General features: G+C 40.8%; 28 protein-coding genes and 1 pseudogene. 15 read left to right on the top strand and 14 right to left on the bottom strand.

Annotated features, from left to right (window positions below):
* Positions 1–214: 214 nt before the first annotated feature.
* From VB620_RS18485 to VB620_RS18455, 7 genes are all read right to left on the bottom strand, one after another.
* Positions 215–5,965 carry a phytase gene (locus VB620_RS18485; RefSeq protein WP_323197618.1) on the bottom strand — a complete coding sequence of 1,917 codons (5,751 nt, stop codon included), beginning with the start codon at positions 5,963–5,965 and terminating at the stop codon, positions 215–217.
* A 124-nt stretch (positions 5,966–6,089) separates the two neighbouring features.
* Positions 6,090–6,854, bottom strand: a complete 765-nt coding sequence (locus VB620_RS18480) for an MAE_28990/MAE_18760 family HEPN-like nuclease (protein WP_323197617.1) — start codon at positions 6,852–6,854, stop codon at positions 6,090–6,092.
* Positions 6,838–7,893 (bottom strand): ParA family protein, encoded by a 1,056-nt coding sequence (locus VB620_RS18475; RefSeq protein ID WP_323197616.1) that lies wholly within the window; start codon positions 7,891–7,893, stop codon positions 6,838–6,840. Before VB620_RS18475 ends, VB620_RS18480 begins: the two co-directional genes overlap by 17 nt.
* Before the next feature lie 134 nt (positions 7,894–8,027).
* The gene (locus VB620_RS18470; protein ID WP_323197615.1) at positions 8,028–10,526 is read right to left on the bottom strand and encodes an alkaline phosphatase; all 2,499 of its coding nucleotides are present in this window, start codon (positions 10,524–10,526) and stop codon (positions 8,028–8,030) included.
* Positions 10,527–10,983: 457 nt separating this feature from the next.
* On the bottom strand, positions 10,984–13,869 hold the full coding sequence (locus tag VB620_RS18465; RefSeq protein ID WP_407674264.1) for an esterase-like activity of phytase family protein: 2,886 nt from the start codon (positions 13,867–13,869) through the stop codon (positions 10,984–10,986).
* A gap of 285 nt (positions 13,870–14,154) precedes the next feature.
* Positions 14,155–16,449 (bottom strand): alkaline phosphatase, encoded by a 2,295-nt coding sequence (locus tag VB620_RS18460; protein WP_323197613.1) that lies wholly within the window; start codon positions 16,447–16,449, stop codon positions 14,155–14,157.
* 338 nt (positions 16,450–16,787) lie between these two features.
* Positions 16,788–18,959, bottom strand: coding sequence for an alkaline phosphatase PhoX (locus VB620_RS18455; protein ID WP_323197612.1), 2,172 nt, complete (start codon positions 18,957–18,959; stop codon positions 16,788–16,790).
* 588 nt (positions 18,960–19,547) lie between these two features.
* Between VB620_RS18455 and VB620_RS18450 the strand changes: the two genes are divergently transcribed.
* From VB620_RS18450 to VB620_RS18435, 4 genes are all read left to right on the top strand, one after another.
* On the top strand, positions 19,548–19,862 hold the full coding sequence (locus VB620_RS18450; protein ID WP_323197611.1) for a DUF6825 family protein: 315 nt from the start codon (positions 19,548–19,550) through the stop codon (positions 19,860–19,862).
* A 115-nt stretch (positions 19,863–19,977) separates the two neighbouring features.
* A complete protein-coding gene (locus tag VB620_RS18445) occupies positions 19,978–21,663 on the top strand; it encodes an ABC1 kinase family protein (RefSeq protein WP_323197610.1) in 1,686 nt (561 codons plus the stop codon).
* A 15-nt stretch (positions 21,664–21,678) separates the two neighbouring features.
* On the top strand, positions 21,679–22,419 hold the full coding sequence (locus VB620_RS18440; protein ID WP_323197609.1) for a Stp1/IreP family PP2C-type Ser/Thr phosphatase: 741 nt from the start codon (positions 21,679–21,681) through the stop codon (positions 22,417–22,419).
* Positions 22,420–22,993: 574 nt separating this feature from the next.
* Positions 22,994–23,191: an NblA/ycf18 family protein gene (locus VB620_RS18435; RefSeq protein WP_323197608.1), complete on the top strand. Its 198-nt coding sequence runs from the start codon at positions 22,994–22,996 to the stop codon at positions 23,189–23,191.
* Positions 23,192–23,777: 586 nt separating this feature from the next.
* Here the strand turns inward: VB620_RS18435 and VB620_RS18430 are convergent.
* The 3 genes from VB620_RS18430 to VB620_RS18420 all read right to left on the bottom strand — a co-directional run bounded on the left by VB620_RS18430 (position 23,778) and on the right by VB620_RS18420 (position 27,276).
* Positions 23,778–25,310 carry a serine/threonine-protein kinase gene (locus tag VB620_RS18430; protein ID WP_323197607.1) on the bottom strand — a complete coding sequence of 511 codons (1,533 nt, stop codon included), beginning with the start codon at positions 25,308–25,310 and terminating at the stop codon, positions 23,778–23,780.
* 181 nt (positions 25,311–25,491) lie between these two features.
* Positions 25,492–25,932 (bottom strand): hypothetical protein, encoded by a 441-nt coding sequence (locus tag VB620_RS18425; protein WP_323197606.1) that lies wholly within the window; start codon positions 25,930–25,932, stop codon positions 25,492–25,494.
* A gap of 159 nt (positions 25,933–26,091) precedes the next feature.
* The gene (locus tag VB620_RS18420; protein ID WP_323197619.1) at positions 26,092–27,276 is read right to left on the bottom strand and encodes an anhydro-N-acetylmuramic acid kinase; all 1,185 of its coding nucleotides are present in this window, start codon (positions 27,274–27,276) and stop codon (positions 26,092–26,094) included.
* 421 nt (positions 27,277–27,697) lie between these two features.
* Here VB620_RS18420 and VB620_RS18415 point away from each other — a divergent pair.
* The 8 genes and pseudogenes from VB620_RS18415 to VB620_RS18380 form a co-directional block, all read left to right on the top strand.
* A pseudogene (locus tag VB620_RS18415) lies at positions 27,698–27,896 on the top strand (hypothetical protein); the annotation flags it as partial.
* Positions 27,897–28,053: 157 nt separating this feature from the next.
* A complete protein-coding gene (locus VB620_RS18410) occupies positions 28,054–28,416 on the top strand; it encodes a DUF1830 domain-containing protein (protein ID WP_323197605.1) in 363 nt (120 codons plus the stop codon).
* Between the two features lie 115 nt (positions 28,417–28,531).
* Positions 28,532–28,993, top strand: a complete 462-nt coding sequence (locus VB620_RS18405; protein ID WP_323197604.1) for a DUF4079 domain-containing protein — start codon at positions 28,532–28,534, stop codon at positions 28,991–28,993.
* Positions 28,994–29,242: 249 nt separating this feature from the next.
* Positions 29,243–29,995 (top strand): response regulator transcription factor, encoded by a 753-nt coding sequence (locus tag VB620_RS18400; RefSeq protein WP_323197603.1) that lies wholly within the window; start codon positions 29,243–29,245, stop codon positions 29,993–29,995.
* 59 nt (positions 29,996–30,054) lie between these two features.
* Positions 30,055–31,401: a sensor histidine kinase gene (locus VB620_RS18395; protein ID WP_323197602.1), complete on the top strand. Its 1,347-nt coding sequence runs from the start codon at positions 30,055–30,057 to the stop codon at positions 31,399–31,401.
* 363 nt (positions 31,402–31,764) lie between these two features.
* On the top strand, positions 31,765–32,439 hold the full coding sequence (phoU, locus tag VB620_RS18390; RefSeq protein ID WP_323197601.1) for a phosphate signaling complex protein PhoU: 675 nt from the start codon (positions 31,765–31,767) through the stop codon (positions 32,437–32,439).
* A gap of 401 nt (positions 32,440–32,840) precedes the next feature.
* Positions 32,841–33,455 carry a Crp/Fnr family transcriptional regulator gene (locus tag VB620_RS18385; RefSeq protein ID WP_323197600.1) on the top strand — a complete coding sequence of 205 codons (615 nt, stop codon included), beginning with the start codon at positions 32,841–32,843 and terminating at the stop codon, positions 33,453–33,455.
* A 134-nt stretch (positions 33,456–33,589) separates the two neighbouring features.
* Entirely contained in the window at positions 33,590–35,179 is a 1,590-nt protein-coding gene (locus VB620_RS18380) for an iron uptake porin (protein WP_323197599.1), read from the top strand.
* Between the two features lie 255 nt (positions 35,180–35,434).
* Here VB620_RS18380 and VB620_RS18375 read toward each other — a convergent pair whose 3' ends face one another.
* Positions 35,435–35,665 carry a hypothetical protein gene (locus VB620_RS18375; protein WP_323197598.1) on the bottom strand — a complete coding sequence of 77 codons (231 nt, stop codon included), beginning with the start codon at positions 35,663–35,665 and terminating at the stop codon, positions 35,435–35,437.
* A 154-nt stretch (positions 35,666–35,819) separates the two neighbouring features.
* On the opposite strand from VB620_RS18375, the gene VB620_RS18370 reads away from it, so the two are divergent.
* Entirely contained in the window at positions 35,820–36,416 is a 597-nt protein-coding gene (locus VB620_RS18370) for a DUF3318 domain-containing protein (RefSeq protein ID WP_323197597.1), read from the top strand.
* An 8-nt stretch (positions 36,417–36,424) separates the two neighbouring features.
* Here the strand turns inward: VB620_RS18370 and VB620_RS18365 are convergent, their stop codons facing one another.
* Together VB620_RS18365 and VB620_RS18360 are read right to left on the bottom strand one after the other, a co-directional pair.
* Positions 36,425–38,134 carry a glycosyltransferase family 39 protein gene (locus VB620_RS18365; RefSeq protein WP_323197596.1) on the bottom strand — a complete coding sequence of 570 codons (1,710 nt, stop codon included), beginning with the start codon at positions 38,132–38,134 and terminating at the stop codon, positions 36,425–36,427.
* Positions 38,135–38,232: 98 nt separating this feature from the next.
* Positions 38,233–39,462, bottom strand: coding sequence for a glycosyltransferase (locus tag VB620_RS18360; protein ID WP_323197595.1), 1,230 nt, complete (start codon positions 39,460–39,462; stop codon positions 38,233–38,235).
* Between the two features lie 118 nt (positions 39,463–39,580).
* On the opposite strand from VB620_RS18360, the gene cofH reads away from it, so the two are divergent.
* Complete coding sequence (gene cofH / locus VB620_RS18355; RefSeq protein WP_323197594.1) at positions 39,581–40,744, top strand: 7,8-didemethyl-8-hydroxy-5-deazariboflavin synthase subunit CofH; 1,164 nt, start codon at positions 39,581–39,583, stop codon at positions 40,742–40,744.
* Between the two features lie 71 nt (positions 40,745–40,815).
* Here the strand turns inward: cofH and VB620_RS18350 are convergent, their stop codons facing one another.
* Positions 40,816–40,950, bottom strand: a complete 135-nt coding sequence (locus VB620_RS18350) for a hypothetical protein (RefSeq protein WP_323197593.1) — start codon at positions 40,948–40,950, stop codon at positions 40,816–40,818.
* 86 nt (positions 40,951–41,036) lie between these two features.
* Here VB620_RS18350 and psb27 point away from each other — a divergent pair, with 86 nt between their 5' ends.
* A complete protein-coding gene (gene psb27 / locus VB620_RS18345; protein WP_323197592.1) occupies positions 41,037–41,432 on the top strand; it encodes a photosystem II protein Psb27 in 396 nt (131 codons plus the stop codon).
* Positions 41,433–41,648: the final 216 nt, after the last annotated feature.

The following is a 41,648-nucleotide window of genomic DNA, read 5'->3' as shown; positions in this document are numbered from 1 at the left end:
CAAAAACCTAACCCCCCTACCCCCCTTCCCTACAAGGGAATGGGGTTTTCAAAGCCTCTCTCCTTGCAGGGGAGAGGTTTGGAGAGGGGTCAATTTATACATTAAAAACTTTTCAAACATCCTCTTACACTAAAGAAGTAAAAAAATCCCCGAATTCTCTAAGAAATCGAGGATTGGAGAATATTTAAAAAACTATCAGCTTACCTTGACTTGTTTATATAAAAGCAAAGTTAGCATCTGTCAAACTAGAGGTATTAACACCATTCAAAGTAGCAATGGTTATTCCATCAATCATAATGCTGTCACCAGTTAAGGTCAGATTATCAAAGCCAAAATTAGCACCTTGACTAGCAATACCTAAGACATCAGTACCCATTTGAAAGTCAACAATGGTGTTAGGAGTCATAGGGATATCACCAGTAATAATCCAGAACTGGTCAACACCAGTACCGCCAGAAATTAAGTTACCACCACCTTCTTGAACGAAGAATTTATCATCACCATCACCACCTAAAGCGCGACCATTTGTACCCAGGTAGAAAATATCATTACCAGCACCACCAGAAAGACGGTAATTAGTAGCATCGGTAGCATCTAGTACATCATTATCACTATCAGCAAAAACTTTATCGCCATTACTTACATAAATAAGATCATTTCCACTACCTGTAAAAATGCGATTATTACCAACCTGAGTACCAGCAAAGAGAACATCTACTTCATCATTTCCTGCACCGGTGAAGATGTTATCATTCACAGCATCAAAGTCAACTCCACCTATCAATATATCTGCATTTGGTGTGCCTGTAACCAAATTAGATTCTTCAACTAATAGAGTAGGATGAACTTCAAACTGACTGACAATTTGTGGTTGACGATTGATAATTTCCTCAGTGTTAGTTTCTAACTCCTCACGGTTATAAGTTTCAATTCCGTAGGTAGTGACTGTCAGTTTTTGAGTTTCAGGATTAATATCAAACTCAGTCCAACCATAGGTATGGGTAGCGATATAATCACCTTGTAATAAAGTCGCATGAATCAGACCATCACTAATCGCTAGGTTATTATTTAACCCCACCGGGTCATAACCAAAAGGTTCTAAACCTGCATTTATAACTGACTTGATAAAATCGTCTTTATCGTCAATGATACTATCAGCATCATTCGCCACAGGTAGAGAGTTATAAAATGCTTGTTGTTCAGGAGAAAGGAAAAAGTTACCTATTGTTGGACCAAAGGCAGGATCAAAAGCTACAGAACCAGTAATAATTTCAAAAGCACTTGTGGCAATTTGTTCCGCACCTGGTGCTAACTGATAAGTGAGGTTATTAACGACAGTACCGTGAAAATCAGCAGTGACAAAGACGGTATTATCAATATTGTTGTCATTAATAAATTTCAACAATTCTGTCCGTTCTGCTGCATAACCTTCAAATCTATCAGCTGCGATCGCTAAACCAAAGTTTTGTACTGGTTGTGGCATCATGATAAACTTCCAGGTGATGCCGTCACTTTGAGCTTGCAGTAGATCGTTTTTGAGATCCTCAAGTTGCACTTCTCCTAACATAGTGCGGTTAGGATCAAAGGATGCTTGTAAGAAGTTAGCTACCTCAGTTGCATTTGTCGGATCTGTGACATCAGGTAATGCTGCATCACGGAAAGAACGCGCATCGAGGACAAAAGTTGCAGCATCACTACCGTAGGTATTAAAGCGGTAAAGTTTCCGTTCCCCTGCTGTGGTTTCATCTCCTGTTTCACCGTAAAATTGATCAGTAATCGGGTTATATTCTTGGAAAGCTTGCAGACCATTTTCATACAATGGCGAGTCGTTTTGTAAGCCAGAATTTGCTCCAAATAAGGCTTGTATGTCTGGATTTGCTGTCCCTAAATCTTCACCACCATCAAAGTTGTTAGTAACTTCGTGGTCATCAATGGTAGCAAAGATAGAAGTAGATTGTCGTAAATCACCTAAAGTATTTTGACCGTAACGTTGACCATAAACTTCAGCTTGTTTAGCACGATATTCATCTAGGGTTGTAGCTTGTTCCTTTTCTGTCCCATCAGGATTTAAAACTACGGGAGAACCATAATCTGCATAGATGGTATCACCAAATTGTACGAAGAATTTTAGGTCGGCTTCATCAGCATTACTAACTGCTGGATAGGGTGCTAAGTCTCCTCTCCAATCTCCAGAAACACCAAATTTTAAACCTGTTTGCTGTCCTAAAACTGCTGCTGTGCTGAATTTACCGTTGCTAGTTGCACCATTGATATCGCTAACACGATAGTAGTAATTGGTGTTGGGAGTCAATCCATTAACTGTGACTTTTACAGGTAAGTTAGTATCAGTAACATTTGTTGTTTCTGTCCCTACAATGTTGCTGAAATTGGGGTCAGTGCTATATTCAAATGTGATTTCTCCTGCAAAGATACTCCGTGTCCAAAGAACTGTAGAAGTTTGGTTTGTATCACCACTAGCAACACCATTTACAAAGGGGTTAACTCTAGCTACGGGGTTACGGGGGTCGTAACTGGTGGTGTCAATTTCTAAAACATCGGGAAGGGTGTTAGCGATATTTTCCCAAGGAACAAATTTAAAGTTGCTATTGACGTTTTCTAGTTCTCCGTCATCTTCTACTAATTTCGCTGGGTCGTTATTACCATCTTGAGTGACAAATAAACCGTAGGGGAAGTTTGCGCCAAGGGGGACGTTAATAACATCTGCACCATCGGATTCTTGAACGCTATCAATTGCACCATTGTTACCAATAGCAAATCTTCCTAAAAATTCGTTATTTCCTTCCCGACTGTATGCAGCAAAGGTATTATCTCCTTGACTGGATGCGAGTAAATAACCTTTACCATCAGCACCATAGTAAATGGTTAAACCTTCTACATCAGCTACTAAATTATTACCACCTAAATCTGCAACTCGGTCAATTAATACCCCTGTATTATCACCACTGTTGGGTTCGGCGTTATATTTCCAAATTCCTACATTTTCTTGACCAATGTAAAGATAACCTGTTTCTTGGTCTATAACCATTCCCTCGGTTTGAGGGTCAATATCATTAGTTGTAGGAACGGTAAATTGTCTGACTCGTTCTGCACCTATTTGACCATTACCCAAATCAACTAATTTAAATTGAGCTATATCTCCTGTGTCTCTGCGTCCTGTGAAAACATAATAATCATTGGTGACAGGACTGCGATATATTCCTAATCCGTAAGCACTGCGAGAAGATGGTTCGTAGGGAGGAGCAAAAGGTGCTGCTTGGAAAATTGTGCTGATGTTACTATCAGTAATATCTTCTAAATAATTGCCGTCGGTAGAGTTGGGGTTGATTTTGAAGATTACCAGTTTATCATTTCCGCGATCGCTCGCTACGGCAATATCAATGGTTTCGTTACCCAGTTGGAAGCCATATTGCAGGTCAATATTGTTATAACGAACTTCACCAGGATTTACTGTTTGTAACAGGTTTCCAGATAAGTCATAAACCCGAACTCCGGCATTTTTTACCGCAGTTAATACTAAGCTATCGGCGGAATTTTCAGCATTAACATAGATAGCTGGGTCATCCGCATCGGCGTTTTGATCTACAATTGCTTGGGCTGGATCTTCATCATCAAATAAGTCTGGACGGGTTTCTAATAATGGCGTGGCTGTTGGTACTAAGTCTGCATTCAAGGTGATAATTTGGGTAAACTGAGTTGCACCAAAATTGTTATCACTTACCAATACAATGGATTGACTACCATCAGCTAATTTTGGTCCAAATGTAATCCCTTCAATGTTATCTGTACCTGTGGGGTGATTCCCGTCACTGTTGGGTAAGCTGAGATCATCGAGATTCAATAACAGACGTTTTTGGGTGGGTCGAATGGCGGCTAATTCTTCACTACTTAAACTACTCAGAGAATCAATTGTATTAATATCTGTTGCCCCTTGGAGGCTAACTTCGTAGATTTGGATTGTGTTTCCTTGTCCGATAGCAAAGGAGCGCTCTACAGCTAATAAAGTTCCACGATTATCAATTGCGAGTAAATCTACCAAACCGCTATCAGCAAAGCCGTCACTAGGGATAGGCGCTTTAGCAATGGGGTCAGTAATGTAGAGATATTCTTTTTCTGGTTGCCCTGTTACCAAGTTGTATTGGATAATCCGAGAGGGTGTACCATTTTCTAAAGTAGTGCGATCGCCATCTTGGAAAAGAGCATTTTCTGTTGCTGTAAATAGGGTTTTTTGATCAGGTGTAATAGTCAAACTTTCAAAGGCTAAATTGTTGCGAACCCCGGCAGTTTGAGTATCCCCAGTATCGACAACATTATTATTATTAGTATCTTCTACCAAGGGGAGAAATTTCTGAGGTACAGCCAAAGAACGAATTTCTTGACCTGTCATCAGATCAAACTCTTTAATGAAGGGATTGGTAACGCGAGTTTCACCTAAATCCGGTCTAACTTCCCCTTCTGAAGATATGAAAACTGTACCATTGCTGGTTAATGCTATGCCTTCTGGATCAAGACTATTAGCCGCAAAAGGATTACCATCGATATCCCTAAGTTGGACAACTTTGGTAAAATTTACCGCATTTGTAACAGGATCGAGGTTAAAAGTATAAAAACGAGCATTGGATGAGCGATCGTCAGAAATGGCATAATATTGATCATTCAGGCGATCGTAAGTCACACCAGACAAACCACCTAATGCAACCTCTACTCCACCTATTGTCCCCGCTTCACCACTGGGAACAAAACCCGTTTCTAAAACAGTTTGACCTGAAAATCCTACATCGGCAATAGTATTACCCACTTCAGTTGCACCAATTTCCACATCTGCAAATACTAAACGATGATCAGAACTGGGGAAGGGAAAAGTACCAACAGGAGCAAAATTTGGGTCATTTTCTGTAGGCCAAAATACTGCTGAGTTGGTAATTTGTAAATCTGAAGAAGGTAAAACATAATCTGTCCGCAGATTTCCCGAATTTCCATCAGCAAAATCAGCAGTATCAAAATAGGGATTACCATTGTGGTTATCATTTACATTACCTTGCAAAGCTGCTTGTTCAGCACCACCAGGACTACTGGGAATAGAATTAGTGTTAATCTGGGGATTTTGTAACAGTTGCAAAATGGCATTATCAAAACTGTCTCCATCAAAAGGATCAGCATTTTGATCACCCATAATTACAAAACTAGAACCTGCACTTAAACCGCCGATATTTCCCTGGTCATCATAGATATAATTACCTTTTTCTGGTGTAACATAATCAGACCAAAAACGAATTTCATCATGATTTCTTTTGCCATTCCGATCTTCATCACCATCAAAAACTGGGGGTGTGGGATGACTAACTAAAACATGAACTGTTTCACCATTAATTAAAATTGGTACATCCCAATGGCTTTTGGAGGAAAGACGTAAAACTTCTTGTTCTGCTGGAGAATACCAAGGAGTACCAGAACCAGGTGTCGAAATAGTAGGTAATAAGGAGTTTGGCATATCCTTCCACAAAAATTCTTGGAAGGTGCGGACATTGGCTGTATCAATGGGATATTTAGACAACAGCAACATTCCAAATTGTCCAGGGAAATTTCCGAAACCAAAGGCATCATTACCGCCGCCTATTGTACCGTTATTATCTAAATCAAATCCAGAATCTACGCCTGTGTTAGAAGGTGCAATATAAACATAGGGATAGTTAACCGGTGTGCCTTGATTTTGACTTACAGATAAATAATTTTGCTGGAATAGTTCAACAGCTTGTAGGGGATCAGATCCTAAATAATCAAATTCGTTAATTAGTAAAACGTCGGGGTTGGCACGTTGGATAATTTCTGCGACTGCTTGTGCTTGGGAGTTATCAGGAGTGGATAAATCTGTGAGTAACTGACCTTCACTATTTCGGTTGAGGGAAGCATTGAACTGGGAAAAGCGAACTGTGTTATTTGTTGCCATTATCTCCATCCAGTGGTAAATACAGATTGAGTATCTGATAATGGTTGTAAAATATCAGTATAAAGTTAAGAGTTTGTTGTTAAAGGTTTAAGATTTTTTAAATTAATTGCTTGGGAGTAGAGGTTTATAAAATTTGATGAATACTCTCAACTACTTGTTCAATAAAATCTACTGCATCACCAACCAATAATTCATCTATAGGCCAGCGATTTCCTAAACCAAAGGTAGGATCTATATCTGCTTCATGGGCAATTTTATTTCTGCGTTTTACAATTTCCTGTAGGTCTTGTTTGATCTTTTTTTGAGCTTCTTGTGTAGTATTTCCTCTCATTTTATTAGTGACCTGCTCCCATAATTTTTCATTTGATATATACCTAATTGCCTTAGCGATATTATCTGGTGTCTGAAAACTGTCTTCTCTAAACTTTTTTCTAATTTCATTTTCTAACCACGAATTGTTATTGAGTTTATTTAAAATAGTGTTAGAAATAATAGGAATTAAACTGGAAATATTATGAGACTGCTCTAAAAAATCATTCCCATAACTCTGCTGTATTTCACTCTCTATCCAAGAAGCAATATCTATAGCAGATTTTCTATCTTCACTAGCACTACCCAGAGAAACTTCAAATCTTGCAAAAGCTGATTGAGTCGCATTACCCTTAAATGATGGTTCTGATCTTGTTCCTCGATGAATTTCCAGCATACCCAAAGTTACAACTTCATGAATATAGTAATCTAAGGCACTTACAGTCAGAACTAAAGCTGCCCTAAGAATATCCGATAAATCCAGAGCAGAAGTCGCTTGAGCTTTAATGGAGTTATGCAGAGAAATTAAATCCCGAACACGCTGAATACTAATGCGAAATTGATCAAGGGCTGACTGCATAACTCGATGATAGTGAAATAATTTTATCTGCTAAATCGGAAAAAATTGTTTTAAATTCTTCTTGCTTTTTTTCATTAATTTCTGCTACTATGCCTTGCTGATTTAATTGTTCCGGCGTAAGCGCATAAACTGGTGTAGCGTGTTTTTGTGATAGAGCAATTAAACTGTTAAAATCAGGAATTTTGGTTATGGTAAAACTAGAATTTATACCCTGCTCAGTATAAACTTGATTAGGTAATAATAAATTATTTTTCTCCAGAATCGGTTTTAACTTATTCGTAACTGTATTTTCTACTTTTTCTATCCATGTTTGAAATGCTTTTGTTTCTTTACCATTTCTAATTCTATAGTTTTGAACTACAGTACCTAAAAATTTTAACTTAAATTCAGGAAATGGATAGGTAGCTTCCTTTAATATGGGGTTTGCGCTGGCCATTCTTGCCCAAGCACACCATTTTGGTAATATTCTAGATAGAGAATCAATTGCCATCACAGAAAAGAAATCAGCAGTCGTAGGTACTAAGAAAAAGTCACTTGTCATCAGTAAGTTTTGATTGATAGATCCTAAACTTGGACTCATATCAATTAAAATGTAGTCAGCATTAAATTTATTAGCAGTCTTTTCCAAAAGGTCAGAAATTGCACCCGGCAAATTTTTGAGTGTGTGAATTGAACCACTTAGTTCTTGGGCAATACCTAATGTTACTTCGTATTCACCAAAGCCCACATGACCAGGTAACAAAAATAGATTCTCTTCTATCTCAATACAATCTACAGCTTCTATAGCCCGTGGTTGAGACTCAAAAGCAGGAGCTAAACCAGTTTTAATATTAGAGTGTCTGTTGTAAATGGTTTCTATTCTTAGTTCATTGTCTTCTGTTTCTTCTTTTAGAGCCATACCTGTAAGATTACATTGGGGGTCTGTATCTACAAGAATGACTCTCTTACCTTTTGAGGCAAGCATCCAACCTAAGTTAAATGTAGTGGTAGTTTTGCTAACGCCACCTTTGTGATTAAATAAGGCGATTTTTTGAACCATTGTTATCTAATAAAATTATTGGTTAATAACCTATAGTAATTTTATCATTTTTTCATTAAGCAAGAGATAATAGATAGATCCCCGACTTCTCTAAGAAATCGGGGATCTGGGTTCACTAATTACTGCTATGTTTTTTACATGAAAGCAAAATCAGCAGCAGTTAAACCAGTGGTATTAACTCCATTCAACATAGCAACGGTTGTTGCACCAATCATAATGCTGTCACCAGTTAAGGTCAGATTATCAAAACCAAAATCAGCACCTTGACTGGCAATACCTAAGACATCAGTACCCATTTCAAAGTCAACGATGGTGTTAGGAGTCATAGGTAGATCACCGGTAACAATCCAGAACTGGTCAGCACCAGCACCACCAGAAATTAAGTTACCGCCACCTTCTTGAACGAAGAATTTATCATCACCATCACCACCTAAAGCACGACCATCTGCACCCAGGTAGAAAGTATCCATACCAGCACCACCAGATATGCGGTATCCTGTGGCATCTGTAGCATCTATTACATCATTTCCACTACCACCAAATGAGCGATCGCCATTACCCACATAAATGGTATCAGTACCGCTACCAGTAGAGATTCGGTTCCTACCAACTAAACTACCGCCGAAGGGAACATCTACTTCATCGTTTCCAGCGCCAGTGAAAACTGTATCATTGATGCCATCAAAGTCAACACCACTGATCAAAGTATCTCCACCAGTAGAACCAGTAATCAATTGAGATAGGTTTTCTTCTGCTGTAATAATTGGAGTTTCCAACAAAGAAGAGTCAGCAACTTGGGCAATGTGAACCTGATCTATAAAATCACTGACACCAGGAACATATTTACCATCAACTGTGTAACCAGTACCCTCAAGTTTCTTAATATTAGCTACATCAGCAGCAGAACCCTTATAGTACATGGGAATAGGACGGGAAGTATGAGTTCCCCACTGATCGCCATCATTAATGTTACTACCCCAGAAATGACCTACTTCATAGGCATCATTTTCTTCCCAATCACCACGGTAAGCAGGAGTGATGGAAGCACCACCATCTTCGAGTAGAGAGTTGGCTAAAAGTTCAGGGAAGTCATTGAGTAGGGTCAAATAGTGATCATGATCCGCCGTTACCATTAATAAGGTCTCGTCATAACCACCATTTTCCTTAATCCAGGTGTCAGCAGTTCTGACCACATCGGAGAGATCCAACTGAGTACCCAGCATCAGATCCATGTTATTGGCGTGGGCAGACCAATCAATGTCACCCACCTCAACCATCAAGTAGAATCCCTTATCTGCTTGTCCTAGAAAGTCTAAAGCAGCCTCTGTCATCTCGGCAACATTAGGGTTTTCTAGAACATCAGCCGCTAAAGCATCACCTGTCAGTCTACCGTTGTCACTATAGCCATTAGTACCTGTGGCACTGTAATCACTGTTAGCAGTACGCCAGGGAAGATTATCTTGACCAGTGGCAGAATAGACCCCAAACAGGTGTTCGCCATTATCGGGATCTATAGAATTAGCTGCTGCAATTAAGGCTTGACCACCATCTACACCTGTCTGGCGTTCGATAAAGTTCCAATCGTGACCTTCGCTGTCATACTCACCAGCTTTCAATAGGTCAATATCTTCCTGGGTGATGTATCTTTCATTGCCAGAATAAGCAGGATGACCAGCACCTAGTATTAAACTAGGTTTGACTTCCATCGCTGAGTCGAAGATGTTATCTGTTTCTTCGACTATATGGCCAAACTCATCAAGTAAGTTGCCATCTTCATCAAGACCGTATCTCGCATACCTCCTAGTTCCATCTGCATCCTCACTATAGAGAGTTCTTTCATTCCCCTCAGAGTCTATGGCTTCACTAGTAGTCCAATAGCTGTCAATATTTCTTTCTTCGTTAGTCTTATTTCTACCACTGGTGTGAGCAATACCCGCAGCAGGTGTAGCATGACTCCAGGGAACACTACTGACGACACCAGCAGCAAAACCATTGTCTAATGCTAGTTCAATAGTTGATTCTACATCTTGCTCATAGATGTCTACACCGATCGCACCAACATAGGTTTTAGTCCCAGTGTGAAAAGCTGTACCAGTTCCAGCAGAGTCTGGATAATACTCTTTGATATATTCAGGATCGAACCCATCGGTAGTATTACCGTAGTTTTCGTAGTAGTTGGCATCCCACGGTGTAGCGCCGCCTTTAGTGAGGTTAAAGATAGGAACGTTACCACCTTCGGAGACATCCTTGGGAATAAATTCCAGAGGATTACCATTTTCATCAGTGCGGATAGGTCCCTCACCTGTATTGTGACTATAGATACTACCATCTATTAAGGAATTACTGCCATTCCCGTCAATTACCGTATTGGCATCAGTAACAATGGTATAACCATCTAAAAGTTCTTGATAGCTCTGACCAAATCCTTGACCCTCAGTGTAATAGTCCGCAAGGGTTCTATCTGCAAATATTGCTTTGAGTTCATCAATGGTTAAACCACTTGTATTCTCACCAGTGGTCACATCGTAACCAAGATCAGCAAGTTCTTTAATTATTTCTTCATGGATAGCACCAGCACGGGACATTTCCCAGCCCATACCGTCGCCGATTACGAGAATAACATTTTGAGCCATGACGATTAATTTCCTTTAGATAAAACGATGTGGACGAAACTTTGTTCGTATAGATTTTGAAGATGCCAAATGGGTTCTATAAGAAGCCACAACACCTTTTACTCTTGGGGAAGATGATCGCCAATTTTGTCAGCAACAGTAAAAATTAGGTCAACTCCATAATTTTGCGAACTATTAACCTGAGTTAGCTGGATTATGACGAATTGTATATGAGCTATAAACTCATCAATTTTCTTTGTCATGCTGACTCAATCAAGAAGTCCAAATTTAGCAAATTTAGGGAATACTAATTTACTGAATCTGAGTGTTACATCTCATTAAATTCTCATGTAAAAGTTAAGGTTAAATTATGTTTTGATTATTTGTTTATTAAAAATCCCAACATAAAAATCCTCGATTTATTAAGTAAATCGAGGATCTGAAACTTTCTAAAAGTCAAAAATTACTGCTATGTATTTTAAACAAAAGCAAAATCAGCAGCAGTTAAACCAGTGGTATCAACTCCACTCAACATAGCAACGGTTGTTGCACCAATCATAATGCTGTCACCAGTTAAGGTCAGATTATCGAAGCCAAATCCTGCACCTTGACCGCCAATACCTAAGACATCAGTACCCATTTCAAAGTCAACAATGGTGTTAGGAGTCATAGGGATATCACCGTTAAGAATCCAGAATTGGTCAGCACCAGCACCACCAGAAATTAAGTTACCGCCACCTTCTTGAACGAAGAATTTATCATCACCATCACGACCTAAAGCACGACCATCTGCACCCAGGTAGAAGATGTCATTTCCAGCATCACCAGAGAGACGATAGCCAGTTGCATCTGTAGCATCTAGTACATCATTTCCACTACCACCAAAGGCTTTATCTCTATTTCCTACAAAGATAGTATCATCACCACGACCAGTAAAGATACGGTTATCACCTGCGCGTCTACCACCAAAGGTAACATCGACCTCGTCGTTACCAGGACCGGTAAATACTGTATCGTTGATAGCATCAAAATCAGTTCCACCTATCAAGATATCTGCTTCTGGTGAACCTGTAATCCGGTCTGGTGCCGGTTGACCTACACCCGGAGCGAGATTGAGAAACTGATCTAATTTGAGAGTGATGATTTCGTTGTTGTCAATATCTGGACCACGACCGACAGAGAAAGGATAGTTATTGTCGTTGGCTACCAAAATGGTATTTGAGTTAATAACTAAAACATCTTCAATGGTGACAAATGGGAAATCGAAAGTAGTTAGACCATCGCCGTTGAGGTCATTGGGGTCTTGGATATTCAGTAGATCAACTATTTCTACTTTTTCAACAAAACCATTAGCATCTATGTTGGAAAAATCAACTTTGTAGATTTTTTTGAACTGTGCTGATTCACCTTGACCACCATCTCTTTCAATTACCAGAAATTCATTTTCATTGATGGGGGTAAAGTCACCAATCGCATGGCCAGCGACTTCAGTTTGATAATAACCAAGTAAACCTTGATATGCTTTTGTCGCTACATCAAATTCATAGATCCGCAATGATTTTTCAGGATCACCGTCAACTGTACCTTCTAATAGGGGATATAAGGTGCTGCGGTCAGGGCTATAAGCCATGCCTTCAAATCCACGGGAAGTAGCAAGATTTGGTAAGTATTCATCAACTACCATTCTTCCGGTTTCTGGGAAGTCGGTAAAGAAACCATCTAACCCTAAATCAATTAATTGTCTAAATTCATCTTCTGGAGTTTGAGGAGTACCATCAAATTTAAGAGTCAGATAATTTTCTTCATTCCGCAAGGTGTAGGGGTGAACCTGCATTCCCGCATCATGCGCCCACTCAACAAAAGGACGAATTTCGCCAGTTAGTTGGCTGGTAATTTGTGCTACGCCATCACCATTACCATCCACAGGGGTATCTAAAGATTCCCGCAAAATGAAGCTATTTTTCCAGGGACCAACACCTTCAGCATAGGCAGTACCAAGATAGTCGAAAACTTCTTTGGTAGCTAAATCACCATAATTTGTATCGGGTATACCGTCACCTGTGATATCTTGACCAAAATCGGGAACGATATCAACTAAGCCACCGTAGGTAGCACGGGCTGCGGCTTCGTCAAATGTAGGGTTACTGAAATTATGAACAATGTCATAGGGAACAGAAAAACCACCACCACCAGAATCAGAGTTAAGAGCTTCTACATCTCCCAAAAGTTGTACTAAAGGTAAATCTTCTAACCCAGCAGCAGGGAGGAGATTATTTTGTAAATCTATAAGATTTGCAACTTCAAAGGACTGGATAAAGATGCGATTTGGATCAGTAAAACCAGTTGCTTGTAAGGTTGCAATTAGAGGTTCTTCTAATGATAAACCTTGCTGATCAAAGAAGGTAGGATGTTTTGTTTCGGGATAAATACCGACTTGTTTACCAGTTTCGGCTTCTACTTGTTGGACTAATTCAATTACTTCTTGGAAAGTAGGAATTTCAAATTGACCATTAAAACTTTGATCGCGGAAACTACGGGGTTGAATTGCCCGTATTTGTTTGATTTCTGCGAGGGTGAAGTCTTCCGCAAAGTAAGCTGTGACTTCTACACCATCGAGCATTTTGGTAGATTTGCGATCTTCTCCAAAAACTTCGGCGATGTTGGTAGTATCGTCTAGGATAGGCTCGTGACGAGCAATCAAAACACCATCGCTGGTAATTACTAAGTCAGGCTCAACGAAGTCTGCACCCTGTTCAATTGCTAGTGCGTAAGCTTCTAGAGTATGCTCTGGCCTGTCTCCACTTGCGCCTCTGTGAGCGATAACTAGGGGAGCTTCACCTGTGAGGGTGTTAAATGGTTTTTGTGGCGATCGCACTCCTGGAGTATCTATAGGTGCTTCTAGTAACTTACCCGTAGCATCAAAGTGTAGTAAGTAAGGTCCGAACTCGTCCCCAATCCAGATACTACCATCTTGATCTAAAACTATGGACTCTACATCAAAATCTGCACCAGTTAATAATCTTTCTGTAGTACCTTCATTGACTATTGAGAAAGGAACTTTATTATCAGGATCAGAAAGTTGAATGAAGCCTAAAACATCAACAGAACCATCACCATTTTCTGTGCCTTTAAAGTTAGGATCTACATGATAAATACGTAGTAAATAATCTGCACTATTGCTTTTACTACCGTAACCATTATCTGAGAGAAAATAGAAACTGTTATCGTCTGCAAATTGGACACCACTAAAGCCTTGTACTGGCTGTCCGTTAAATGGACCTGTTCTCCCATTTCCAGAAATCCCATTCCCTGAGTCTGGACCTTCGGCAAAGGTGTCAGCAGGAAGAGAAGCAAAACCAATCAACTCAACGTTATTAGCCATATATTTACATCTCTGGGTTTAATTTTTGTTGCCTAGACAATACTGAATTTTTCCTAACTCACCAATTCAACTAAAAAAGTTTATGAAAGTGAGTATAGAAAAATACACTAGTCAGTTTTATATTTTCATGAAAAGATTAAGAGAAAAATAAGCATTAGAAAATAAAAGGTTAAGTATCCACTTTTGAGTGAATAAAAAAATCCCCGATTTACTTAATAAATCGAGGATCTGAGACTTTCTAAATTTCAAAAATTATTGCTATGTTGTTTAAACAAAAGCAAAGTTATCAGCAGTTAAACCAGTGGTATCAACTCCATTCAAGATAGCAAGGGTTGTTCCACCAATCATAATGCTGTCACCAGTTAAGGTCAGATTATCAAAGCTAAAATTAGCACCTTGACCGGCAATACCTAAGACATCAGTACCTATTTGGAAGTCAACGATGGTGTTAGCAGCCATAGGTAGATCACCGGTAAGAATCCAGAATTGGTCAGCACCAGTACCACCAGAGAGCAAGTTATCACCACCCTCTTGGACATAGAATTGATCATCACCAGCACCACCAAGGGCGCGATCGCCACTACCTAAGAAGAAAATATCATTGCCAGCACCACCAGACATCCGGTTTTCACCTAGAGAATCAGTAGCATCAAATTCGTCATTACCAGCACTACCAAAAACGCGATCGCGCCGACTAACGAAGATAGTATCATCACCGCTACCACCATTGATTCGGTTGTTACGAGCATTACTGTTAAATACCAAATCTACCTCATCGTTACCAGCACCAGTAAATATGGTGTCTTGAACCCCATCTATATCTACAGATGCAATTAAGATGTCTGCATCAGGAGTTCCAGAAACCAAGTCTTGTTGATTGACTTCCGTTACCGAAGCAAACATTGTTTGAGCAATATTGACTTGATCAACTGCATTCGCAAGACCGGGGATTTGGAAACCGTAGGACTCAAAACCTTGACCAATAGAATCTGTTAAAGTTTGTGAATCAACACCTTGATAGTAGACAGGTACAGGACGATTAGTGTGGGTTCCCCAGTCGTACTTATTAGTGTCACTATTTCCCCAGAAGTTACCAGATTCGGCAATTGTGTCAATCGCAGTTAGCTGTTCAGCACCTAGATTTCTGAGTAACGCGGGAAAATCATCAGTTAAGTTCAGATAATGATCGTGGTCAGCAGTAACGATCAATTGGTTATCTTCCCAACCACCATTATTTTCAATCCAATTAATAACAGAACCAATGGCTTTGTCAAAATCCAGAACTGTACCAATTAGGTTGTCAATGTTGTTATCGTGAGCAGACCAATCTATATCTCCACCTTCAACCATCAACCAGAAGCCATCAGGATCTTTACCTAACACTTCTAATGCAGCTTTAGTCAAATCGTCGAGGGTGGGGTTCTCGTTTACCTCTCTAGCAATAAAGGAGGAATCGGTTTCACCAGGTAAAAGTGGTCTGACAGTATCTGGATTTAGTCCTTGGGTAGAGAAGTTACTAAACATTGCCAAGCCAGTGGTACTGTAGTCGCCATCGGCAGAACTAACAGGTAAGTTACCATCTTGACCACGCGCACCATACAGACCCAGCAAGCGATCGCCTTTTTCTGGATCAAGTGCAGCAGCAGTATCTGCCAACACCTGAGCCGCATTTGCACCACGCTCTAAAAATGTGTAGTCATAGATATTGCTGGTAGGCTTGGTGCTTAACTCTTGATAGGTTGTTTCCTTGATATAGGTATTGTCTCTCGGCTCAACACCATCAGGCAATGGGTTTCCAGTATTAGAAAGTGGATGACCACCACCAAGAAGCACAGTTGGTTGGTAAACACGCAATTCTTGCTGCAAGATGGTGTCTAATGAAGCAGTCTCGCTATCAAATTTGTTGCGATTGTTAACAGCAGAAGCAGCAGCAGCAGGGGTAGCATGGTCAATGGGAACAGATGACACAAGACCTGTTGATTTCCCAAGTTCGGCAGCTTCAGACAGAACACTTCTGACTGGTTTCTCAAAAATATCAACACCAGTAGCACCATTGTAACTCTTGATGCCAGAATAAAGTGTAGTAGCTGTGTTTGCCGAGTCAGGATAACTGTACTTAATGTAACTAGAATCATTCCCTGGAGTCCAAGGATTTATACCCCCTCTTACTGGGTCATAACCAACAAGGTTACCAACTGCACCTTCGCTAACTTGTGCGCCACCACTAGATGTATTACCAGGGTTGAAGGTGGGATCAAATACAAAACCTTCACGTACAGCAGCAGTTCCTGTAGGAGTGTTGATGGTTTGGTTAGAATCGTTCAGAGCAGTATTTGATACGTTGAACGTGCCATTAGTACCGGGAATTGTGGTTCCGTAGGTAGTGGCATAGGTGTAACCTATCAATGTTTGAAAGTTTAGCCCCAAACCTTTTCCTTCTGTATAGAAATCAGCTAAGGTTGTACCAGTATTACCCGCTTGAATTTGTTGATAAATAGCAGCAGCACGAGCCATTTCCCAGCCCAAACCGTCGCCAATCATAATGATTGTATTCTTAGCCATGATCGTTGATTTTCCTTAAATAAAATGATGCAGATAAGGGTTGGTATAGATTTAAAAGATGTCAATTACTTGTTAACAGAACCTATGCCATCCTGTAGTGTTGAAGAAAGACCCTTTAGTGATAGTTCTTCGACAAGTACATGAAAACTAAAACTTCAACTAATAGAATCTCAATTCTAGATTAAGGAAGAATTATGATTTGGATACTTATTGATTAAAAAAAATTATTTTTTCGGTAAAGGTAACAATATTGAGAAGGTATAAACTACTTTTTTAACAAGATAAAAAAAAGGGAGAGTTAAGAAAATCTTTCTCTCCCAATTGCCTAAACTAATTGACTAAATGAAAGCAAAGTTAGCAGCAGTCAAGCCTGTGGTATTCAACATAGCCACACTTGTTGCACCGATCATAATGCTGTCACCAGTTAAAGTCAGATTATCAAAGCCAAAATCAGCACCTTGACCTGCAATACCTAAGACATCAGTACCCATTTCAAAGTCAACGATGGTGTTAGCAGCCATAGGTAGATCACCAGTAATAATCCAGAATTGGTCAGCACCAGCACCACCAGAGAGCAAGTTACCACCACCTTCTTGAACGAAGAAAATATCATCACCAGCACCGCCTACAGCGCGACCATCTGCACCCAGGAAGAAAATATCATCACCAGCGCCACCAGATATGCGGTATCCTGTAGCATCTGTAGCATCTAGTACATCACTTCCACTACCACCAAAGGCTCTATCTCTATTTCCTACATAGATAGTATCTTCACCACTACCAGTAGAGATGCGGTTATTACCAGCTAAAACACCACCAAAATAAACATCTACTTCATCGTTTCCAGCACCTGTGAAAACTGTATCATTAATGCCATCAAAGTCGGAACCAGCCACTAAGACATCTGCACCAGTAGAACCAGATACCAATTGAGAATCTTGAATCAAATTAGCGTCGGGAGCAATTAAGAACCCTATCTGACCACCTTGCACAAGGTTGTCATTAGCTTCAACTGTGCCATCTCCATCAGTATCAATACCAGGTTTATTGATAATGTCACCATCACGAAGACTGTGAGCTTGGACATCATAGATGAATTGTGTACCAGGAGCATTACCAAATAGGGTGGAAACATCTAAAATACCGGAAGATTCCCAGTTACCAATATCAGTAGGATTAGGATCAGTTTGACCAGCAGGTACACCAGAGCGATCAATTTGTGCTACACGGGTTGCAGTTGCAGCCGGATTTGCGTCAGAAGGATCAATTCTCCAAATAGAAGCTTCTTCTCCAGAAGATGCACCAAATAGGTCAGAACTAATAGCTCGGTCTTCTTGAAGATAAATTTTGCCATTATCAGCCCAATCTAAGTTATCAGGGCTACGTAGACCAAAATCTCTGTTACCTTCGTCGTTGCCATCATAAAGGATGTTCAAATCAGCAGTAATGCCACTGTCATCAAAGTCAACATCAATTTTATATGTAGTACCCCAGGTATCAGCACCATCAAAGACACTGGTACGACCTGTAGAAGCTAAAACGGCTTGAGTACCATCAAAGGGGTTGGTAGCTACGTCTTCAGGACGAGAGAATAAGAAAGCACCAGCATCAGCCGCTAACGCATCCTGTTGATCTTGGTCAGCAAAACCTTGAGTATCGTAACCATCTGTACCAGCGAGGTCAGGACGGTAGTAGTCAATTTCGACAAACTGACCAGCTGTAGTGTTACCACTACCACTAAAATCTCTAGGATCGGCTTCAATTGCATCAGCCGCATCAGACGCATCATCAGCAACCCAGACGTACAATTTACCGTTATTTAAACCGTTACGTGCTAAGAAACCAGCACCAGCACTAGTATCTTTTTCACCAACGTAAAGAATTAATGGTGCAGCACCTCTATCATCACCGACTAATAGAGCTACTTGATCTGTGTTACCTGTATCAAGTTCTGTTACACTTTCCCAAGCAGCGCGACCTAACCAGGGTAAAGCCCACAATTCACTTGTTTCTACGTCTAGGGCAAACTGCGTACCACCACTGGTTTCTTCACCTGCAAAATAGATAGTGTCTGCAAAACCTCTACCACCACCAAATTGCTGGGCTTCCATTAAGTTTGCAGAACAGAAACGCTGAATTCCTTCAAATTCTAAGTCAGAAGCTTCATCTACAATTTCACCAGCACGGTTATATATCTTGTTGTAAGCTAATCCGGAATCAACTATTTTCAGAGTCCTTTTATCAATATCAAAATAGCTAATCCGTGAGCCTGTCAAGGAAGTACCATTTTCTAGGGTATAAGCATAACCTACATCACTACCTATCTCTGAGTTAACCAGGACTCGAACTGTGGTTTCATTTAGTTCAAAAGCACCTGTACCATCAGGAATACCTGTAGGAGTGTAACCATTAACGGTCTCACCAATAGTAAAAATAGGGTCAACGGTATAACCTTCTAAACCCTTTATTTGGGCTGGTTGTGTTGTATCAAATTGTGTATTATTTGTCATGAAATTTTTTTAGCCTTTTTGTACTGCTTACTGAGTAAACTTTTGGCAAATTTAGGAAAACCTGATTTACCAACTATTAATGTCACACCTCAGTACAGTTTCACGTAGAGGTTAAGATGATATTATGATTCAAGTATCTATTTGATTAAAAAGTGCAGCATAGAAGTTAATTTTTACTTATAAACAGCTTATTTTTATTAGCTTATGTATGAGCGATCGCTATCACCGGAAACATCACACTCTTACCTAAATATGAGTTGATGCGATCGCCTAACTATTTTCGATGCAAATGCTTCGGGTCAATCGACCCAGTACACCAGAGGAATCCTATCAAGAACTCTTAATCTGTCATCATGTCTAAAAATACACAATTTGCTATCCATGAACCCCATGAATACTGACACAAACAGGCGCTCAAACCTCTTTCCTTTGTATACTTTGTATCCTTTGCGGTTGATTCTTCCGTAATTTTGCGTAATTTCTAATTATGATAAATGTCTAAAACTTGAAATTTCTGGTACTCCAGCAGAAGCCGCAAAGCAGGTAGGCAGGTTATAATTCTCTTGCGGAGCAACGTAACAAAAATTTATGAGTAACCCCCTTTTACAAGCCTTTTTCGTAGGCAGAGCTGTAGCAGAAGTAATTAATGAGCGCTTAGAAGTAGCTGTCACCGATGCTTTGAGCGATTTCGGCAAATTTGATGCGGAAGCTAGAGAGCAAGTCCGCCAGTTCACAGAGGAAGTTCTAGAACGGGCAAATCGCGCTGCCGAAGGTGCTGGTTCTGGTCAAAGTCCTGCTTCTGGTTCTGATTCTATGGACTTGCAAGCCACGATTGATGAACTCAGAGCCGAAATTGCCCTGCTGAGAAATGAATTGCAACGTTATCGCAGTAATTCTGTATAGATTTATTCATTAGCAATTAGTCATGCTTACATGACACTTGCTCGTAAATATTTCAGGGTTGAGTGTGTCTTTTCATCCAGGTAATTTGGTTAACAACCAACGGTACACAAAAAATATGGAAACAGGTTATACAGATCAGGCATACCGTTGGAATCGGGAAAATTACTCTAGTAGACGGCGCTTTGTAGACATTTGGGGTTTTGTCTTGACCTTAATGTTTAAACTTTGGCGCTACAACAAATCTTGGAGTTATCCTGGCGGTGTGACTGAGACTAAACAAGTTGCAAGGCGCAAAGCCCAAGCAGTGTGGATTCGTAATACCCTGCTGGAATTGGGGCCAACTTTTATTAAAGTCGGACAGTTATTTTCTACCCGCGCTGATATTTTTCCCGGTGAATATGTGGAAGAGTTGGCTAAGTTACAGGATAAAGTCCCAGCATTTGGTTATGAGCAAGTAGAAAGAAGTATTGAGGAAGAATTAGGTAAGAAAATTCCGGAATTATTCCATAGTTTTGAACCTATTCCCCTGGCGGCGGCTAGTTTAGGCCAAGTACACAAAGCTGTACTACATACGGGAGAAGCCGTTGTGGTAAAAGTACAGCGTCCTGGATTAAAAAAGCTGTTTGAAATCGATTTACAGATTCTCAAGGGAATCACCCGCTACTTTCAAAACCACCCCAAATGGGGACGGGGGCGAGATTGGTTAGGGATTTACGACGAGTGTTCTCGGATTCTCTGGGAAGAAATTGATTATCTCAATGAAGGGCGTAATGCTGATACTTTTCGCCGTAACTTTCGTGGTTATGAATGGGTGAAAGTCCCTAGAGTTTACTGGCGTTATGCTTCACCTAAAGTCTTAACTTTAGAATATGTCCCTGGAATTAAAATTAGCCAATATGAGGCTTTAGAAGCCGCCGGTTTAGACCGAAAGTTGTTAGCACGTCAAGGCGCTCAGGCATACTTGTTACAGCTACTGAATAATGGCTTTTTCCATGCTGATCCTCATCCAGGTAATATTGCTGTTAGTCCCACTGGTGATTTAATTTTTTATGACTTTGGGATGATGGGGCAAATTCAGTCTAATGTACGCGAAGGATTGATGGAAACGCTCTTCGGTATCGCTCAAAAGGATGGCGATCGCGTTGTGCAGTCTCTGATCGATTTAGGGGCGATCGCACCTACAGATGATATGGGACCCGTGCGGCGTTCTGTCCAGTATATGCTGGATCATTTTATGGATCAACCCTTTGAAAATCAATCAGTAGCCGCCATCAGTGAGGATCTATATGAAATAGCTTATAATCAGCCCTTTAGATTTCCCGCCACCTTCACTTTTGTCATGCGAGCTTTTTCTACTTTAGAGGGAGTAGGCAAAGGCTTAGATCCAGAATTTAACTTTATGGAAGTTGCTCAACCTTATGCCATGCAACTAATAACAAATATGAATGGTCCTGATAATAATAGCTTTATCAATGAGTTAAGTCGGCAAGCAGTTCAAGTTAGTACTACAGCCTTCGGTTTACCTCGGAGACTAGAGGATACACTAGAAAAATTAGAACGTGGAGATATGCGTGTGCGTGTACGTTCTATAGAAACGGAGCGTCTGCTACGAAGACAAAGTAATATTCAACTAGGCACAAGCTACGCTTTAATTATCAGTGGATTTACTCTTTCAGCCACGATTTTATTAGTTAATCGTTTTACATGGCTAGCCGTATTAGCTGGTTTAATCGCCATAGCTATGTCAATCATACTGATTCGCTTGCTATCACGCCTCGACCGTTATGACCGCCTGTATTAATTGTTGTCAAAAATTATGAAACTAAACTTCACCGGTGTTACAGATCCGGGACTTGTTCGTACTAGTAACCAGGATGCTTACTATATTGACCCAGATGGGCGATTTTTCATTGTTGCTGATGGTATGGGTGGTCATGCAGGTGGTGAACAAGCCAGTCGCATCGCTACAGAGGAAATTGCCACGTTTTTGCAATCCCACTGGGATGGTGCTGAATCTACCCAAAAATTGCTAGAAAATTCACTGTGGCAAGCAAATAAAGCCATTATACAAGACCAGCAACAGCATCCCGAACGCGCTGATATGGGTACTACAGTGGTAGCTGTGGTTTTTCGCTCCTCAGATTCGCCTTGGTGCGCTCACGTTGGTGACTCCAGGTTATATCGGTTTCGGGAGTCACAATTACAACAAATCACCCAAGATCATACATGGATAGCTAGGGCGATTAAGTTAGGTGATATTACTGAAGATGAAGCCAGAAATCACCCCTACCGCCATATATTATCTCGCTGCTTGGGAAGGGAAGATTTGCATCAAGTTGATGTGCAGCCTCTAGATATGAAATTAGGCGATCGCCTACTACTATGTAGTGATGGTTTGACAGAAGAACTGAATAATCAGAGTATTGCCGATCACCTCCGCAATTCTCCTATATTGGAAAATGCTTCCCATTCTCTGATTGCATCTGCCAAAGAAGAGGGTGGACACGATAACATCACCATCGTCATGGTTTCTGCGGAAGAAAACGCTGCTGTATAGTTTTAATCGGCAATTTTGGATTTTCCCTAATCACTTTGAAAATCCAAAATACCTGATAAATCATTCTTTTAGTACATATACTCAGAAATTTGTTCAACCTGAGCATTTTTCCTATTCTTAAATTGATACAAATACTTTTAACCTCCAAATTTACCCGTTGGAGACTCACACTGCACAATTATGTGCATTGACTTATTGCACACAATAATATATAGCGACTATAATTCACCCTTAATACCTGAAGTTTTCCGAACCCTCTACCAGCAGATCCTCACAGGAGACGTTGAAATGAGTCGCAAAATCAGGGTATTCCCAGCAACTTACTGAATGGAATACGAAAAGTCATTTCTACCCAAGATTTGCTTTCCTTAACCTCAGTAGCACATTCGTTGCTTCAAGTTCAAGAGATCAAAACAGAAAGATTAGCCGCAGGGAAGTGGGCAATTCGTCAAACAATTGTTATCTTTCTTAATATAGAGGCACAAATGTATGAGGAATACTGACCCACTTTTTATACTTGTGGAGTTTCTGTAATCAACATAAATTGTCCGCGTTGTTTTTCTCGGAGTTTATTATGAATCAACCCATCGAACTATCTTTGGAACAGCAATTTAGCATCCGCTCATTTGCTACTCAAGTCCAACACATGAGTAACGACCAAGCAAAAGACTTTTTGGTGAAGCTTTATGAACAGATGATGGTGCGGGAAGCAACTTATCAAGAGTTACTGAAGCATCAGTGGGGCTTAGATTCAGGTTCCACTATGGCATAGAGTCGGTAGTTTGTGTGTCGCAGTGGGCGACCTCCTTCTCTTGCTGAGTTCCACGAAGGAAAGAAGCTGGGGATGCTGGGGCGTCAACTAAAATCGAAGAGGTTTATACTTAATTTCATCAGGAATCAATCTGGACTAAGGGAGGTGAAGATGATTACCCCTATTCTGTTATTATCAATCCCATCTAAAATTAACTTTGACCAAATTTAATCTAGATTATCGGTTATTTGACGGTGTTATCTACTGATAATCATCTGAACGATAAGTCAAAAATAAGAATTCCAAGATGGATAAATCTGACTTGAGGGATATCAGGTATCTATAGACGTAGAAAAACCGAAGATTTTGCCTAAATTAAACAGTGCTTAACTTTTAGCTGCTCTCAGTTTTGTAACGCTGGCAGCTTTAACTTTTAACTGTTACTCATGCCTATGGTATTTCTTATAAATCAAACTTACAACTAGATCGAGATTTTTCTTAACAAAGTGTTACATTCTACCGAAAACTACATTAATCATCGGTCTATTGGGTGACATACTCCTAAACTGATGCAAGCATACAGTGTAGGCTTCTCAGTGACTCTTCTCTAAAAAAAGACTCTTTCCAACTTTGTGAGAATTGTCGGCTTAATTTTTTCATATTCACTTTTAAGCAAACTTTTACTCAGTTGAGGATCAGCAGATGAGGGAAAGGTTTTACTCATTGCTATCCAATGTTGTAGTCGTTGGGGTTGGGCTGTATCGATGCTGGATACTAAGATATGCGAACAGCGTTGTGGGGCTTCCCGTGCAAATAACAACAGACGATAGGAAACCTTTTCTGCTAGTAAGGCGGTAATTTCTTGACCCAGACTAGTTTTCATATCCAGGTAATAAGGTAAAAATTTCGCCCGATCTTGCCGATTGTAAATCACAGTAATCCACAGCAACATCGGGTGGGGAGTATTAATAAATAAAAATTGATTATAAATTTTAGAGTGAACGTGTTTAATAATTTCTGCCTGTGGTAGCATCACCCAAAGGGCTGCTAGGGTCTCGCCGTTATCATGAATGGATTTCGGAAAAACAATATCTGCAATTGGCTTATCACTAGGCCAGGAAGCAGAGCGAAGATCAGATTTTTGCTGTGGTACAGATACCTCTAAATTAGTTTTTATCTTTTGTTCTGGTTTATCCCTAATGATCAAGGACTGAGTGGGTACAGGATGATCAGGTACAGTTGTCTCCTGTATATCATCTTGTTCTAGAGAGTCTAGAACCTGGAGAATATCAGTGATATTTTGGGGGCGATCGCCTGGGGCTTTAGCTAGACAACTCATGACTAAATTTTTAGCTAACTGAGGAATTTCCACGGTGGGAGCAACGTCCACAAATTTCCGTGGTGGTTGATTTTGATGGGTTTTATACCATTCTTTAAAAGAATTAGTTGGTGAAACTAGGGGCATTTTTCCTGTTAGCATCTCGAACATCATCACGCCCAAACTATAAATATCGGCGCGGTTGTCTAATTCCTTACCTTGCATTTGTTCGGGTGAAGAATAAGCCAGAGTCCCCAAATAATATTTTGTCTGTTCAGTATTTCCCTGTAGTAACTTAGCTACTCCAAAATCTAGAACCTTAACCAATTCCCCAAAACTGGGGTCTGGAATCACTAGCATATTACTGGGCTTAACATCACGATGAACAATGGGATAAACTGCACCGTCAATCTTTATACCATCATGAGCGCACTTCAACCCCAAACTGATTTGCCGCGACATACTCAAAAATCTTGGTAAAGATAAACGTTCTTGGCGGATAATCTGGTTGAGGCTCTTACCTGGCAAGTATTCCATTACATAGAATGGAGTGTTATTTGTATCTATACCGTAGTCCATGACTCGGACAATGTGAATGCTTTTTTGCCCTAGTAAGGCGCAGGTTTTGGCTTCCCGCTCAAAGCGGTCTTGTAATCCCATCTTTTGATTTTGGATGGACAAGGCCAGAAATTTTACAGCAACAGGTACACCTCCCAACAAAGTATCCTTAGCACGATAAACCCGACCCATAGCTCCAGTACCAATTAGTTGTTGCAGCTGGTAACGTTTGGCGAGTAAGCGACCAATGTTGGGGTCTGACATAGAAAATTGGACTCCAATGTGTAAGAAAATTAATGAAACCTAAGTAAATTTGCGTTAATTAACTTGATGTTTCTGTGAAATTGATATACTTTTAGTTTGCCCAATTTTGGCTAAGTCCATATCCCATCGAAAAATATTACTTCTGGTTTCTGGTGTTTTCAATTTTGAATAAAGTCTATGTTCATTGACGTTCTAGGTTGGCTTCCAGAGTATCTGTTAACACATGACCTGTCATCATTGCACTACTGAGATGATATGTCTCTTTGGAGAGGCGGTGTATGGTTTCATAGCCACTACGACGTTGGCGATCGCCTATTACCCAGTAGTGCTGCATAATTGTATCGACACCAATCCAACCTTCACCTTCAATTTTGCCCAAAAGATTGTGTTGGAGTAAAAAACTATATTGGCGCTCTCCATTGTCTAACCGTCCCTTATATTGCAAAGAAATTTCCGAGCGATCGCTACCGGGAAATATTAGCTTTGTCGCCATAGTAAACCAGTTATCTCGACTCCAAGCCACCAAGGTCATACCTTTAACGCTGATTGGTACACCATGACGCTCCAGCCAATGGCCTTCCATGCTCCAGCGCCCCGGTTCCAATAAAAAAGTGTGATCCACCTTCTCTGTTCCTTGTCTTGCTCGAATATCCCCAGTACAGCACGACGTAAATCGAAATACCATTGCAATACTGATTTGCCTTCAAGGTCCGGGGGTGATCCACAATTTAAAATTGTGACATACAAGAATTTAATCCTGCTGATGATTTGTGAAATTAACTTATCCACACTTCTGAATATCGCCCAAAAGCATTTCACTAGGTGCGCCAGTGGCCGCAGGTAAATTACCAGGAAGCCCCATCTGTCGCCAGTAGGCTAAAACCGCAAAAGCGATCGCCTCTTTAAAATCGGCATTCAACCCAACTTCATCTGTAGTCAACACGGCTAAGGATGGTAACAGTAACTGTAACCTTTGCTTTAAATACAGATTCCGACTACCACCACCGCATAATAATACCTGTTGAGGCATTTGGGGTAAAAAAGTCTGATAACTGTGAGCAATAGAAGCAACAGTCAGTTCTGTAAGTGTCGCCAATAAGTCAGCCGGATTTAATTGGTAGGGTTCCGCATCTTTTAAACACTGATGTAAATAAGTCATACCGAATAACTCACGACCTGTAGATTTAGGGGGAGGTAGATGAAAGTAATCTTCCTGTAGCCATTGTTTTACTAACGAATAGCAAGGAACACCACTGGCGGCCCAATTACCATTTTGATCATAAGACTTAGCACCATCAGTCAAATGTTGTACTGCCAAATCCAATAAACTATTACCAGGGCCAGTATCCCAAGCCCGAATTTTGGACAGCCAGTCACCACCGCGAGGTGGAATATAAGTCACATTCCCAATCCCACCAATATTTTGAATGCAACGTCCCTCAACGGAATCACTGAGTAAAAAAGCATCTACTCTCGATACAAGGGGCGCACCATGTCCGCCAATATTGATATCTGCTACGCGAAAATTACTCACAGTAGAAATTCCCGTTAGATGGGCAATCACCGCACCGCGTCCTAATTGTAGACTGTAACCTAACTGGATTTTATTACTGATTTCCGGGCTTACTGGTGGTCGGTGGTAGACAGTTTGACCGTGGGAACCAATCAAAGTTGCTGACTGGTGACCGATTTGGATCTTTTCAGCAGCTTCGGCAAAAGCAATAGCGATCGCATCATCTAATTCTGCTAATTCTGCCATAGAAACAGCAAGCCCTCCACCAACGTCTAAAATTTTCTTTCTCAATGCGGGTGTGTAAGCATATGTCTCCCCTGCGAGCAAAGAAATCTTCAAATCTAATTCCCCACCAGAAATTTCCACCAAAGCAGCATCTATACCATCCACGGAAGTGCCGCTAATTAAACCGATAACGCGAGTAGGTACGGTAACTGTTTCAGTCGCATACATTGGCAGAGATTCTTTTATAGATTGCAAAGTTGTACTCAATTTATACTACTTTTTTTCACCTCCTGTTAGTGGAAGCAGACAGTAGAGAAGTTAATAGGACTTACCCAATCATTCTCGCTTCGGCGATATTATAGTCAACTTGCAATGCCTTGAGCAGTTCGGCAAGCCCACTGTAACACCTGTCGAAGGGTTGGCATCCCAGTGACCACGGAAACCCTCTTCACTATCTCAGAGACTACACAGTAGCTTTCTGGAGCTTCTAGCTACGCCGAAGGCTTTCTGAGCTTTTAGATCACTTCTTGTTTTTGTGTGACTGATGTTATTTGCAAACTTTAAAACAGGACAACGTCACGAAATTATCTCCTATTCTGCCGTTGGTCGTTGCTGGTGCTGTGGCTGGTATGGTTGTTAGTGGTGCATCCAAACTGAGCAACTTTGTTCCATTGGCTCAGGTGCTGTAGAGTCAGCTATCAAACAGCTTGGCAAGTAAATCAAAATCTCTGAGGCACAATGGAAAGTTGAAAATGTTAATCTTGTCTGTTCGTTGTGCTTACTGGTTTACTTGCTATCTAATATTTCTGCCAAACTGGGATGCTCCCATTAAATGTAGTTGGACATAGGCTTAATTACTGATTCCTGCTATAAAATGAAACATAACTTTAGATAGAAATAATGCAGAAAATTTCAGTTGGTAGTGGGAGTTACAGTAACTGGGATCATCAAATGTTAGTTTTGCTGGTGTAATGTAAAATTGTGGCGTAAAGCTCCTCCGCAGTTATGGCTCAAATATTAGATCCTCTACCACCAGAGCAATCGAGAACTGTCCTTTGTTGCTACGTTAATATTACGAGCAAAATTCAAATTGCTCGCATCTGCAATATTTCTAATTGGTACTTTGAAAGAGTTGTTTTTCCAGGTCAACGCCTGGTTTTTGAAGCTCCGCTAGATGCTCAAATGGAGATTCATACGGGTATGATGGCTAGTTCAATTTTGTCGGATACGATTCCGTGCGATCGCCTGGCGATGAATGAGCCTACCAGTAGCGAATTTGATACAGATAATATCAGCACAAAACCAATGGTGCAATCAATTAATACAAATATTGAGAATACTACAAAACCCTTCACAATTGCTAGCTGATTATCCATTGATTAAAAAAACAATTTTAGATAATTTTAGGGTTGCTTAATTCAGCAACCTTTTTTGTTGATTTTTAATTCTCTATGTCTCTCCGTTCCAGTCTAAAATCACTGTTATGAATTTGCCTTCTTTTATTTGGTTGTGGAAAATAGCCGCTTGGTCTATGGGGTTGTCGCTACTGGCTTATTTGCTACTAGCAATTACGGGTGTTTGGATGTTGGGGGAGAGAACTACAGGACGTTTCCCTAGTTCCCTGTGGTTTTTGGGTGGACGTAGGGAGGTGCGATCGCTCCACTATACAATTGGCATTACTATGGTCAGCTTAGTATTGCTATTGCTAGCTGTTGGCATTGTTGGTACTTTGGGACACTTCGGTTCCTTGGGACACTCATCACACTTGATTGCTGGGTTAATAGTTGTAGGGTTGGTGGTGCTGTCTGCTGTGAGCGCCACACAGATTAACACCGGGCGTTCTTGGGCTAGACCTCTACATATTGGTGTGAATATAATTCTCTGTATCGCTTTTGCTTGGGTAAGTCTGACCGGTTGGATTGTAGTCCAAAAATATTTACCTTAATCGTCAAATATACAACAATCAGAATTATGTCTTCTTAAAAAGAATCGCAACTATCCACAAAACTGTCCACAGGAGGTTGCTAAAAATACTATTGTTAGTTTGCAATGGCAGGTATTTATCATGTATTGTTATGTATGTTACTTTTGGTCAAAAAATCCCAGCAGTAAAAAAATCCAGCTACTGAGATTTAGATAAATAATTCCAAAATGTTAATTGATACAACTACAAACATAGATTGTTCTGATATCAATGTATACCAGTGAATCAATCAAGTACTCTACCAGAGCAGAAATCGGACAAACCAGCCGTATTTTAGTAGTAGAAGACGAGGAACTAATCCAAGAGATGCTAGCTGTCGCCTTGGAGGAAGAAGGTTTTGGCGTAATCACTGCTGCGGATGGTCGTTCGGCTATAGAATATCTCAAAAGTTGTGAAGCCAACTCTGGGGAACCTCCTTTTGACTTAATAATTCTTGATTTGATGCTCCCTCATATTAATGGGTTAGATATTTGCCGCTTATTGCGTCATCAAGGAAACCCAGTGCCAATTTTAATTCTGAGTGCTAAAGGTAGTGAAACTGATCGGGTTTTAGGGTTAGAGGTGGGAGCCGATGATTACCTCACTAAACCCTTTAGCATGAGGGAGTTGGTGGCTCGCTGTCGGGCGCTCATCCGTCGTCAACGCTTAAGTAGTTTGCCACAACTACAAGTGTTACAACATAAAAATGTGACTTTAAATCCCCAAGAGTGCCGTGTGATGGTGCGTGGTGAAGAGGTGAATCTGTCTCCGAAAGAGTTTCGTTTGCTAGAACTATTTATGAGTTATGCTCGTCGCGTCTGGTCTCGTGAGCAATTGCTAGATCAAGTTTGGGGGCCGGAGTTTGTTGGTGACAGTAAAACTGTAGATGTTCATATCCGTTGGTTACGAGAAAAATTAGAAGAAGACCCCAGCCATCCAGAATATATTGTGACTGTGAGAGGTTTTGGCTATAGATTTGGATAATTTATGGAGATAGTTGTTAGTTTTTATTAATCACAAAGCAACTAACAACTGAGATCCTTATGCTGTTATTGGGATTTTTTCTGGGTTTAGCGGTAGGTATTGGCTTTTGGATTTGGCAACAGGTTCAATTAAGGCGCTATTTGGGGCGGATACTACAACCGTTAAGCTCCGGTTCTTCTAAGCTAGTGCTACTGCTAATACCTCGTTTGCAGCGCGAAATAGCTACAGTGAAGCAGCAGCGAGCAGATTTACAGGAGTCAATCCAAACTTACCAAGAATTGCTGGATTTTGCTCCACTGGGATATTTGCAAGTTGATGAAGAAAATCAATTGCTATGGTGCAATCAGCAAGCGAGAGAAATATTGTATTTGCAAAGATGGCAAGCGGGACAAGTGCGCCTGTTATTGGAGTTGGTGCGGTCTTATGAACTTGATCATTTAATTGAACAAACTCGTGATTGGCAACAACCACAGAAAAAGGAGTGGGTATTTCACCCATCCTGTGATGATGCTGTACAGATGCCAACAATAAAAACATTGAGCTTAAGAGCATCTAGTTTACCGTTACCTGATGGACAAGTAGGAGTTTTTCTCGAAAATCGCCAACCTCTGCTGGATATGAATCAAGAACGCGATCGCTCTTTTTCGGATCTGGCTCACGAATTGAGAACGCCATTGACTTCTATTCGGCTGGTGGTGGAAACTTTACAAAAGCGTTTAGATCCGCCCTTAGATCGCTGGGTAAATCGGCTAATGCAGGAAGTTGATCGGTTAATTAACTTGGTGCAAAGCTGGTTAGAGTTGACGCAAATGGAAGCAAACCCTACCATGCAGTTGCATTTAGAAGTTTTGGAAGTGCGATCGCTGATCACATCTGTTTGGGAAACTTTAGAACCATTAACCCAAAAGCAACATCTATCTATGTCCTACTCTGGCCCAGAAAATCTGTGGATTAAAGCAGACCCTGGCCGGATTTATCAAGTTTTTCTCAACTTGCTAGATAACAGCATCAAATACAGTCCTCCTGGGACTAATATTCAAATCCAAGCCCAAATATTATCTACACAAAATAATCATAGTGGCGATCGCCCAACCACTGTTTTAGAAATAAATCTGATTGATTCTGGACTAGGTTTTGCTGAAGCAGACCTACATCATATTTTTGAGCGATTTTACCGAGGAGATAAAGCGCGGACTCATTCCTCATTACCAGAAAATAATTCTCTGGGGACAATTGTTGGTAACGGTTTAGGTTTGGCGATCGTCCGCCAAATTATTCTCGCCCACGGTGGTTCCATCAAAGCCATGAACCATCCAGAAACTGGAGGCGCTTGGATGCAACTTCAACTTCCTGAAGTGATAGAAAACTCTCCCAACCAAGATCCTCAACCCAGGAATCAAAGCTAAACTCACTTTTTAAGGTGCTTGGGCAAATTGATTATTTAGGCACAAATCATGGAAAACCTGGTGTGATTTTACAAATTACCACAGGATTTTAGCTTTTCTGACTTTTGTTCCTTTATTTGTTTGCCTGACTTTAGTCTTTTTATTGCTACAATTATCGCAGAAAAGGTAATAAACCTGTATATAAAACCAACTGCCTAACGGCCAAATTATACCAACGGCCATGGCTACCTGTGAGGAGTCTCACCTCTGGGCTGGATAACATCAAAAATCTAGTTTAAGTAGTCTCGTTAAAGCAATAATCTCTGTCTCTTGAGCGCAGAGAATGTCAAAGTTTAGAATACCTTCACCTTTGAGATCATAAGTGTGAAAGCTGCCTTGTATGATTACAATTCCAACCCAAAAAATCCCCAGTTAGCACGAGCCATTAGGCGTTTAGAACGCGACGTATTACGGATGGGAGCTTTGGTAGAGCAATCCTTCCGCCTGAGCCACCAAGCATTATTTGCCCGTAATTTAATGGCAGCTGAGGAACTTCCTCGATTAGATAAAAAAATTGATCGCTTTTATAGACAAATAGAATCAGATTGTACGGCAATTATGACTTTACAAGCACCTACAGCTCAAGATTTACGCTGCTTGAGTGCCTTTATGCAGTTGGTGCGAGACTTAGAACGCATTGGTGATTATGCTGAAGATTTAGCAAATATTGCTGTGAAAATTTTTCCTTATCCGCCTCATAAATCTATACCGGATATTGAAAAAATGTCTCATCATGGACAAGCAATGTTAGCAACTAGCTTAAAGGCTTTAGCTGATTTGGATGAGGTGGGTGGACGAGGTTTAAAGCACCTGGATGATGCTGTAGACAATGCATACAATCGTGTTTATCAGATTTTAGCTCAGGAACGAGATATACCTGGGGTAGTCGAGCCAATTTTACTCCTAGCACTAGCCATTCGTTGTTTGGAACGGATGGCAGATCATGCTACTAATATCGGTCAAAGAGTAGCATATATCGTCACCGGACAACGTTTTTAATTAAGTTTGAGGGCTGAAGAAAGGGGATTTATTAATTTAGGAAAAATCCAAAAATTAAAATCGTGTTAACTGATATACATTTTACTAAATGATTACCTTTTCTTAATCTTAGTGAAATATATTAATTACATAGAACTATAGAAACAATTTTTTGTCTCACTAATTAAGGAGTCTCATACACCGTTATCTATGGCTGTGAATGGGAGAGATAATATTTGCGTTGTTTCTCTCAGAAGTGATGAAAAAACTTTTACAGCTAAGGTAGTAAAAACAATCAAACAAAGAGTAAATTTTTGTGTATATATACTTACTAAATTAGTATTTTTACGTTTGTTGGCAATTTTTTTATATTAATTGATTTCCATAGCCATTAAAGTTGCACTTTTACAAGTATTTGCATCATGTCTTCCACAAGTCTTACCCACAAATTAACTCATGTATCCGATGAATTTAACTCTAGTGGAGAATTACCACAAAGGTTATTTAACCGCAGAGAATTAATTCCCCTTGAGAAGGATGTACTATGGCGGATTGAGCGGGGAGCAGTACGTACTTTAACTTGGAGTGAAGAGGGAATATTTATTACTCTGGGTTATTGGGGTGCTGGTGATTTGATTGGCTATTCATTATCAAAAGTTCAGCCATACCAAATTGAGTGCCTGACAAGCGTAGAAGTCAGTATAATCAAGCCTGACCTTTGGTATAGAGATATTGATGCTTTTTTATCTCACATTCAAAACTCAGAAGAGCTTTTAAGCATTGTACATCTTAAACCAATGTCTTTACGTTTGGGAAAATTTTTGCTGTGGTTGGGTGAAAAATTTGGATGTGATGTAGTACAAGGTAAATTAATTGATCTAAATATTACTCATCAGGAAATATCTGAAGTTTTAAATACTACTCGTGTGACTGTAACAAGGCTGCTACAGCATTTTGAAGAAGAAGGAGCTTTGTTACGCCGTAAAAGGCGAATTATTCTTCTACCAGGAAAAAAATTAAGCGCAAGTAGAGTATAAAAAAAATAAGAATTCACTTGTGCTAATTCTCCAAATTTTGCTATATTGTTTACCGAAGGTTTAAGTGAGTCATCTGGAAAAGCTGTTAGTTTTTTCATTGTTTCAATTATTTTGGTGTGAGTGTAAATAAAAATATGACAAAACTACTTTGGAATGCGCTGAAGATTAGTCCAGCCATTGCGATCGCACTTTTCTCTGGTAACAGTGCTTTAGCTGGGGAAGTTAATAAAGTAACAACTGTAGCTCAGTTGTCCCAAGAATCTGACAACATGGGTCAGGTAACATCTGTTTCTCAGTTTTCCGATGTACAACCTACAGACTGGGCGTTTCAAGCTTTGCAGTCCTTGGTTGAGCGTTACGGTTGCATCGCAGGTTATCCTGATGCTACTTACCGTGGTAACCGAGCATTGAGCCGGTACGAATTTGCGGCTGGTTTGAATGCTTGCTTAGACCGAGTTAATGAACTGATTGCAACAGCAACCGCCGATGTACTGACCAGACAAGACCTGGCTACATTACAGCGCTTGCAAGAAGAATTTTCGGCTGAATTGGCTACCCTGCGTGGTCGTGTAGATTCCTTAGAAGCTCGGACTGCTGAGTTAGAATCAAATCAATTTTCTACCACTACTAAGTTAAAGGGTGAAGCTATCTTTGCTTTGGCTGGTGCTTTTGGTGACGAAAGAGCAGGCGGTGGAGACATACAAGATAATGTCACCCTCTCCAATCGGGTGCGTTTGAGTTTAGAAAGCAGCTTCACTGGAAAAGACAAGTTGCAAGTCCGTTTAGAATCTGCTAATATCGGTCAACTTGATGGTGATGTGACAGGAACCAGAATGACCCGTTTGGGCTTTGCTGGTGATAGTGGTAATAATGTTGAAATCGATAAAGCTAACTACGCTTTCAACATGACTGATTCCGTGCGTGTGCAGATCGATGCCACTGGTTCAGAATTCTACGAAACTGGTGTTGATGTCTTCAACCCTGACTTTAAGAGTAGTGGTTCTGGTGCTATTTCTCGTTATGGTCGTTTCAGCCCCATCTATCGCCTTGGTTCTGGTGGTTCAGGTTTGACTGTGCAACTGAATCCTAAAGGTGCTTTAAGTTTGAGCGCAGCGTACCTAGCACCTAGAGCTAATGATCCTGCTGATAAAAATGGTATTTTCGATGGTAGTAACACCATCTTTGGTCAGGTCGCCTTCAAACCTAGTGATGCCTTTAATGTAGGTTTCACCTACGCTCGTAGTTATCAAAATAGCCAGACTGGTGTAGACCTTTTTGGTAGCACCGGTAGCAGCACAGGAGCCGTGAATGCTCGCAGACCTTTTGGTAATACTGCAACTTCATCCAATAACTATGGTGTACAAGCTAGCTTAAAACCTAGTAAGGCATTGACAGTTAGTGGTTGGGCTGGTTACACCACAGCAGACTCTGAAGTTAGTGATGCTGATGCAGAAATTTTTTACTGGGCTACTAGCTTAGGTATTAAAGACTTTGGTAGAGAAGGAAATGTTTTGGGTCTAATCTTTGGTCAACCCCCCAAAGTTACTGGTGGTTCTGTAGAGTCGGAAGACGACACCTCTTATCATTTAGAAGGTCTCTACAAGATGCGTCTAACTGACAATATCGCTGTTACTCCTGGTTTGTTAGTAATTTTCAACCCTGAACACAATAGTAACAATGACACCATTTATGTAGGTACTTTACGTACTACCTTCAGTTTCTAAAACTGTTTTTGGTGAGAAGTTAATTAAAAGCCCGCCTGAGTGCGGGTTTTTTTGATCTCTATCTAGAATAATCTGATTGATTTATAGCAACCGCCAAGGTGGTTAGGACAAAAATGGATCATAAAACCCTTGTAATTCAGGAGGTTTATGCCTTCCCCCCTGCTCCCCTTCGACTTACTTCGACTGCGCTCAGTACAAGTCGCTCAGGGCAAGCCTGCTCCCTGCGCCCCTGCTATATATCTACGGGCGGGTGATCTAGGAATCCGCTATGCGATCGCTACTCCACGCCCACCAAATATAACCACATTCACAATTATAAAATTCCTGCCATTTGCGTCGATGGTCTGGTGTCATGACAGGCGATCGCCGATTGAGCCAAACTTCTACTGCTTGGCGGCTACTGGCGTGACAGCTAGGACAGCAAAATTCATGAGCGTGAACTGCCTGATCTGTCCATTTAGGCGGAATGGGAGCAAATGCATCCATTTAATATTAATTCGTAGTTCTTACTGAAGCACTTAAGTAGTATTATCTCATGTAATAGAATACATTGTTAAACGCAGAGTTACGCGAAGGTGCGCTGAGTCAGAATTTTAGATTGTAACTACGAATTACGCATTACGCATTACGAATTATTAAAATGGAGCCAAGGGTTGAAGTTCGCCGTTTGTTAGATGTGATACCTGCTTCTAGTCGGATGACTGTCAAGATTGTCAGTAAGCCAGAGCAGTCAAAGGTGATTGATGCAGTTTTTCCTTTTCCTTGGACTCAGGAGCGGTTGATATATATTAATTTTGATTTGTGGTTTCGGTTGGCTAAACCCCAACGGGATTTATCAGTGTTGCAGAAGGTTAGTTGGTTGATGGAGGTGAAGTGGTTTCAACCGCATATTTATCAAGGTGTAGTTCTGCTGGGGCTATTGGCGGGTTTGGTGGAGTCAGCCCAAGGGGATGTGGTGGGTGTGGCTGTGTCTGGGGGATTAAGTGCGATCGCTTTGCTGCGGATTTGGCGGACTAATAAATCTCCTGATTCAGAGTTAAACGCCGATTTAAATGCGATTCGCATAGCTCAACGCCGGGGTTACTCGGAAACTGAAGCCGCCGAGTATTTATTATCTGCTATTGAGGCGATCGCTACTATTGAAAAATATTCAACTCTGAATTTTAACGAGTTAATTCGTTGTCAAAATCTCAGGGCGATAGCAGGTTTATCACCAGTGGGTCTGCCTAAAAGTTGATCATCAGATTATTCACAGTGATAAAGTTCATACACGTAGCCGTCGATGGCTGGCATATTTTCGGTTTCTGCTGCACATTGTTGGACTTCCTCGGCTATGGGTGCATGAAAATTCACTAACCATAGATCAAAGGGTCGTGCTAAAGCTGTGAATGTATTACTTAGGGATGTAGTAGAACTATTGGGGTCTTGGTCTTGATGGGCGAAGAGAAACAGAGGAGAAGGCGAGGGCGAATTGCTGATTTTAAACTCCCTGGCGACTCCCATCATTTCCCCAATCTGGACATGAGTTACCTGGGTGGTCGCAATCAGTACGGGATTTGAGGATGTTTGTTGAATAAGTTGCACAAACAAGTCTGGGCGGTAGTATTTTTGATAACCAAGATTGCTGATAACTGTCACAGCACTAAAAAATCCCACCAGCCAAATTAACACCACCGCTTTTTTACCACCGATTCCCCATTTCCCTATACTTTCATCTTGCCAACAAACTCCTAGACTAGCTGCTAATAAAAGGATGACAGCCGGGAAATAAACAAAGTTATAACGAGCGCCCCTGGTCAAATCAATGCCGAGAAAGTAGGTAAAAATTAAGAATAAGGCGATCGCACTCAGGACTAAACCACCTAATATCTGAGTAGTGAAACGGTTATCTGGTTGCTGTAACAGTACCTGAAAGCCACGAATCAATATTGGTAATGCCCAAATCAAGAAAATCAGCATTCCTAGCCCGGATACAATCACAATTCCTAGTTGTGTTGCTTCCACTGGGAGTAAAAAAAGCATCGTAATCCAGGCGGCTAAGGCTTGAAAAATCGGACTAATCCAAGCAAATCCCACTCGTGGTTCTTGTATCCATTCTGTTAATTTACTCCCGTAGCTATTCTGTAAAAATACAGGTAGCCAAACTATACCTGCGACAAAAGTACCAGCCGCAACAGCATAGATCCTTTGCCAAACTGGGGACAAGAATAGAGAAAATTTGGTGGGGCGTTGATACCAAGCTAGAAAAATGATCACTATGGCTTGTGTACACAAGGTAAGGGCAAAGAAGTAATGAGTCGCTATACCCAAAGCATTAATTACTACCCAGGAAAGGACTAAAGAAATCGGTAATGGAGTCTGCTTTTGTAGATGACGTGTAGCAATTACCAAACAGCCAAAGGAAGCAATCACCCACAAAATCGCCAAGGTGTAATGACGTGCTTCCTGCGCCAGAAAGATGCCAAAGGGTGATACTGTAATCATCGCAGCAGCTAGGTGACTGACTAATCGTGAGCGAAAACTCAGCCAGCTTAAAGTATAGATAGCCGGAATCGAGACTGCACCCAGAATAGCCGCCAGCGATCGCGCTCCCCATAAAGATACTAGACCTTGTGGTGTCGGAAATAACCGCATCCACCAATGAGCCAGAAAAAAGTAAAGGGGAGGATGGTTAGTTTCTTGACTCAGGTGTGTCCAGACCTCTGAGATATTAGCAGTTGCTTGTGGTTGTAGTGGCTGTAATAAAATCTCCGGTGCGATCGCTTGATCTAAGGGTACTGGTAAAAAACTATTGCCTAAACTAAAGACTAAGGTAGAAAACTCATCAGTCCAAGGTGGTTTTCCCGTCAAATTCGCTAAACGTAAGCTAAGACCGATGAAGAACCAAATCAGCAATAGCACAGGATGAAACCAGCGAGTCGCAACAATAGAGCGCCAATTATTATATAAGTACATCTTTTAAGTAGAATTGTGGCTGTATCGAGGTAAAAATATACTAGTGAATTTATCTATATTAGACTCAGATTAGATATTTAAGTTCAATGTAATAGAGTCTATTTCACGTTTGTCACCCGCCAGCTAAGTTTTAAATTCACCCAGAAATTCCAACTAGTCACAATTGCGATCGCTATCAGATTAGCAATGTATTTATTAGCAATCACGAAATTCAACACCAAATTGAACACCAAGAGATTCAACATCAACCCAGCCAGACAAATTAAATTAAATTTCCCGAATCGCTGCAAACGTTGATACCATTGCTGCTGCTGGCTACTGACATCTGCAAAAGTCCAAGCATCATTCCATAAGAAATTGTTAAAAATCGCAATTTCACCAGAAATAATCTTACTGCTTGTCAGGGGTAAACCCAAAGTATTGGAGTCACTGAGTAAATAAAGCATAGTCATATCCACAAATACCCCACTCAGTCCCACCACACCAAAGCGGATAAACTTAGGCAAGGGGAAACTCATTTGTGCATCTAGTTTTCTAGAAAAGCGCAGACGTAACAAGTGGTGTAAATATTCTATATATTGTTTCCATGTCACCTTGCTTTCTCCTTGTTGTCGCTCACAGAATACATAACCAACTTCCGTAATGTTACCCACATTTCCCCTGCCAATTACTTCCAGCAGAATTTTGTATCCCACTGGATTGAGTGTTACACCTGCGATACAGGCACGGCGGACGATAAAATAACCACTCATGGGGTCAGAAACTTTTCCTATAACTCCCGGTAACACAATTAATCCTAATATCTGAGCGCCACGGGATAAAAAACGCCTGACAATATTCCAACTACTAACACCACCTCCATCTATATGACGGCTAGCCACAGCCAAATCTGCTCCCTGTGTAATTGCCTGTAATAATTGTTTTAATATTTCTGGTGGATGCTGTAGATCTCCATCAATCACGCCCAAAATAGTACCTTTCGCTACTTGCCATCCCCGAATTACTGCTGAAGATAGTCCCCGTTCTTCTTCCCTTCGTATTACCTGCAACTGCGGATATTCTGCCATCAGGGATTTTGCAACTTCCCAAGTGCCATCGGGACTATTATCATCAACTACAATCAGTTCATATTGTCCAGGGATGGATTCATTTAGCAGTTCAGTCAATATTTTTACCATCTGGTGAATATTTTCCCGCTCTTGATATGTGGGAATCACCAGTGAAAAATAAATAGGTTGACTATCTTCACCGCAACTGCTGGCGGGTAATTCGGGAATTTGTAATCTAGTATTTGTTTCTGAGCCGGATTGATGAGTTATTTCACGCATACTAGTTAGTATAAATTAGACAATAAATATATTTTCATAGAGATTAATTTGATTAAAAAATGGATTTGAGCAATCATGATCTTCTGCCAAAATAATAAAAGTAACTGGGTGATCACTGATGGCGTGTAAAACTGTTGATAATATTTTGGATCATGCCTTGTCAGGGTACGATTTATCTACCACCGATGCAGTGGTATTGTTAAAGCAAACTGACCCACAGGCGATCGCAGCCATTCGGACCACAGCTGACCAACTCCGATACACTCAAGCGGGCAATACAGTAACCTACATAATTAACCGCAACATTAACTTTACTAATATTTGTGAGCAACACTGTAGCTTTTGCGCCTTCCGTCGGGATAATGGTGACCCTGGTGCTTACTGGTTGGATTGGGAGCAAATTTTAGCAAAATCTACCGACGCAGTAGCAAGAGGCGCAACGGAAATTTGTATGCAGGGGGGATTAAACCCAGAAGCGCAGATTAATGGTCAGTCTTTGGCTTATTACCTGAAGTTAGTAGAAACCATTAAACAAGCATTTCCCCAGATACATTTACACGCTTTCTCTCCCCAAGAAGTGGAATTTATCGCTAGACTTGACGGTATTAAATATGCTGATGTCATTGCTGCTTTAAAAGATGCTGGTGTGGGTTCTATGCCAGGAACAGCAGCCGAGGTGTTAGATGACCAAGTGAGAAGGGTATTGTGTCCAGAAAAGATTAACACAGCCACTTGGTTAGAAATCGTGGGTACGGCTCACAAGTTAGGTTTACCCACAACTAGTACGATATTATCGGGGCATATTGAAACCCCAGAACAACAAATTGGGCATTTAGAGAAATTGCGATCGCTCCAAAAAACTGCCATTGATCGCGGATATCCGGCTCGGATTACAGAATTTATTGCCTTACCCTTTGTCGGACAAGAAGCACCAAAATCATTACGCCATCGTGTCGGGCGTGATCAACCAGTATTAGATGATGCCTTATTACTCACAGCCGTAGCGCGAATTTACTTAGGAAATTACATACCCAATCATCAACCAAGTTGGGTAAAACTGGGACTGGCTGGTGCTACTGAAGCTTTATTGTGGGGTTGCAACGATATCGGCGGTACACTCATGGAAGAACATATTACGACAATGGCAGGTGCTGTGGGTGGTACTTGTATGGAAGTAGAAACCCTGCAAAGTGCGATCGCTTCCCTAGAAAGACCCTACCAACAACGGGATACTCTTTATCAAAGGGTCATTAGTCAATCAATTTTAGATTTTAGATTTTAGATTTTGGATTAGACTGAAATCTAAAATATTCGCTGCGCTGCGTACCTTCGCTAACGCAAATCCAAAATTCTTTACTCCCCACTCCCCACACTCCCCACACCTCCCACACCTCCCACACTCCCCACACCTCCCACACTTCCCACACCTCCCACACCTCCCACACTCCCCACACTCCCCACACCTCCCACACCTCCCACACTCCCCACACCTACACTCCCCCTCTAAAATGATCCCCAGGATACCAATCCAGGATAGGATAGACCTTGATTTACGTATTATTCACTTAACAATTATGAAGCGCTATTGGTCGCGTCTACTTGCCCTCATCTTGGTTTTCACCATTGGTCTGACAGGTTGTAGCAGTCCAGACAGTTTAACAGGTGATTACCGTCAAGACACTTTAGCTGTAGTCAATATCATGAAAGAAGCTCTGGATTTAACCGGAGATTCACCCAATAAAGCAGCTATTCAATCAGAAGCACGTCAGAAAATTAACGATTTTTCCGCTCGTTACCAACGGGATAATAGTGTTTCTGGTCTTAGTTCCTTTACAACCATGCGAACAGCTCTCAACTCCCTAGCAGGACACTATAGCTCTTACCCGAATCGTCCCGTACCCCAAAAGCTTAAAGATCGCTTAGAGCAAGAGTTAAAACGGGTAGAAATTGCACTGAGGCGTGGTGCTTAACTATTGTCTGTTTCACTCCATTGTTAAGAGTCAAATGTCTAGAGTCATATTTTTTAACTGTTACGCCGTAAGTCCCCCACTGAATTTGGTACTCCGAATCAGTGGCGGGATATAAGGTGGGTGATAACGATTGCATCTAGTATTGCTTTTTTGCTAGGCAAAAACAAATACTAGATGTATGAGAAATCACCAATTATTTCATTTAGCTACTTTACC

Origin of the sequence: Nodularia harveyana UHCC-0300, from assembly GCF_034931085.1 — a bacterium.
GTDB lineage: Bacteria > Cyanobacteriota > Cyanobacteriia > Cyanobacteriales > Nostocaceae > Nodularia > Nodularia harveyana.
Note: the sequence above shows the minus strand (reverse complement) of the source record. Positions and strands in the feature narration are given on the sequence as shown.

Coding starts and splice junctions, on each gene's coding strand:
- VB620_RS18485 (WP_323197618.1), bottom strand. CDS start 5,965: ATGGCAACAAATAACACAGTTCGCTTTTCCCAGTTCAATGCTTCCCTC.
- VB620_RS18480 (WP_323197617.1), bottom strand. CDS start 6,854: ATGCAGTCAGCCCTTGATCAATTTCGCATTAGTATTCAGCGTGTTCGG.
- VB620_RS18475 (WP_323197616.1), bottom strand. CDS start 7,893: ATGGTTCAAAAAATCGCCTTATTTAATCACAAAGGTGGCGTTAGCAAA.
- VB620_RS18470 (WP_323197615.1), bottom strand. CDS start 10,526: ATGGCTCAAAATGTTATTCTCGTAATCGGCGACGGTATGGGCTGGGAA.
- VB620_RS18460 (WP_323197613.1), bottom strand. CDS start 16,449: ATGGCTAAGAATACAATCATTATGATTGGCGACGGTTTGGGCTGGGAA.
- VB620_RS18455 (WP_323197612.1), bottom strand. CDS start 18,959: ATGACAAATAATACACAATTTGATACAACACAACCAGCCCAAATAAAG.
- VB620_RS18450 (WP_323197611.1), top strand. CDS start 19,548: ATGAGTAACCCCCTTTTACAAGCCTTTTTCGTAGGCAGAGCTGTAGCA.
- VB620_RS18445 (WP_323197610.1), top strand. CDS start 19,978: ATGGAAACAGGTTATACAGATCAGGCATACCGTTGGAATCGGGAAAAT.
- VB620_RS18440 (WP_323197609.1), top strand. CDS start 21,679: ATGAAACTAAACTTCACCGGTGTTACAGATCCGGGACTTGTTCGTACT.
- VB620_RS18435 (WP_323197608.1), top strand. CDS start 22,994: ATGAATCAACCCATCGAACTATCTTTGGAACAGCAATTTAGCATCCGC.
- VB620_RS18430 (WP_323197607.1), bottom strand. CDS start 25,310: ATGTCAGACCCCAACATTGGTCGCTTACTCGCCAAACGTTACCAGCTG.
- VB620_RS18420 (WP_323197619.1), bottom strand. CDS start 27,276: ATGTATGCGACTGAAACAGTTACCGTACCTACTCGCGTTATCGGTTTA.
- VB620_RS18410 (WP_323197605.1), top strand. CDS start 28,054: ATGGCTCAAATATTAGATCCTCTACCACCAGAGCAATCGAGAACTGTC.
- VB620_RS18405 (WP_323197604.1), top strand. CDS start 28,532: ATGAATTTGCCTTCTTTTATTTGGTTGTGGAAAATAGCCGCTTGGTCT.
- VB620_RS18400 (WP_323197603.1), top strand. CDS start 29,243: ATGTATACCAGTGAATCAATCAAGTACTCTACCAGAGCAGAAATCGGA.
- VB620_RS18395 (WP_323197602.1), top strand. CDS start 30,055: ATGCTGTTATTGGGATTTTTTCTGGGTTTAGCGGTAGGTATTGGCTTT.
- VB620_RS18385 (WP_323197600.1), top strand. CDS start 32,841: ATGTCTTCCACAAGTCTTACCCACAAATTAACTCATGTATCCGATGAA.
- VB620_RS18380 (WP_323197599.1), top strand. CDS start 33,590: ATGACAAAACTACTTTGGAATGCGCTGAAGATTAGTCCAGCCATTGCG.
- VB620_RS18375 (WP_323197598.1), bottom strand. CDS start 35,665: ATGGATGCATTTGCTCCCATTCCGCCTAAATGGACAGATCAGGCAGTT.
- VB620_RS18370 (WP_323197597.1), top strand. CDS start 35,820: ATGGAGCCAAGGGTTGAAGTTCGCCGTTTGTTAGATGTGATACCTGCT.
- VB620_RS18365 (WP_323197596.1), bottom strand. CDS start 38,134: ATGTACTTATATAATAATTGGCGCTCTATTGTTGCGACTCGCTGGTTT.
- VB620_RS18360 (WP_323197595.1), bottom strand. CDS start 39,462: ATGCGTGAAATAACTCATCAATCCGGCTCAGAAACAAATACTAGATTA.
- cofH (WP_323197594.1), top strand. CDS start 39,581: ATGGCGTGTAAAACTGTTGATAATATTTTGGATCATGCCTTGTCAGGG.
- psb27 (WP_323197592.1), top strand. CDS start 41,037: ATGAAGCGCTATTGGTCGCGTCTACTTGCCCTCATCTTGGTTTTCACC.